Source organism: Actinomycetospora chibensis, assembly GCF_028737215.1.
GTDB lineage: Bacteria > Actinomycetota > Actinomycetes > Mycobacteriales > Pseudonocardiaceae > Actinomycetospora > Actinomycetospora chibensis.
Genome location: NZ_JAQZAM010000008.1, coordinates 228,851 through 285,240 on the forward strand (window position 1 = coordinate 228,851; position 56,390 = coordinate 285,240).

Below are 56,390 nucleotides of genomic sequence, written 5' to 3' on the forward strand. Positions count from 1 at the left end.
CTCGCCCCAGCTGTCGTTGCCCTCGCCGTCGGGCCACGCGGCCTCGGCGCCCTCCTCGACGTTGACGACGATGTTCACGGCGACGCGCGCCCCGTTCGGCCAGCGCTCGAACGGGGCGGGCAGGCCGTGGCCGACGAGGTCGCGCTCCATGGCGTCCGACTACCCCGCCTCGCCGATCCGGCTCTCCAGCCGGCGCGCGGCGGCGAGCAGCGGCTCCGCCCAGCGGGCGCCGGGGCGGCGACCGATCCGGTCGACGGGGCCGGACACCGACACCGCGGCGACCACGGCGCCGTCGGCGGCCCGGACCGGGGCGGACACGCTGGCGACCCCCGCCTCGCGCTCGGCGACGCTCTGCGCCCAGCCGCGACGGCGGACCTCTTCGAGCACGCGGTCGGCGAACGCGGAGGGCTCCGACGACCAGGCGGCGAGCACCTTCGCCCCCGAGCCGGCGGCCATCGACACGCGGACGCCGACCGGCACGGTGTCGCGCAGCCCGCTCGCCGGTTCCGCGGCGGCCACGCACACGCGCACGGTGGGGTCCGAGCCGTCGCGGCGGTAGAGCTGGATGCTCTCGCCGGTGAGGTCGCGCAGCCCGGGGAGCACGTCCTCGGCGGCGGTGAGCAGCGGGTCGCCGTGACCGTGGGCGAGCTCGCCGAGTGCGGGGCCGGGACGCCAGCGACCGTCGGGCTCACGCACCAGCAGGCGGTGCGCCTCGAGGCCCACCGCGAGCCGGTGCGCCGTCGCGCGCGGCAGCCCGGTGCGCTCGCAGAGCTCGCCGAGCGTGCAGGGCGCCGCCGCGGTCGCCCGGAGGACGACCACCGCCTTGTCGAGCACGCCGATACCGCTACCCTGTCCCACAGAACGACACCATAGTCCCAGGATGTGGGAAAGAGGCAGACAGTGGGACGCACGCTCGCGGAGAAGGTGTGGGACCAGCACGTGGTCCGTCACGGCGAGGGCCAGGAGCCCGACCTCCTCTACATCGACCTCCACCTCGTGCACGAGGTCACCAGCCCGCAGGCCTTCGACGGGCTGCGTCTGGCCGGACGGCCCGTGCGGCGCCCCGACCTCACCATCGCCACCGAGGACCACAACGTCCCGACGCTCGACATCCTCGCGCCCATCGCCGACGAGGTCTCCCGCACGCAGGTCGAGACGCTGCGGCGCAACGTCGAGGAGTTCGGCATCAAGCTCTACCCGATGGGCGACGCCAACCAGGGCATCGTCCACATGATCGGCCCGGAGCTGGGGCTGACGCAGCCGGGCACGACGGTCGTCTGCGGCGACTCGCACACCTCCACCCACGGTGCGTTCGGCGCACTGGCGTTCGGTATCGGCACGTCCGAGGTCGAGCACGTCATGGCCACCCAGACGCTGCCGCTGCGGCCCTTCAAGACGATGGCGATCGAGATCTCCGGCAGCCTGCGCCCGGGCGTCACCAGCAAGGACGTCATCCTCGCGGTGATCGCCCAGATCGGCACCGGCGGCGGCGCGGGCTACGTGCTCGAGTACCGCGGCGAGGCCGTGCGGGAGATGTCGATGGAAGCCCGCATGACCATGTGCAACATGTCGATCGAGGCCGGCGGGCGTGCCGGCATGGTCGCCCCGGACGACACGACGTTCGAGTACCTGATGGGTCGCCCGCACGCCCCGCAGGGCGAGCTGTGGGACGAGGCCGTGGCGGCGTGGCGTGAGCTGCGCACCGACGACGACGCCGAGTTCGACAAGGTCGTGCACATCGACGCCGACGCGCTCACGCCGTTCGTCACCTGGGGCACCAACCCCGGCCAGGGCCTGCCGCTGTCCGAGGCCGTGCCGGACCCCGAGGGGATGTCCGACGACGACGCGGCCGCGGTGCGCAAGGCGCTCGCCTACATGGCCCTCGAGCCCGGCACCAAGCTCCGCGACATCGCGGTCGACGTCGTCTTCCTCGGTTCGTGCACCAACGCGCGTATCGAGGACCTGCGCGCGGCCGCCGACGTCCTCAAGGGCCACCGCGTGGCCGACGACGTGCAGATGCTCGTCGTCCCCGGTTCGATGAAGGTCAAGGCGCAGGCCGAGGCCGAGGGTCTCGACGCCGTGTTCACCGAGGCCGGGGCCGAGTGGCGCTCCGCGGGCTGCTCGATGTGCCTGGGCATGAATCCCGACCAGCTCGCGCCCGGCCAGCGCTGCGCGTCGACGTCGAACCGCAACTTCGAGGGCCGTCAGGGCAAGGGCGGGCGCACGCACCTGGTGTCGCCGCTGGTGGCGGCGGCCACGGCCGTGCGCGGCACGCTGTCCTCACCCGAGGACCTCACGCCCACCACCCTGACGTTCGCCTGAGGAGGCCCGCACCCATGGACGCCTTCACCACCCACACCGGCATCGCCACGCCGCTGCGCGTGTCGAACGTCGACACCGACCAGATCATCCCGGCCGTGTACCTCAAGCGCGTGACGCGCACCGGCTTCGAGGACGGGCTGTTCGCCTCCTGGCGCAACGACCCGCAGTTCGTGCTCAACATCGAGCCGTTCTCGCGCGGCAGCGTGCTCGTCGCCGGGTCGGACTTCGGCACCGGGTCGTCCCGTGAGCACGCCGTCTGGGCGCTCATGGACTACGGCTTCCGGGTCGTGATCTCGTCGCGCTTCGGCGAGATCTTCAAGGGCAACTCGTCGAAGGCGGGCCTGCTGGCCGCCACCGTCGACCAGTCGGACGTCGAGCTGCTGTGGAAGAAGATCGAGGAGCGTCCGGGCCTCGAGCTCGCCGTCGACCTCGAGGCGCTCACGATCACCGCCGACGACCTCGTCGTGCGGTTCACGGTGGACGAGTACGCCCGCTGGCGCCTGCTCGAGGGCCTCGACGACGTCGACATCACCCTGCGCTCCGTCGACGCCATCGAGGCACACGAGGCGACGCGGCCGGCCCACAAGCCGACCACCGTCTGAGTCGTCACCAGGGGCGCCTCACCAGGGGACCTCGCCCGCGTCCTCGAAGAAGCCGCCGGTGGGGCCGTCGTCGGGCAGGGTGGCGAGGCGAATGGGCGTCGCGGCGCCCTGCTGCGTGGTGCGGTGCCCGCGGTGGCCGTTGAGGTCGGTCGCGACGTAGCCCGGGCACGCAAGGTTGATCTTGATGTTCGTGTCCTCCAGCTCCCGGACGTACTGGAGCGTCACCGCGTTCAGGTAGGTCTTGGACGGGGAGTACCCGAGCGCGATCGGGCCGGCGTCACCCGTGGACTGGCGAGTGAGGGACCCGACGCCCGAGGAGACGGTCACGATCCGCGGGTGCTCCGAGCGACGCAGCAGCGGCAGCATCGCGTTCGTCGTCCTGATGACGCCGAAGACGTTCGTCTCCAGCACCGTCCGCAGGATGTCGAGGTCGATGGTGCTCGGGTCCTGGGGCGTGTCGCCGGTGATGCCGGCGTTGTTGACGAGGACGTCGAGCCTGTCGAGCGAGGCCGCCGCGGCGGACACGCTCTCGTCGTCGGTGACGTCCAGCGGCACCCCGAACGCGTCCACGCCGTCGGCCCGGAGCTTCTCGACGGCTTCCTCGCGACGGCGGTCGTCGCGCGCGCCGACGCCGACCCGACAGCCGAGGGCGCCCAGCCCTGCGGCGATCTCGTACCCGATGCCCTTGTTCGCCCCGGTCACCAACGCGACTGTCTGCTCGCTCATGGCTCCATGGTTCGCCCGCTCCTGTCCGCCGGTCCAAGACCATCTCGGTGCGCGGCGATACCGCGGGGGTATGAATGACGGGGTGGAGACCCGGGAGCTGCGCTACTTCGTCGCCGTCGCCGAGGAGCTGCACTTCGGGCGGGCGGCCGAGCGGCTCGGGATCGCCCAGCCGCCCCTGTCGCGCGCGATCCGGGCGCTGGAGCGCAGGCTCGGCGCCCCGCTGTTCGACCGCACCACGCGCGCCGTGGCGCTCACCGAGGCCGGGACGGTCCTCCTGGCCGAGGGCCGGGCGGCGCTCGACGCGGTCGACGCCGCGGAGCGCCGGACCCGACGGGCGACCGGTACGCGCCCGGTGCTCGGGCTGGTCGCGAAGGCCGGGGCGTCGCAGGAGCTGCTCGCGAAGCTGCTCGACGCCTACGCCGCGGAGCCGGGGTCGGTCGAGGTCGACGTCACGCTCTGCGGGCCCGGCGAGCAGGAGCGGGTGCTCCGCGACGGCCGGGCCGACGTGGCCCTGCTGCACCGGCCCTTCGACGCGACCGACGGCTACGACACCGAGGAGCTCGCGGAGGAGGGCCAGGCCCTGTTCCTGCCGGCCGGGCACCCCCTCGCCGGACGCACCGAGCTGCGCACGGCCGACCTGGCCGACCTGCCGCTGCCCCGCTGGCCCCGTCCCGACGGCGGGTTCTCCCCGGGCGAGGGCCCGCAGGTCCACGACAGCGCCCAGCTCCAGCAGCTCGTGATGCTCGGCCGCGCCGTGGCGGTGCTGCCGGACTCCGTGCGCTCCGGCCTTCCCGAGGGCATCGTCGCGGTCCCCGTGGTCGACGCCGCCCGTGTGACGACCCTGCTGGCGTGGCCGCCCTGGAGCCGGGTGCGGGGCCTCGCCGACCTCGTCCGCGTGGCGTCCCGGCTCTGAACCGTGCACGCCGTCGTCCACGGCGAGCCCGGCGACGCTAGGGCATAAGATGCATCGCGCTGGACCGAATGGTGCAATTCCCCGAGAGGGGGTGTCCATGGCAATGGTGCTGGTGGCCGACGACGATCCGGACATCCGGGACGTCGTGGTGTTCAAGCTGCAGCAGTCCGGGCACGACGTGCTCGTGGCCGAGGACGGCGGGGAGGCGCTGAGCCTCGCCCGGCGGGCGCTGCCGGACCTCGCGGTGCTCGACGTCATGATGCCGCGGTTCACCGGCCTGGACGTGTGCCGTGAGCTGCGCGCCGACCCCGAGACCGCGGGCATCCCGGTCATCCTGCTCACCGCCCGTGCGCAGGAGGGCGACATCGAGAGTGGGTTCGCCTGGGGCGCGGACGATTACGTGACCAAGCCGTTCAGCCCGCGCGAACTGGACAGCCGCGTCCGGGCCGTCCTCGCGCGCCGCCGGTGACGGCGGCCCCCGCGGGGCCGGTGGTGGACCGCGCCGTCCTCGTGGTGGCGGTCGTCGCCCTGGTCGCCGTCCTGCTCGTCCTCGCCGTGGCGTTGCTGAGCGGTCGGTGGTGGCAGCGCCGCGCTGCCGCGGGTCGCGCGCAGCGGGTCGCGCCCGGACGCCCGCTGCTCGTGGCGCTGGCGGCCGGCGACGACGATGACGGCACGCTGCTCGACCGGTTGGCCACCCTGCCGCGGGCGCAGTGGCGCGCCCTGGAACCGGTGGCGGTGGCCATGCTCGGCAAGGTCCGCGGGGACGCCCGGACCGCGCTGGTGGCCCTGCTGGAGCGGCGCGGTGTCGTGCAGCGGGCACTGAGGGACGCGCGCCACCGCCGGTCCACCACCCGCGCGCGGGCGGCGCACCTCCTGGGGCTGGTGGGCGGACCCGGCGCGACGCCGCGTCTGGCCGCCCTGCTCGGCGACCGGGACCCCGAGGTCCGCGCGGTGACCGCCCGCTCCCTGGGCCGGCTCGGCGACCCGTCGGCCGCGACCCCGCTGGTGCGCGCCCTCGTCCGGGCCCGCCCGCTGCCCCACCAGGTCGTGGTGCCCGCGCTGGCACGGATCGGCCCGGCGAGCCGCACCGCACTGCTGGCGGCCGCCGACCACCACGACCCCACCGTGCGCGCCCGCGTCATCGAGGCTCTCGGGCTGGTCGGTGCGGTGGACACCGCGCCGCGCCTGGTGCGGGCCCTGGGCGAGGACCCCGCCGTCGACGTCCGCCTGCGTGCGGCCCGGGCGCTGGGTCGTCTCGGGGCGCCGTCCGCGGTCGGGCCCCTCCTGGCCGCCACCGGCCCGGACGAGCCCACCGCGCTGCGCGTCACCGCGGCGCAGGCCCTCGGCGTCCTCGGGGCCCGCCGCGCGATCCCCGTCCTCGCCGGCCTCGTCGCCGACCCGCACCACTGGGTCGCGCACACCGCCGCGGCCGCCCTCGTCGCCGTCGGACCGGACGGCGCGGCGGCCCTGCGCGGCCTCGCGGACGCGGCGCCGGGCGGAGGCGCGGACCGACCCGCGTCCGCCCACGCCCGCGAGGCCCTCGCCGCGGCGCCCGGAGCGGCGGCCGCGTGACCCTCCTCGACCTCGTCTCGCTCGTCGTCGTCGCGGCCAACTGGTGCGTCCTGGCCTACTTCGTCGCCCTGAACACGAGCTACCTGGGCCTCATCGCGCTCGCCGTGCGGGAGTTCCGCCACCACCTGCGTCGGCGGCCCTGGGCCGGCGTCGAGGACGCCTACGCCGACCCGCTCACCCTCGGGGTGTCGGTCGTCATGCCCGCGTACCACGAGGAGAACACGATCGTGGAGAGCGTCCGGGCGATGCTCTCGCTGCAGCACCCGCGCTTCGAGGTCGTGGTCGTCGTCGACGGGTCGAAGGACCGCACGTTCGAGGTGCTGGCGCAGCACTTCGACCTCGTCGAGGTCCCGCGCGTGGTTCCCGGCGACGTTCCCACCCGCGGGGCGGTGCGCTCGGTGCACGCGCCGCGTGCCGCGGTGCCCCTCGTCGTGGTGCACACGGACAACGGCGGCAAGGCGTCGGCCAACAACACCGGCATCAACGCCGCGAGCCACCCCCTGGTCTGCATGGTCGACGCCGACTGCGTGCTCGACCCCGACGCGCTGCTGGCGATGACCCGCCCGTTCGCCGAGGACCCCGAACACGTCGTCGCCGCGGGCGGGGTCGTCCGCGCCGTCAACGACAGCCCGGTCACCGCGGGCCGGGTCACCGAGGTGCGCATGCCGCGGCGGTGGCTCGCGCGGATCCAGGTCGTGGAGTACCTGCGCGCCTTCCTGCTGGGCCGCTCCGGGTGGTCCGCGCTCGGGGGCCTCGTGGTGATCTCGGGGGCGTTCGGTGTCTTCCGGCGGGACAGCGTGGTGGAGGTCGGCGGGTTCGACCTGGACACCCTCGGGGAGGACGCCGAGCTGGTCGTACGCCTGCACCGCCATCTGCGCACGCAGCGCCGCCGCTACCGGTTGGTGTTCCTGCCCGAGCCGGTGGCGTGGACCGAGGTGCCCGAGACCGTGCGCGTGCTCGGCCGGCAGCGGCGGCGCTGGTCCCGCGGCCTCGTCGAGACGCTCTGGCGCCACCGGGCGATGATCGGCAACCCGCGCTACGGGACGGTCGGGATGCTCGCCCTGCCGTTCTACGTCCTGTTCGAGCTGCTCGCCCCGGTCGTCGAGATCGGCGGCCTCGTCGCGCTGGCCCTCGGACTGCTGCTGGGCGCGATCGACTGGACGTTCGCCGTCCTGTTCTTCGTCGTCGCCGTGGGCTACGGCATCGCGCTGAGCCTGGTCGCGCTCGTCGTCGAGGAGTTCTCGTTCCACCGCTACCGCGGCTGGCGCGACCTCGCGGCGGCGCTCGCGGCGACGGTCGTGGAGAACCTCGGCTACCGGCAGACGACGGCGTGGTGGCGCCTGCGCGGGCTCCTCGATGCGCTGCTGCGCCGCCGGGCGCAGTGGGGCCAGATGACACGGGTGGGCTTCGCGGCGAGCGGCCCCGCCGCCGACGACGTCGTCGGTCCCGTGCCGGCGTCGGGGCCCGTCCTCGGACCCTCGGAGGTGGTCGGCGATGCCCGCTGAGGTGCGCGACCGCGACGCCCTGCTCGCCTCGTACGACGTCACCGGCCCGTTCGACGAGCCCGAGCTGCAGTCGGTGGCCGACCTCGCGACCCACGTCTGCGGCGTGCCCTGCGCCGTGGTCAACCTCATCAGCGAGCACTTCCAGCACCAGGTCGCGGCCGTGGGGATCACCCCGTCGGTCTGCGCCCGCGAGGACGCGATGTGCGCGGTGACGATCGGGGAGCCGGGACCGGTCGAGGTGCCCGACGCGCGCCAGGACCCACGCTTCGCCGCCAACCCGTTCGTCACCGGCCGGCTCGCGCACATCCGCTTCTACGCCGCCAGCCAGCTGCGGGCGCCGTCAGGCGCGGTGCTGGGGACGCTCTGCGTGTTCGACGAGGCCGCCCGCGAGCTGACCGCGGAGCAGCGCCACGCCCTCGACCTGCTCGCCGGGCAGGCCGTCGGGGCGCTCGAGCTGCGTCGGGCGTACCGGGCCCTCACCGTCACGGTGCAGGAGCTGGCGGAGGCCCGGGACGAGCTGCTGCGCTCCAACAGCCAGCTCGCCGCGTTCGCGGGCCAGGTCAGCCACGACCTGCGCAACCCCCTGGCGGGCGTCACCGGGTTCCTCGAGCTGCTCGCCGATCACCCCGCCCTCGCCGGGGAGGCCACCGCCGTCGCCCACGTCGACCGGGCCCTCGCGGCGGCCGGTCGGATGCGCGACATGGTGGACGACCTGCTCGCGTACGCCCGGGTCGGCGGGAGCCTGCGGACCGAGCGCGTCGACCTCGGCGTGCTGCTGCGCGAGGTGCTCGACGACACCCCGCCCGGCGCATTCGGCGCCACGCGGCTCGATCTCGGCGTCCTGCCCTCGGTGCGGGGCGACCGGACGCAGCTGCGCGCGGTCCTCGCCAACGTCGTGGCGAACGCGGTGCGCTTCGCCCGCGCCGACCGGCCGCTCGTGCTGCGCGCGCGGGCCCGGCCCGCGGGTGACCGCTGGGAGGTGGAGATCGCCGACAACGGGATCGGCGTCCCCCCGGCCCGGCGCGAGGAGGCGTTCACGCTCCTGCGCCAGGTGCACGGGCCGGGCACGGTCCCCGGGGGCTCGGGCATCGGGCTGGCGACCTGCCGACGCATCGTCGCCGCGCACGGCGGCAGCATCGGTCTCGACGACGGCGTCGACGGCGGCACCGCCGTGCGGATCTCCCTGCCGGCCGCGTGAGGCCCGCCCGGCGCGCGCCCCTGCTCGCGCTCGTCCTCCTGCTCGCCCTCACTCCGGCGTGCGAGGCTGCGCCGGTGGACGATCCGGCACCCGGCGGCTTCGTCGAGGAGTTCGACCGACTCGACCCGCAGCGGTGGACCGCCGGCGACCACGCCCTCGGCCGGGGCCGGCTCGACCCGCGCCATGTCCGCGTCGCGGACGGGCGCCTCGAGCTCGTCGTGCCGGCCGGCGGCCTCGACGGCGCCGAGCTGGTGAGTACGGCCCCGCTGACGACGGCGACCGTCACCGCCCGCCTGCGCGTGGCCGCCGTCCCGGACGCACTCACCGGCTTCTTCCTCTACGCGCCGCCCGACCACGCCCACGAGATCGACGTCGAGATCCTCGGCGACCCGCGCGGCCGGGTCCTGTTCACCACCTACGACGGCGACCCCACCCCGCGCACCGTCGAGCGGACGCTCGGCTTCGACCCGACCGCGGACGCCCACGACTGCACGATCACCCGTGCGCCGGGCCGGGTCGCGTTCGCCGTCGACGGGCGCGAGCTCCTCACGTGGTCCGACGGCGTGCCGGACGCGGCACTGCACCTCTACCTCAACACCTGGTTCCCGCAGTGGCTCGGTGGCCGCCCGTCCCCGACCGAGCGCTCGACGAGCGTCGAGCGGGTGACGGTCGTCCCGGGCCCCTGGCCCGGCAGCTAGTCCGGCAGCGCCCGACGCCCCGGGCCCACGGAGACCATCGAGCCCACCGACGGCACGCCGCGGTCGTCGACGAGGAAGAGCAGGTACGGGCCCGGCGGGGTGAGTCCGGGCTCCTCCGGGACGGTCACCGAGAGACCGCCGGCGGTCGGCGCGGTGTCGAGGGCCACCGAGCGCATGTCGGTGGTGGTGACGTGGGTGGCGGTCGAGGCCTTGACCAACCGGGCGCTGCGGATGTGCTCGGGGTCCGGCGTCGGGATCGTCGCCGTCTGCCCGCGCGCCAGCGTCGGGGGCGCGTTCGTGATCGTCGGCCGCGCGCCGCCCTGGAAGATGTAGGGCGGGCTGTAGATCTCGATCCGCTGCTCGAAGGTGCCCGGGACGAGGTTCTGCTGGTCGTCGAACAGCGGGTCCGAGCCCGCGGTGAGCACGCGTCCGTCGGGGAGCAGCAGCGCCTCGGTGTGGTAGTCGCGCCCGACCGCGGGGTCGGCGGCGTCGGTGATCTGGCCCGTGTCGGGGTGCAGCAGGCGGGCGATGTGGTTGTTGGTCCCGCCCTTGCCGCGGTAGTCCCGCGAACCGCCCGAGATGAGCATCGTGTCGTCGGGCAGGTTGACGAGGTTCGGGTAGCGCACGCCCTCGGGCAGGCTCGGTCCGGCCGTGAAGTGCGGCGCCGGGTCGCGCAGGTCGAGGTAGTCGATGCGCCCGGTGGACCGCGGGCTCTCGCCGACCCCGCCGCCGCCGACGACGGCGAGACGCTGGTCGTTCACGGGTCCGACCCAGGCGGAGCCGGCCGTCTCGAGCAGGTCGGGGTCGCGCATGCCGGGGATCGCGGCGAAGGCGCCGGTGTCGGTGTCCCAGACCCCCGGCTCGCGTCCCTTCTCGGCGGGCCCGTAGCCGGCGTTGGCCCCGGTGTAGACCATCCGCCCGGCCTGCGCGGTCTCGAAGATCGCGGGGTAGGTCGGGAAGTAGCGCGTGAGGTCCTTGCGCTCGGAGAAGGCGTTCGTCGCGGGGTCGAAGATCTCGGTCTGGCCGTTGAGGACCTCACCGGCGCCGTCGAGGCCGGCCACCGTCAGCACCCTGCCGTCGGACATCGGCGTCAGCGTCGCGTACCAGCGGTGGAAGACCATGTCGGAGACCTGCGACCACGTCTCGCCGACGGGGTCGAACGTGTAGGCCTTGTTGGTGCCCTGGTAGTCCTGCTTGCGCAGGGTCATCTGCTGGCCCTGGCCGTAGACGTTGCGGGCGACGTCGGGCGCGAGGCCCTCGACCTGGTACTGCGCCGGTGCGGTGGTCAGCGCGCCGGGGCCGGGGTCCACGGCCTCCACGAAGACCGGCTCCTCCGACGCGACCACCTGCGTGCGGCGCCCCTGGCCGGTCTTCTGCGCCGGCGGGAGCCGCGTCTCGGCGTCGGCGCGGTAGCGCACACCGGTGGGGGAGACGAACACCGTGCCCGCCGGCAGCACCATCGGGGCGTTCGGGTCCTCGTTCTTCACCGTCATCGTGCCGGCCGCGTTCGTGACCGCGCCGTCGAGCCGCTCGTAGCGCTGGGTGCCGCCCGCCACGAGCAGCCGCCCGTCCGGCAGCGTCGTCTGCCCGCCGCAGAACATGTCGTCGGGGACGGGGATCATCCGCGACTGCCCGGTGGCCGGGTCGTAGAGCAGGCTCTTGAGGGCCCGCGTCGCGAACATGTCCTCCTTGTTGCCCGACCCCGCGATGAGCAGGACCTTGCCCGAGGACAGCAGCGCGGCGTGGATCGCGTTGACCCGGCGGTCGTCCGGCACGTCGATCGTGTCCCAGTGCCCGAACGCGCGCTCGTAGTCCGGGCTGTTGATCAACTGCTCGTGACGCCATTCGTTGATGTAGGAGAACGCCGGGGGGACGTTGACGCCCAGCAGGACGACCGCGCCGAGGACGACGAGGACGATCTGGCGGACGCGACGGGTGTTCGCCACACGCACCGGGCTGGGCTCCTGGCGGGTCGACGACGGGGCCGGGCGCGACGTTAACCGAGGTCAGCGGCCCCTCCGTACGCGCCCCGATCCGTGCCCGGGTGTCCCGCCGCGGGCGATTCGTCCTGTGAGATGGATCGTCGGAAGCCGCGTCAGAAGGCCGTGTCGCGGTGGTAGTCGGCCGCCGCGAGCGTGCCGTCCGGGCCGAAGGACAGGACCCACACGCTGCCCTTGCGACACGGCGGGTCGGCGAGGTCGCGGTCCGAGAGCGGCGCGCACCCGGCCCGCGTCGCGGCCGTCGCCAGCACGCGCACCAGGTGCGGGATGCCGTCGCCCTGCGCGCACACGGCGGCCACCACGCCGCCGGTCCCGCCCTCGGTGAGCCGCTCCAGGAGCGCGAGTGCGGGCCCGTCGTCGCGCTCGACCGCGCCGTCGCCCAGCTCCGGCGCCTCGTGGATCGTCATGCCCGCCGCCTCCGCGTACGGCGCCAGAGTCTGGCGGCAGCGGGCCTTGGGCACCGCGTGCAGCGCGGTCACCCCGAACCGGGCGAGGAACCGGGCCAGGCGCTGCGCCTGCTCGTACCCCTCGTCGACCAGCGGGCGGTCTGCGTCCGCGCCGTCCCAGTCCGAGCGCTTCCCCGCGAGCGCGTGCCGCACGAGCAGCAGGGTCCGCAGCGCCGGCGGGCGCGCGGTGAAGGCGTCGACGACGTCGCGGTCGGACTCGTAGGTCAGCAGTGCCGCCGCGTCGGGCGGGGAGAGCCAGCGCAGCTCGTCGGTCTCGTCGCCGGGCGTGAAGCGGCCCTCGCCGGCGCGCGCCGACCAGAACTCGACGACCTTGTCGTCGGCGCCGACCATGTAGTGCACCGTCCGCAGGTGCCGTCCGAGCACGGCGGCGAACCCGGTCTCCTCGGCCAGCTCCCGCACGGCCGCGTCGAGCCGGGTCTCGCCCGGATCGACCTTGCCCTTGGGCAGGCTCCAGTCCTGGTGGTGCGGGCGGTGCACCACCGCCACCTCGACGTCCTGCCCGGTGCCGTCCGGGCGCCAGAGGACCGCTCCCGCGGCGTACACCGTCATCGGGTCGACTCCCGCTCCGCTCCCTCTCCCCGAACCGTCACTTGCGGCTCTGCCGCTGCTGCAGCAACCGGAGCTGGTGGTCGTGCACGGACAGGCCCTCGTGGCCCTCGCCGGCGGCGACCGGCCACGGATCCCAGGACCCGTCGGGTTCGAGGATCCAGCTGCGGGTGCCCGGGTCGGTCGCCGAGTCGAGGATCGAGGCCAGCTCGGCGGACAGGCGCGGGTCGGTGACGGGCACGAGCGCCTCGACCCGGCGGTCGAGATTGCGGTGCATCATGTCCGCGCTACCGATCCAGTACTCGTCGGCGCCGACGAAGTGGAAGATCCGCGAGTGCTCGAGGAAGCGGCCGAGGATGGAGCGCACCCGGATGTTCTCCGAGAGCCCCGGCACGCCCGCCCGTAGGGAGCAGAGTCCGCGGACGATGAGGTCGACGGGCACGCCGGCCCCCGAGGCGCGGTAGAGCGCGTCGATCACCTGCTCGTCGACGAGACCGTTCACCTTGATCCGGATGCCCGCGGTCTCGCCGCGCTCGGCGCGCTCCCGCTCGTGGTCGATGCGCTCGACGATGCCGCGCCGCAATCCGTAGGGGGCGACGAGGAGCTTGCGGTACGAGGTGCGCCGGGCGTAGCCGGTGAGCACGTTGAACAGGTCGGTGAGGTCGGCGGCGATCGTCTCGTCGGCGGTGAAGACGCCGATGTCCTCGTAGAGGCGGGCGGTCTTGGGGTTGTAGTTGCCGGTCCCGAGGTGGCAGTACCGCTTGATCGTCGAGCCTTCCTGGCGCACGACGAGCACGGCCTTGCAGTGGGTCTTGAGCCCCACGAGGCCGTAGACGACGTGGACGCCCGCGCGCTCCAGGGCGCGGGCCCACCCGATGTTGGCGCGCTCGTCGAACCGGGCCTTGATCTCCACGACGGCGACGACCTGCTTGCCGGCCTCGGCGGCGTCGATCAGCGACTCGACGATCGGGGAGTCACCCGAGGTGCGGTAGAGCGTCTGCTTGATCGCCAGGACCTTCGGGTCCGCCGCGGCCTGCTCGATGAAGCGGTGCACGCTCGTGGAGAACGAGTCGTACGGGTGGTGCACGAGCACGTCGCCCTCGCGCAGCGTGGCGAACACGCTCTTCGGGGTCTCGCCCTCGCTGAACGCCGAGTGCTTCGCCGGGACGAACACGGGGTCCTTGAGGTCCGGCCGGTTCAGGCGCATCAGCTCCATGAGCGCCGAGAGGTCGAGGCGCCCGGGCACCTGCACGACGTCGTGCGGGTCCACGTCGAGCTCGCGCAGCAGCAGCTCGAGCATGTGCTCGCTCATCGAATCGGTGATCTCCAGACGCACCGGCGGTCCGAAGCGCCGGCGCGCGAGCTCCCGTTCGAGGGCCTGCAGGAGATCCTCGTCGCGGTCCTCCTCCACCTCGAGGTCGGCGTTGCGCGTCACCCGGAACACGTGGTGCTCGACGACGGTCATGCCCTCGAAGAGCTGGTCGAGGTTCTCGGCGATGAGGTCCTCGATGGGCAGGAACCACGCCTGCCGGTCGCTGTCGGCGGGGGAGTCCTCGTCGGGCTCCGGGCCGACGCGCACGAGACGCGGCACGTTGTTGGGCACCTTGACGCGGGCGAAGTGCTCGGTGCCGGTCTGCGGGTCGTGCACGGCGACGGCGAGGTTGAGCGACTGGTTGGAGATGTAGGGGAACGGGTGCGCCGGGTCGACCGCCAGCGGCGTGAGCACCGGGAAGACCTGCCGGCCGAACCAGTCCGAGAGCCGGGGCCGGGCCGAGTCGGTGACCTGCGACCAGTCGATGAGGTGCACGCCGGCCGCGTCGAGCGCCGGGGCGATCTCGTCGAGGAACACGCGGGCGTGCTTGTGGGCCAGCTCCTGGGTGCGTGCGGAGATCCGGGTGAGCTGCTCGCGCGGGGTCAGGCCGTCGGCGCCGCGCACGGCGAGACCGGCCTGGTCGCGGCGCTTCAGCCCCGCCACACGGACCATGTAGAACTCGTCGAGGTTCGACGCGAAGATCGACAGGAACTTCGCCCGTTCGAGCAGCGGCTGGCTCGGGTCCTCGGCCAGCGCGAGCACGCGGGCGTTGAACTCCAGCCACGACAGCTCGCGGCTGTCGTAGCGGTCCGGCGGCAGGTCGCCGGGTGCGGCGGGGCCGGTCGTCGGCGCCGCGGGGGCCCCGGGCGTACGCCCCCGCGCCCCGCGGCCGTTCTCGTCGGCGGCGGCAGGGGGACGGGGGCCGGTCAGCTCGCCGACGGGGGTGTCGGCAGGGGTGTCGGCCGGAGCCTCGATCCCGTCGCTCGACCCGGTCTCGGCGGACGTGGACGACGTGGAGGGGCTCACGCCGCCCGATGGTGCCCGAGGTGCCCGGGCGCCGCGAGGGACCCGCGACGCGGACCACGCCGTCCATCTCGTCGACGGACGTCGTTCAGCAGGCCGTCTCGCGCGCCGGGGCCCCGACGGCGGTGGCGGTCGGGGGGTCGGGCCAGGCCCGGGTGTGCGGGCCGGCTCCCAGGTCGCGCGCCCGGGCCAGGTCACCGGGGGTGTCGACGTCACCCCGCAGGCCCGGCCACGTGCCATCGAGGGCGACGGCCCCGGACGCGGCGTGCGCGGCCGCCGACCCCGGTCCGAAGCGCGGGCGCAGCGGGTGGCCCGGCGCGGCGACCAGCAGCGTCGTGCCGGTGCCGGCGTGGTCGGCGACGAAGGCCGACGTCGCGCCCTCGGCGAACCGGGCCGCCGCGTGGGCCAGGGCGTCGTCGAGCTCGTCGGGGCGCAGGGCGGGCAGGTCGGCCTGCAGGACCGCGAAGGCGTGCTCGCGGGAGCCGGTGCGCCGCAGGTGATCCGCACCACGGCGCAGCGCCGCGTTGAGGCCGCCGCCGGTGTCGCGCACGGTCTCCCACGGCCCGCCCGCTCCCAGCTGCTCGGCGGGCTCGGTGGTCACGACGACCAGCCGCCCGGTGCGCTCCGCGGCGCGGGCGGCGCGCAGTGTGTCGCGGGCCAGGGCGAGGGCCAGGGCGCGGTGGGCCTGCTCACGGGTCGCGTCGTCGCCCGGCAGGTCGGCGACGGCCGGGGCGAGCCGGGACTTCGCGCGGCGCAGCTCCTTGACCGGCACCACGAGGTCGACCAGCACGTCCACGGCTCCAGTCTGCCCCTCGAGGACCACCGGGGGCAGGTGATCGGACCCGGCGGGCCCCGCTGGACCGGTCTCCCCGGTCGGGAGAGACTTCCCGCGACGGGACGGGTGGTCCGGACCCTTACGAGCGGACGCGGAGGTGGGCGAGCCGGTGGCACGGGCGCGCGAGAAGGGCGGGCCGTGGGTGGCCCTGGCCGCGGCGGTCTTCTACCCGATGACCCTGCTGCTGGCGAAGCGCCGCATGGAGGGCCTCGACCACGTGCCCGAGCGCGGCCCGGCGATGCTGGTGTGCAACCACATCTCCTACCTCGACCCGGTGTACACGGCGGTGTTCGTCCACCGGGCGAAGCGGGTGCCGCGGTTCCTGGCCAAGGCGTCGCTCTGGGACGTCCCCGTGCTCGGCCGGACCCTGAGCGGGAGCCGCCAGATCCCCGTCAGCCGCGGCTCGGTCGAGGCCGGGGCGAGCCTCGACGCGGCCCGCACGTCGTTCGCCGACGACGGCGTCGTCGTCATCTACCCGGAGGGCACGATCACCCGCGACCCGGAGGGCTGGCCGATGAACGCCCGCTCCGGTGCCGCCCGCCTCGCCCTCGACAGCGACGTGCCGGTCGTCCCGGTGGTGCACTGGGGCACGTTGTCGGTCTACGACCACTACAAGCGCCGCTTCCGGCCGTCGTGGCGCACCACGATCACCGTGCGGGCGGGCGACCCCGTGCCGCTCGACGACGTGCGCGCCCGCGCCCGGGAGGCCGGCCCCGACCGCGACCGGTCCACCGAGGTGGCCCTGCTGCGCGAGACCACCGAGCGGATGATGTCCGCGGTGCGCGACCTGCTCGCCGACGTGCGCGGCGAACCGGCGCCCGAGCCCACCCGCCGGCCGCGGGGCTCCGGCACGTGAGCGGCACCCCCGTGCGGCTGCGGCGCGTGGCGGTGCTCGGCGCGGGCACGTGGGGCACGACGTTCGCCAAGGTCCTCGCCGACGCCGGGACCCCGGTGACGCTGTGGGCCCGGCGCGCCGAGGTCGCCGAGAACGTCGCCCGGGACCGCTGCAACCACGAGTACCTGCCCGACGTGACGCTGCCCGTCGCGCTCGCCGCGACCGCCGACGCCGACGAGGCCCTCGACGGAGCCGACGCCGTCGTGCTGGCCCTGCCCGCCCAGCGGCTGCGCGAGAACCTCGAGCGCTGGGACGGCCACCTGCCGCGCGGCGTCACGCTCGTCAGCCTCGCCAAGGGTGTCGAGCGCGGCTCGTTGCTGCGCATGAGCGAGGTGATCGAGGAGGTCACCGGGGCCGCGCCGGACGAGGTGGCGGTGGTGTCCGGGCCCAACCTCGCCGGGGAGATCGCCCTCGAGCAGCCCACCGCCACCGTCGTCGCGTGCTCCGACCACGAGCGCGCCGTGTCGGTGCAGCACGCCTGCTCGACGGGCTACTTCAAGCCGTACACGAACTCCGACGTCGTCGGCTGCGAGCTCGGCGGCGCGTGCAAGAACGTCATCGCGCTGGCCTGCGGCACCGCGGCGGGCCTCGGCTACGGCGACAACACCACGGCCTCGCTCATCACCCGCGGCCTGGCGGAGATCTCGCGGCTGGCGGTGGCGCTGGGCGCCGAGCAGATGACGCTCGCGGGCCTCGCCGGGATGGGTGACCTGGTCGCGACGTGCTCGTCGCCGCTGTCGCGCAACCGGCGCTTCGGCGAGGCCCTGGGCCGCGGCCTGAGCATGGCCGAGGCGGAGGAGGCCAACCACGGTCAGGTGGCCGAGGGTGTGAAGTCCTGCGACGCGATCGGCGAGCTCGCCCGCCGCCACGGCGTCGACACCCCGATCGTCGACGCCGTCCGGCGCGTCTGCGCCGGCGAGGTCACGGCCAAGGAGGTCGGCGACGAGCTGATCAACCGGGAGCTCAAGGTCGAGTGAGCCCCCGCGGTCACGGTCACGGGTCACGTTTGCGGGGCCGGGGCCCGGGAACACTGGCGGCGATGGACGTGCTGCAGCGGATGGGCCCGCGGACGGTGCCGAGGACGGCGGTGGCGCCGCTGGAGCTCTGCGCGCTCGCCGACACCGGCAACGCCGCGATCCTGCGCCGCCGCTTCCGCGCCTGGGTCGACCCGCTGGCCGATCTGGACACCGCCGACGATCTCGCGCTGGCAGTGTACGAGGCGCTCGCCAACGTCGTCGACCACGCCTACGTCCAGCGCGGCACGCCCGGCCTGATGACGCTCTGGGCCGCGGTCTCCTGCCCGCTGCTGACCGGGCGCGATCTCGTCGTGACCGTCACCGACGAGGGTGCCTGGCGCCCGAGCAGCGGGCCGGGCTGGCGCGGTCGGGGGCTGCCGCTCATGCGCGAGCTCACGCACGCCACCGCCGTGCTGCCCGGGGACCACGGCACCACCGTGCAGCTCCGCCGCCGGATCCGAGCCGCCGACGACCGTACGGCGGCGCTGGTCTAGCTCGTCTCTAGCCCGTCGGTACGTGCGCCGGGACCGGCGTGCCCTCCGGCAGCGCCGGGCACGTCGTCACGCCGGTCACGCGCGTCGCGAGGCCGACGACGCCCGCCCACCGGTCGTCGCCCGCCGCGACGGCGTCGCCGTCACCCGGCGGCCCGGTACGCGCCTTGACGCTGGCCTCGGTGAGGTCGAGCGCCACGATCGACGTCGCGGCCATCTCCTTGCGGCTCGGCGGGTCGGCGTGGTCCTCCTGGCCCGGCGCGACCTGGCGGACGAGTGCCCGCATCGCGGCGAGGGCCTCGTCGCGGTCGGTGACCCTGCGGGCGTGACCGCGGACCACGGCGCTGCGGTAGTTCGCGGACTGGGTGAACCAGCGCCGTGCGTAGACCAGCCCGTCGATGATCGTGACGGTGACGCACACCGGCTCGTCGCCGCGCAGGCTCGCCGCGCCGCTGGAGCCGTGCAGGTAGAGCGTCTCGCCGACCCGTGCGTGCAGCGTGGGCAGCACGACGGGCTCGCCGTCGACGACCCGGCCGACGTGCGCGACGAGAGCCTCGTCGAGCACGGCGTGCAGCTCGGCGCGGTCGGCGCGCTGGCGGTCGCGGTGGCGGCGGACGGTGGAGCGGTCGGTGGGGGAGAGCGGTGGCGCGGTCACGTCGACCATCGTCGGCGACACAGTGGCATGCTCGAACGGCCACTTCCGTCCGACTTCAGGAGGCCACTCGTGCGCGGCCTGCCCCCCGAGCTGGCGCTCCCGCTCGACCGCGCGACGACGACCCCGCTCGCGACCCAGCTGGCCGACGGCCTGCGTGCCGCCGCAGCCTCGGGCGCCCTGCGCGTCGGCGAGCGGGTGCCCTCGACGCGCGTCCTGGCCGGCGAGCTGGGCGTCAGCCGCACGGTGACCGCCGCGGCCTACGACCAGCTCGTCGCCGAGGGCTGGCTCGGCCCCCGCCGCGGCGCCGGCACCTACGTGCTGGCGACCTCCCACGTGAGCGATGTTCGGGGCTATAGCACCGAAGTTCACTCACGGGGGGCTGAGCTGCTCGACCTCCGCCCCGGGTCCCCGTGCCTCGCGGTGCTCGACCGGCAGGCGTGGCGGCGGGCCTGGCGCCACGCGGGCGACCGCGAGCCCGCGCCCCGCCCCGAGCACGCCGGCGTGCCCGCCTTCCGCGACGCCGTCGCGCGCCTGCTGCTGCACCACCGCGGGCTCGCCGCGACGCCCGGGGACGTGCTCGCCACCACCGGCACCACCGACGGGTTCGCCGAGGTCGTCGCCGTGCTCCGGGCCCGCACCGGGCGCGCCCCGCGGGTCGCCGTCGAGGACCCCGGCTACGTCCGAGCCACCGAGGTGCTGCGCGACGCCGGCGCCACCGTGGTCGGGGTGGGTGTCGACGACGAGGGCCTGCGGGTCGACGATCTCCCCGCGGGGCTCGACGCCGTGTACCTCACGCCCGCCCACCAGTACCCGCTCGGCGCCCGCCTGCCCGTGGCCCGGCGGACGGCGCTCGCGCAGCGCGCCCGCGACGAGGGCCTCCTGCTCGTCGAGGACGACTACGACGGCGAGCTGCGCTTCGACGTCGCCCCGTTGCCGCTGCTCGCCGGCCTGGCGCCCGACGTCACCGTGCACCTCGGCACCACCAGTAAGATCCTCTCGCCGACCCTGGGCGCGGGGTGGATGGTGGCGCCGCCCGCGGTGCGCGAGGCCGTGCTGGAACGCCGGCGACGCACCGGGGTGCGGCCCGCCCCGGCCGGCCAGCAGGTCGTGGCCGCCCTGCACGCCGACGGCGCCCTCGCCCGCCACCTGGCGCGGCTGCGCCGGGAGCTGGCGGCCCGCCGGGCGCGGGTCGTCGACGCCGTGACCGCCGCCGGGCACGTCGTGCGCGGCGATCGGGCGGGCGCGCACCTCCTGGTCCCGCTGCCCGACCGCGCCGCCGAGCGGGCGACCGTCGACGCGGCTGCGCGCGTGGGCCTGCAGGTCGGTGGGATCGGCGAGCACCACCTGGACCCCGACGTGCCGGGCGCGGCGTGCGGCGTGCTCGTCGGGTGGGCGGGGCCGTCGGCGGCGGAACTGGACGACGCCCTGGTGCGACTGGCGGACGTGCTCGCCGGACGGACAGGATCGTCCCCGTGACCCAGCCCCTGACGTACGGGCGATACCTGCACCTCGACGCGCTGCTGACGGCACAGACCCCGCTCTCGCGCCCCGAGGCCCACGACGAGCTGCTGTTCATCATCCAGCACCAGACCTCGGAGCTGTGGCTCAAGCTGGCCCTCCACGAGCTCACCGGCGCCTGCGACGACCTGGCGGGCGACGACCTCCCGCTCGCACTCAAGCGCCTCGCCCGCGTGAAGCACGTGCAGAAGCAGCTGATCGAGCAGTGGACGGTGCTGGCGACGCTCACGCCGAGCGAGTACCAGCGCTTCCGCGGGTTCCTCGGGTCGTCGTCGGGCTTCCAGAGCTACCAGTACCGGGCGGTCGAGTTCGTCCTCGGCGCCAAGGACCCGGCGATGCTCGAGGTGTTCGCCGACGACGAGGCCGCGCTCGCGGTGCTCACCGCGGCGCTGGACCGGCGCAGCCTCTACGACGAGTTCCTCCACCTGCTCGCGCGCCGCGGCCTCCCGGTGCCCGACGACGTGCGGCACCGCCCCGTACGCGAGCCCCACCGGGAGGACCCGCGCCTGGTCGAGGTGTTCCGCGCGATCTACGACGCCCCGGAGGAGCACTGGGACGTCTACGAGACCTGCGAGGAGCTCGTCGACATCGAGGACAACCTGCAGCTCTGGCGCTTCCGCCACCTCAAGACCGTCGAGCGCACGATCGGTCTGCGCACCGGCACCGGCGGGACGAGCGGCGCGTCCTTCCTGCGCCGCGTCCTCGACCTGTCGTTCTTCCCCGAGCTGTACGCGGTCCGGACCGCCCTCTGAACCCCGCGTAGGCTCCGCCGCCATGACGGGCGCGGGAGACGAAGCGCAGCGGAGCTCGACCTGGCAGGGCGCGGAACGCCCCCGCGTCGTCGTCCTCTTCGGCGGGCGCAGCAGCGAGCACCGGATCTCGTGCCTCTCGGCCGGCAGCGTGCTCGCGCACCTCGACCCCGCCCGCTACGACGTGCTGCCCGTCGCGATCACCCCCGACGGCGCCTGGGTGCTCGGCCCCACCGACCCCGAGGTGCTGCGGCTGCACGGCCGCGAGCTGCCCGAGGTCACGTCGGGGCGGCCCGTCGCGCTGCCCGCCGACCCGACCCGGCGCGAGCTCATCGCGCTCGACGACGGCAGCTCGCTCGGCCGCGTGGACGTCGTCGTCCCCGTCCTGCACGGTCCCGGCGGCGAGGACGGCACCGTCCAGGGGCTGCTCGAGATGGCCGGCGTGCCCTACGTCGGCGCCGGGGTGTGCGCCAGCGCGGCGTCGATGGACAAGGACGTCACCAAGCGCCTGCTGCGCGACGCCGGGCTCTCGGTGGGCGACGCCGTGGTGCTGCGCCGCGGTCGCGACGCGCTCACCGACGACGAGCGCGATCGCCTCGGGCTGCCGGTGTTCGTCAAGCCCGCCCGCGCCGGCTCGTCGGTGGGCATCAGTCGGGTCGCCGACTGGGCCGACCTCGGCGCCGCCGTCGCGAAGGCCCGCGCCGAGGACCCGAAGGTGCTGGTCGAGGCCGCGATCGTCGGGCGGGAGATCGAGTGCGGGGTGCTCGAGCGCACCGACGGCCGGGTGGAGGCGAGCGTCGCCGCCGAGGTCCGCGTCGTCGGCGGGGACGCCGGTTGGTACGACTTCGACACCAAGTACCTGGACGACGCCTGCGAGCTCGACGTGCCCGCGAAGCTCGAGGACGAGGTGGCCGAGACGGTGCGCGCCACGGCCGTCGAGGTCTTCCGCGTCATGGACGTCGAGGGCCTCGCGCGCGTCGACTTCTTCCTCACCGGCGACGGGCGGCTGCTCGTCAACGAGCTCAACACGATGCCCGGGTTCACGGCGACGTCGCTGTACCCGCGCATGTGGGACACCGCGGGCATCGACTACCCGACGCTGCTGGAGACGCTCGTCGAGACCGCGCTCGCCCGCGGGGTCGGGCCGCGCTGAGGCGGGTCAGCGGCTCACCAGCGCGATCTTGATCCCGCGCGAGACGTCGAGCAGCGGGGCCTCCCCGAAGCCGTCCGGCACCGCGAGGCCGATGTGCACGGCCCGGTCCACGGTCACCCAGGTGGTGCTGCCGGGCGTGTCGTCCGCGACCGCGACCCAGTCGACGCCGACGACGTCGCGCAGCGGCCCGGTCGCGCCCTCCTGGGGACGGGGGAGACCGCAGCGCAGGACGATCGGGGTCGCCCCGTCCTCGCCGCCCCACGCGACCGTGGCCGCCGGGACCGGGTCGGCCAGGATCCGCCGGGGCAGCATGCCGGTGTCCGTCCGGATCTCGCCGGGCAGCCCGGAGAGCAGGCGGGAGCAGTCGGCGCTCGCCGCGGCCGGGGTGGGCACGGCCCGCACGGTCAGCCGCACGGTGTCGGCGTCGGGCACCGGGTCCCGCACGAACACCACGGAGGCCAGCAGGACGCCGCCGACGAGCAGCACGGGCAGCGACAGGACGATCCCGACGAGCACGCGTGGGAGCCGGCGCGCCACGGTCGGCGCGCCCCAGGGAGCCACCGTTCAGTCGGTGGACACGACGGGGCAGGTGAGCGTCCGGGTGATGCCCGGGACCTTCTGGACGGCGCCGACGACATCACGCCCGAGCGAGTCGACGTCGTCGGCCTCCGCGCAGACGATGACGTCGTAGGGTCCGGTGACGTCCTGCGCCCGGGTCACCCCGCTGATCCCGGCTACGTCCGAGGCGACCGCGGAGGCACGACCCACCTCGGTCTGGATCAGGATGTAGGCCTGGACCACGGACATGCCTCCTCGGGGACGGGCCGACGGGGTGGTGGAGCGTCGGCACTCAGGTGGCAGGCAAGGTACCGCAGGGAGTCGAGGGGTGAGCCGGACGGCGAACGGGCGCGGGGGACACGGACGACCCGAGGGGTCTGTCCGACGCATCGGTGGCACGCCCGGTGGGTCGGCGCCCGATCGGGCGACGCCGTCTGCCGCGGCGACGGCCGGGGAGCTCGGCGAGTTCGGGCTGATCGACCGCCTGACCGAGGGGCGCTTCCAGCCCGAGCAGACCCTGCTGGGGCCCGGCGACGACGCCGCGGTGGTCGCCGCCCCCGACGGGCGGGTCGTGGCGACCGTGGACACGCTGGTCGAGGGCGTGCACTTCCGTCTCGACTGGTCCGCGCCCGAGCAGGTGGGGCAGAAGGCCGTGGCCGCGAACCTGTCCGACGTGGCGGCGATGGGCGCGGTCCCGACCGCGCTGCTGCTCTCGCTCGCCTGCCCCGGCACGACGAGCACCGAGGTGCTCGACGGCCTCGCGTCGGGCGTGTGGGACGCGGCGGCGGACGCCGGGATCGGCGTCGTCGGCGGCGACACGGTGTCCTCCGACACCATCGTGGTCTCGATCACGGCGCTGGGATCTCTGGAAGGCCGGGAGGCGGTGACCCGGTCGGGTGCACGCGCCGGCGACGTGGTCGCGGTCTGCGGGAAGCTGGGCTGGTCGGCGGCCGGGATGGCGGTGCTGCGCCGGGGCTTCCGCTCGCCGGTGGCCATGGTCGCCGCGCACCGCACCCCGCGCCCGCCCTGGCGGGCCGGCCCGGTCGCCGCGCGCGCCGGGGCCACCTCGATGATCGACACCTCGGACGGCCTGCTCGCCGACCTCGGGCACGTCGCCCGGGCCTCCCGCGTGCACATCGACCTCTCCTCGCGCCTGGTGCCCGTCGCCGACAAGCTGCGCGACGTCGCCTCGGCCCTCGGCGGCGACCCGCTGACCTGGGCGCTCACCGGCGGGGAGGACCACGCGCTGGCGGCCACCTTCCCGAGCGAGGACGCCGTGCCGTCCGACTGGGTCGTCTGTGGCGAGGTCCGCTCGGGCGCCGGCGTCACCGTCGACGCCGACCGCTGGGGCGGCGCCGGCGACCCGGGCTGGCGGCACTGGCGCTGACCCCCGCTCCCGGGGGCCGAGCCGCCCGGAGGTAGCGGGCGGCGAGGAGGGCACAGGCCTCGGCGAGCTCCGGGGGCCCGATCACCTCGAGGTCGGCGTCGAAGCGCCCGAGCGACGACGCCAGCCCCACCCACGACCACGAACCCGCGACCAGTCGGCAGCGGTCCGGTCCGAGGACCTCGACGACCCCGTCGCCGGCGAAGGGCAGCACCTCGCTCGCCGGCAGGTCCAGGATCACCTCGCCGCGGCAGGGCCACTCGACGGCGCCGCCCCGGAACCGTGCCGTCACGAAGGCGCCGACATCCCCGCCGGGCACCTCGCGCGGGGCGAAGCGCGGGCCGGTGGGGACCCGCGGGGTGATTCGGTCGGCGCGGAAGGTGCGCCAGTCGTCGCGATCGAGGTCCCAGGCCACGAGGTACCAGCGCCCGCCCCGGGTCACGAGGTGGTGGGGCTCGGCGCGCCGCCGCGTGTCCCCGTGGTCGAAGCGCAGCACCTCGCGGGCCCGGACGGCGTCGCCGAGGACGGCGAGCACCGTGGGGTCGACCGCTGCGGACTCCCGTGACCCCACCGCCGTCACCTCGAGGGTGTCGACGCGGTGGCGCAGCCGCGCCGGCATCACCTGGCGGACTGTGGCCAGGGCGCGGGCGGCCGCGTCCCGGACGTCGACCCCGCTCGCCGTCGCGATCTGGAGCCCGACGGCCAGGGCCACGGCCTGCTCGTCGTCGAACAGCAGCGGCGGCAGGTCCGCGCCGGCGTCGAGCCGGTAGCCGCCGTCGGGACCCCGGGTAGCGGCGATGGGATAGCCGAGCTCGCGCAGCCGGTCGACGTCGCGGCGCACGGTGCGCGGGCTGACCTCGAGCCGCTCGGCGAGCAGCCCGCCCGGCCAGTCACGGCGCGCCTGCAGCAGCGAGAGCAGGGCGAGCAGGCGCGCGGAGGTCTCGTGCACGTCTCTGATTCTCTCCGAGAAGAGGCCAGAAGCTGGCCTGTTCTCGGCCGACGATGGGTCCTGCCATCGGAGAAGAGGAGCCGTCCCATGACCGTGCAGACCGTCGTCCACCTGAACTTCCGCGGTGACGCCCGCGAGGCGCTCGAGTTCTATCGGGACGTCTCGGGCGGCGAGCTGACGACCGTCACCTACGAGGACCTGGGTGCCGTGACCGACCCGTCCGAGGCGAAGCAGGTGATGTGGGGCCAGGTCGTCGCCGGGGGCGGCTTCCACGTGATGGCCTTCGACGTGCCCGCCGACCGGGCCCACGAGCAGGGCGTCGACGCGTTCTTCGTCTCGATCCGTGGGACGACGTCCGAGGAGGTCGAGCGTCTCTGGAACGGCCTGTCCGAGGGCGCCACGGTGCGCACGGCGTTCGGCCCGGCGCCCTGGTCGCCCGCCTACGGCATGCTCACCGACCGCTTCGGCGTCACCTGGGTGCTCGACGTGGCCGTCGCGTCCTGACCACCCGAAGCGACGGTCAGCCCATCTCCGGCGGCCGGACGCCGCGGATGGAGGCGTCGATCAGCTGGATCGGGTGGAGCATCGGGAGCTCGCCGTCGAGGTACTTGCGGATCTGCAGCAGGCAGCCGGGGTTGGCGGTGACGAGCACGTCGGCCCCGGTGCCGCGGATGTTGTCCGCCTTGCGCCGCCCCAGGTCGCCCGCGGCCTCGGGCTGGAGCATGTTGTAGATCCCCGCCGACCCGCAGCAGATCTCCGACTCCGGCAGCTCGGTGAGCTCCACGCCCGGGATGGCGCGCAGCACGCGCCGGGGCTCGCTGCGGATCTTCTGGGCGTGCCCGAGGTGGCAGGCGTCGTGGTAGACGACCTTCGCCTCGATCGGGTGCCGGCGCGCGCGGGGGTCGGCGAGCGTCTCGTCGACGATCTCGGAGATGTCGCGGACCTTGGCGGCGAACGCGGACGCCCGCTCCGCCCACTGCGGGTCGTCGGCCAGCAGCTCGCCGTACTCCTTCATCGACGATCCGCAGCCGGCGACGTTGGTGGCGATCGTGTCGACGTCGGCGCGCTCGAAGGTCGCGATCAGCTTCTTCGCGCGCTCCGCGGCCTCCGCCTCGCGGCCCGCGTGCAGGCCCAGCGCCCCGCAGCACGCCTGCTCGCGCGGGGCGATGACGTCCCAGCCCTCGGCCGCGAGCACCCGCACGGTGGCCTCGTTGACGGGGTGGAAGAAGACGTCCTGCACGCAGCCGGTGAGCAGGCCGACGCGGCCCCGGCGAGGCCCGACCGCGGGGGTCCGCGGGGCGATGCGGGCGAACGCGTCGCGCACGCGCACCGGCGGCAGCAGCGACTCCATGGCCACGAGGCGCTCGAAGCGCTGCGGGACCCGGGCCATGAGCTTGTCCATGCTCTTCGGGCGCAGCTTCTGGTAGAGCGCGCCCCCGATCGAGGCCGCGCGCAGCCGCCGCTTGTAGGGGAAGAGCGTGAAGATCGCCTCGCGGAACCAGCGGTCGGCCCGCGTGCGGGTCACGTGCCGCTCGATCTGCGGCCGGGTGGCCTCGAGCAGCCGGTCGTACTGCACGCCCGACGGGCACGCGGTCACGCACGCCATGCAGCCCAGGCAGCGGTCGATGTGGGTGGTGAACGCCCCCTCGAGCGGGATCTCGCCCTTCGCCGCCATCTCCATGAGGTAGATGCGCCCGCGCGGGGAGTCCATCTCCTCGCCCCACAGCGCGTACGTCGGGCACGTGGGCAGGCAGAAGCCGCAGTGCACGCAGTCGTCGAGCAGCTCCTGCGCCGGCGGGTGGTGGTCGTCGAAGGACCCGAAGTCGCCGCCGAGGACGTCGGCGCGCTCCGGGGAGGCCTTCTCGCCGCGCTCGGAGGAGAAGTCGGGCCCCGGGCCGGTGGTGGGGTGCGTGGTCATGCGCTCACTCCGGTGGGCTGTCCTGTGGGGAGAGGGATCCAGGGGGCGAGGCGCCCGCGCCCCAGGCGCTGGTCGGGGTCGAGGGACGCCGCGACGGCGCGCAGCAGGACGGCCGAGGCGGGCGCGGGCCCGAAGGCCGGCAGCGACGCCCCGTCGGGACGCTGGCGCAGGGTCGAGGTGCCGCCGGCCTCGGCGACGCGCCGGTGCGCGGCGGCCACGAGGTCGGCGTCGGCGGGCAGCGCCAGGGTGGCGATCCCGGTGCGGGGCGACGCGGTCACCTCCGTGAGCCCGCCGGCGTCCCCGCCGATGTCGCTGTCGAGCCCGTCCAGCACGCCGGGCAGCGCCGACGGGATGACGCCGAGGCGCAGCACCGCGCGGCCGTCGGGCCGGGCGCGTACCGCGGCATCGTGCGCGTCCCAGGCGGCGGTGGCGTCGTCGGGGGCGAGCACCTCGCCCCCGACCGTCTCCACGAGCTTGCGCGCCCGCGTGTCGGCGCCCTCGGGCGATCCCTCGAACAGACAGAGCAGCCGGTCGGCGTGCCACTGCACCGCCACGGCCTCGACGGGGCTGTCGGCGACGCGGCGGGCGAGGTCGGCCATCCCCGCCCGGTCGGTCGGCACGGCCACGGTGGGCGTGGACCGCGGAGCCGGGTGCAGACGCAGGACGAGCCCGGCGATCACCGCGAGGGTGCCGTGCGCGCCGTGCAGGACCTTGGTGAGGTCGTAGCCCGCGACGTTCTTGATGACGTGCCCGCCGGAGCGGGCGATGGTCCCGTCGGGCAGGACGACCGTCGCGCCGATCACGAGGTCGCGCAGCGAGCCGTACTGCAGCGACCGCGGTCCGGAGTCCGCGGTGGCGAACAGCCCGCCGAGCGTGGCGCCCGCGGTCGCGCGGGCGGGGTCGACCGCGACGCGCTGCTGGTGCTGGGCGAGCTCGTCCTGCAGAGCGGCGAACGGCGTGCCGGCCCGGACCTCGACGGTCATGTCGCCGGGGTTGTGGGTGACGATCCCGCTCAGCCCGGTGACGTCGAGGACGGTGTCGGCGGGCGCGGGCGTGCCCGCCCAGTCGGCAGCGGTGCCGGCGCCGGCGACCCGGAGCGTGCCGGGGTGGGCGAGGACGGCGTCGCGGAGCTCGTCGACGGTGGTGGGCGTGACGGTCGTGACCGCTGGGGTGCTCACAGTCGCTCGATCACTCCGGCTTCCTCGAGGGGATGGGGCTGGTACTTGCCCGGACGCTCACCGCACAGCCGGGGCGTCGGGAAGAGCTTGCCGGGGTTGCAGCGGGAGTCCGGATCGAACGCGAGCCGCACGCGGTGCATGACCGCGAGGTCGTCGGAGGAGAACATCGCCGGCATCGAGCACGCCTTGTCGGTGCCGATGCCGTGCTCGCCCGAGAGCGACCCGCCGAGCTCGACGCACAGCTCGGCGATGTCGGTGGAGAGCTTCTCGGCGGCGTCGTGCTCGCCCGCGGCCTCGGAGTAGAGCACCAGCGGGTGCAGGTTGCCGTCGCCCGCATGGAAGACGTTGGCGACGCGCAGGCCGGCGTCGCGGCCCATGTCGGCGATGCGCGTGAGCACCTCGGCCAGCCGCGTCCGCGGGACGACGCCGTCCTGGACGATGTAGTCGGGGCTGATCCGCCCGACCGCGGCGAACGCGGCCTTGCGCCCCTTCCACACCTTCTGGCGCTCCTCGGCCTCCTGCGGCACGTGCAGCCGGGTGGCGCCGTGGCGCTCGCAGATGGCCGTGAGCTGCTCGAACTCGGCCTCGACCTCGTCGGACGGGCCGTCCAGCTCGATGATGAGCGCCGCGGGGGAGTCGACGGTGAGGCCCGCGCCGGTGGCGGCCTCGGAGGCCTCCATCGCCAGCGAGTCCATCATCTCGACCGCGGCCGGGATGATCGCGGCGTCGACGATGTCGCCGACGGTGTCACCCGCGGCCTCGATCGACGGGAAGTCGGCGAGCACGGTGCGCACCGACTGCGGGGTCTGCAGCAGCCGGACGGTGACCGAGGTGGCGACGCCGAGCGTGCCCTCCGAGCCGATGAACAGCCCGCGCAGATCCGGTCCGGCCTGCTCACCGGTCGGGCCTCCGAGCGTCACCACCGAGCCGTCGGCGAGCACGACCTCCATCTCCAGCACGTGGTTGGTGGTGAAGCCGTACTTCAGACAGTGCGCACCGCCGGAGTTCTCCGCGACGTTGCCGCCGATGGTGCAGACCTGCTGGCTGGACGGGTCGGGCGCGTAGTAGAGCCCGTACGGGGCGGCGGCCTTGGAGATCTCGAGGTTGTAGACGCCGGGCTCGAGCACCGCCCGCCGGTTCTCGACGTCGATCTCGAGGATGCGGCGCAGCTTCTGCAGCGAGATCACGACGCCGTCGGCGACGGGCATCGCGCCGCCGGACAGGCCGGTGCCCGCACCGCGCGCCACGAACGGCATCCCGTACTTCGCGCAGAGCCGGACCGCGCCCGCGACCTCCTCGGCGTCACGGGGGAGCACGACGAGCGCCGGCACCTGCCGGAACCCGGTGAGTCCGTCGCACTCGTAGCTGCGCAGACCCACCTCGTCGGTGATCACGCCGTTCTCCGACAACAGATCGGTGAACTCCCGGACCATCTGGGCGTCGACCATCAGCCACCTCCCCGACTCGCTGCGTGACGATCCTCGCGCGCCGATCGCACGACCGCCACCAGACGGTCGGGGTCGGCGAGGTCCGTGAAGACGTACTCGGCGCCCGACGCGTGCAGCTCCGCGAGGGTTGCCCCGCCCGTGGCCACTCCTACCGCGATCCCGCCCGCCCGGTGCGCGGCCTCGACGTCGAGCGGGGTGTCGCCCACGACGACGAGCGTCGGCGAGCTCCCGTAGCGGGCCGCGAGCGCGTCGCGAGCGGCGGTGACGACCCGGACGCGCTCGCCCGGTCCCTCGCCGTAGCCGCCGAGTGCGAGGTCGATCGGGCCGTCGGCGAGCCCGACGGCGGCGAGCTTGGCCCGCGCACCGGCGCGGACGTTGCCGGTGGTGAGCGTCTGCACGACGCCCGGCTCGGCGGCGAGCGCGGCGATCGTCTCCGGGATGCCGGGCAGCGTGTGCGCGACGTCCGCGAGGTCGGGCTCGCGGCGACCCCACTCGGCGCCGACCTCGGCGATCATGGCGTGGCCGAAGTCGTGGCCGCGCCCGCGCAGGTGCGTGGCGTGCTCGTCGGGCAGGGCGTCGCGCAGCGCCTCGCCGATCAGCCAGTCGGTGCGCCCCGGCATCAGGACCTGCTCCTCGGGGGCGGGGTGCCCGGTGACGGTGGTGAATGCCTGCTCGAGCACCTCGCGGCCCACGACGCCGCCGCGCAGCAGCGTGCCGTCGACGTCCCAGCAGACGGCCACGTCGGGCGGGGTCATCGCAGCTCCTCGTCGGGCATTCCGGCCGGCTCCTCGCCCAGTCGTGCGGCCGCGGCCACGCAGTTCTACCGGGACCGCGGCGATGCCGCGCTTCGGCGACCACCGCGACGAGCCGAGGAGCCTCTGCTTCGCGCGCGTCCTGGCCCGTCGCCGATCACGGCCCGATCCCGGGTGGGTGCGGGACGGCGACGGTCGGGCGTTAGCGTCGAGCGACCGTCCGCTCGCCCGTTCCGGAGGCTCCCCGCGTGGCCCGTTCCCTCTCCGAATCCGTCGAGGCCGGGTGGGCCGAGGCGCTCGAGCCGGTCGCCGACACCATCGCGGCGATGGGCGACTTCCTGCGCGCCGAGGTCGCCGCGGGCCGCAAGTACCTGCCGGCGGGCGCGAACGTGCTGCGGGCGTTCCAGCAGCCCTTCGCCGACGTGCGCGTGCTGGTGATGGGCCAGGACCCGTACCCGACCCCCGGCCACGCCGTCGGGCTGTCGTTCTCGGTGGCCCCGGACGTGCGGCCGCTGCCGAAGAGCCTCCAGAACATCTTCCGCGAGTACCAGAGCGACCTCGGCCATCCCGCGCCGAGCACCGGCGACCTCACGCCGTGGGCGCAGGCGGGCGTCCTGATGCTCAACAGGGTGCTCACCGTCGAGCCCGGCGCGCCCGGGTCGCACCGGAACAAGGGCTGGGAGAAGGTCACCGAGGCCGCCGTGCAGGCGCTCGTGCTGCGCCCGGACCAGCCGCTGGTCGCGGTGCTGTGGGGGAAGGACGCGCAGACGGTGAAGCCGCTGCTCGGGGACGAGGTGCCCACCGTCGAGTCGGCGCACCCGAGCCCCATGTCGGCCGACCGCGGGTTCTTCGGGTCGAAGCCGTTCAGCCGCGTCGACGAGTACCTCACCGAGCTCGGTGACGACCCGCTGGACTGGCGTCTGCCCTAGACCCCGTGGGGTCGCGACGTCAGCGACGTCCCCAGCGTCGCGTGGTGCGGCGGACCGGGGGGCGCTGGGGCGCGAACATGCTCCACCCCTGCGGCGGGGTGGTCTCCGGGCGGTGACGTCCGGCGCGGCGACGGGCGAACACGAGGCGCCAGAGATCGCCGAACCGGCGGCGCGGGCGGGGGGCGACCACCGGCAGGGACGGGCGGGCGACGACCGGCGCGGCCGAGGACGGGGCGATCCGCGGGTCGGGAGCGGGCTGGTCGGGAGCAGGCTGGTCGGGAGCGGGCTGGTCGGGAGCGGGGGGTGGCACGGGCACCGGCCCCGTGGGCGCCATCGTGGCGGCCCTCGCCGCGGACCCGGCACGGGCCTCGTCGTCCGTGAGTCGCTCGGAGGAGACGCGGAGCGGCGCAGGGGTTCGTCCGGGAGCGTTCCGGTATCCCGGCTGGCTCACGCGGACCTCCGTTCGTCGCTCCACCCGACGTCGGCGACGACCCCCACCATGACCGACGTACTGTGCAGATGCAAGAACATCTGCACCGCGGATCTGCACCGCAGAGCGCTGATGCAGGACCGGGGGGAGGTCGCATGCCCGAGTTCGTCGACGCGCACGCGGTGGCGGAGAACGACGTCACGTGGCGCAAGAGCCGTCGCAGCAACCCGAAGGGGAACTGCGTCGAGGTGGCGCCGCTGCCCGACGGGGGCGTGGCCGTGCGCCATTCGCGCCACCGTGAGGGACCCGTGCTGGTCTACACGCGCGCGGAGATGACCGCCTTCATCCTCGGGGCGAAGGACGGCGACTTCGACGACCTGCTGGCCGAAGGCGCCTAGCGTCCCCGGAGGGCCCTGATGCGCCGTCCGGGCCACGGACGGCTGCTACCGTCGGCCCCGGTTCGGGCGCGCTCGGGCGTGCTGCCGACGTCAGGCTGATGGAGGTCCCCCCGTGGCACCGGAGAGGGATCCTGCGACGTCGGAGCCGGCCCCCGCGGTCCGGAACATCCGTGACGTGCCCGGTGGCGGCCCGACGGTCCTGCGCATCGTGCTCGGCCAGCAGCTGCGCGCGCTGCGCGAGCGGGCCGGGGTCACGCGCGAGGCCGCGGGCCACCGCATCCGGGGCTCGCACGCGAAGATCAGCCGGCTGGAGAACGGGCGCACCGGGTTCAAGGAGCGCGACGTCGCCGACCTGCTCAGCCTCTACGGCGTCCACGACGTCGACGAGCGTGCGCAGATGTTCGCCCTGACCCACCGCGCGAACGCCCCCGGCTGGTGGCACCGGTACTCCGACCTGCTCCCGCCCTGGTTCGAGACCTACGTGGGCCTCGAGCAGGCGGCGGCCCAGATCCGCACCTACGAGCCCCAGTTCGTCCCGGGGCTGCTCCAGACCGAGGCGATGGTCCGGCACGTGACCGCGCTCGGGCACCGGTCGATGTCCGACGAGGAGCTGGAGCGTCGCGTCGCGCTCCGTCTCCGTCGCCAGCGGGTGCTGGACGCCGAGGACCCCCCGACGCTGTGGGCGGTGGTCGACGAGGCGGCGCTGCGTCGGCTGACCGGGGGCGCCGAGGTGATGCGCGCCCAGGTCGACCACCTGCTGGAGGTCTCCGACCGGCGTCACGTCGTCGTGCAGATGGTGCCGTTCCACCTCGGCGGGCATGCGGGCGCCGGCGGGCCGTTCAGCATCCTGAGGTTCTCGCGGGAGTCCGAGGTGCCCGACGTCGTGTACCTCGAGCAGCTCACGAGCGCGCTGTACCTCGACAAGCCCAGCGACGTGGACGACTACCTCGCCACCATGGAGCTGCTCCGCGTGCAGGCCCTCTCGCCGCACGCGACGCGCGACGCCCTGGTCGCGCTGCGGGACGACCTCGGGAGCTAGCGGAGGACGAGCCGCAGCCGGGGACGGGCCGGGAACTCAGCCCCGGCTGACCTTGCCGGCCTTGAGGCAGGAGGTGCAGACGTTCATCCGCTTGCGGTTGCCACCGGCCACGCGGGCGTGGACGGTCTGCACGTTCGGGTTCCAGCGACGGTTCGTCCGCACGTGCGAGTGCGACACCGACTTCCCGAACCCCGGGCCCTTCGCGCACACGTCACACACGGCACTCACGGCGGAACTCCTCATTCGTACTGGCGATATCCGTACAAGCGATGCGGCGCACTCCAGCCGCGGACGGCGGTGCGCTCCTGTCACCAGAGTAGCCGAGGCGTGAGGGCCGCGATCCCGGCGGGGTGCGCGTGGGTCGCGCGGCGCCGCTGTCGGGGTGGGATGACATCGTGGTCCCCGTGGTGGGGATGGAGACGCCGCTGCCCACGGCCCTGGGCGACAAGACCGCGAGGCCGCTCGCCCGCCAGCTCGAGCTGCACACCGTGGGCGACCTGCTGCGCCACTACCCCCGCCGCTACATCGCGCACACCCAGGTGACCCACTCCTCCGACCGCGAGGACCAGCGGTTCCGCGACAAGGAGCACGTCACGCTGCTCGGCACCGTCCACAGCGTCTCCGGGCGGCGGATGCGGAACCGCAAGGGCCACATCACCGAGGCGACGGTCGTGATCGGCGCCCAGCGCCTCACCTGCACCTTCTTCAACCAGCCCTACCGCGAGCGCGACCTGCAGCCCGGCACGCGCGCCCTGTTCTCCGGCGACCTCAGCCGCTACAAGGGCGGCTGGCAGCTCGCCGCCCCCGAGTTCATCGTGCTCGGCGCCGGCGTCAGCGCCGACCTGCCGGGGCTCATCCCGATCTACCCGGCCACCAGGAAGCTGCGCTCCTGGGTGGTGATGATGGCCGTGCGCCAGGTGCTCGACCTCCTCGACGACCCCGAGGACCCGCTGCCCGAGGTGCTGCGTGCCGCCCACGGGCTCGCCACGCTCGGCGACGCCCTGCGCCGGGTGCACCTGCCCGACACCTGGGAGGAGCAGAAGGCGGCCCGGCGGCGGCTGGTGTGGGACGAGGCGTTCGGCCTGCAGCTCGCGATGGCCGGGCGCCGGGCGGGCGCCACCAGCCGCCCGGCGCCCGCGTGCCCCCGCCGCGAGGACGGCCTGGCCGCGGCGTTCGACGCCCGCCTCCCGTTCGCGCTCACCGGCGCCCAGACCACGGTCGGCGAGTCGCTCGCCGAGGTGCTCGCCGGCACGGAGCCGCTCAACCGTCTGCTGCAGGGCGACGTCGGCTCGGGCAAGACGATCGTCGCGCTGCGGGCGATGCTCCAGGTCGTCGACTCCGGACGGCAGGCCGTGCTGCTCGCGCCGACGGAGGTCCTCGCCGCGCAGCACGCCCGGTCACTGCGCGCGATGCTCGGGTCGCTCGGACGCGCGGGCGAGCTCCCCGACGATCCCACTGCCGACCCCGACGGCCACGCCACGCGGGTCACGCTGCTCACCGGGTCGCTGGGCGCCAGGGCCCGCCGCGAGGCGCTGCTCGACGCCCAGTCCGGGGCCGCGGGCATCGTCGTCGGCACCCACGCGGTGATCCAGCAGGGCGTCGGCTTCGCCGATCTCGGCCTCGTCGTCGTCGACGAGCAGCACCGTTTCGGGGTGCACCAGCGCGACGAGCTGCGCTCCCGCCCGGGCACCACGACGCCGCACGTGCTGGTCATGACGGCGACGCCGATCCCGCGCACCGTCGCGCTGACCCTCTACGGCGACCTCGACACCTCGGTGCTCGACGAGCTCCCGGCCGGCCGGCAGCCGATCGCCACCACTGCGGTGCCGGCCGGTGTGAAGCCCCGCTGGCTCGAGCGGGCGTGGGAGCGCGTGCACGAGGAGGTCGCGGCGGGCCACCAGGTGTACGTCGTCTGCCCGCGCATCGGCGAGGAGGGCGGCGAGCCGGGCACCGAGGACGACGAGCCTTCCCGCGCCGCCGACGACCTGCTCGACCCGGAGGCCGACGCCGACGAGGAGCCCGGCCCCGAGGCGCGGCCGCCGCTCGCGGTGGCCGAGGTCGCGCCGATGCTCGCCGCCGGACCGCTCGCCGGGCTGCGACTCGAGGTGCTGCACGGCCGGATGCCCACCGACGAGAAGGACGCCGTGATGCGCGCGTTCTCCGAGGGCCGGGTCGACGTGCTGGTGGCCACGACGGTCATCGAGGTCGGCGTGGACGTCCCGAACGCCACGATGATGGTCATCCTGGACGCCGACCGGTTCGGCGTCTCGCAGCTCCACCAGCTGCGGGGGCGGGTCGGCCGGGGGTCGGCGTCCTCGTCCTGCCTGTTCGTCACCGAGGCCCTCGAGGGCTCGCCGGCCCTGACGCGCCTCGAGCGCCTCGCGGCGACGCCCGACGGCTTCGAGGTGTCGCGGCTCGACCTCGAGGTGCGCGACGAGGGCGACGTGCTCGGCGCGCAGCAGTCGGGGCGTCGCTCGGGGCTGCACATGCTCTCGGTGCTCAAGCACGCCGACCTCGTGGCCGAGGCCCGTGACGAGGCCCGCGAGGTGGTCGGCGCCGACCCCACGCTCGCCCGTCACCCGGGTCTCGCCGGGCTCGTGCGCTCGGTGGTCGACGAGGCCTCGGCGGCGTTCCTCGACCGGCTGTGACCCCTGTCCGGCCGTTCGTCGTCGCCGTTCCGGGTGTACGCCGCGGCGAGCGGTCCCGGGTTCCGGCGGCCACACCGATGAGCGCGGTGCAACGACCGCAGAGCGCGCTGTGACGGCGTGGTGTGGCGTCGTCGGGTCACGGATCGGTTACGTTTCGGTGGTCGCTGAGCATCAGCCCAGCGGCGCGCTCGGCCGCTCCGTCCGAACTCCCCGTCCGGCGGCCACCCCGGAGCGCACGACGTCCCAGGACGGGGCGGGTGACCGACGTCGAGCCGCAGCTCCCCAGCGGCCCGCCGTCCGCGGACCCGGGGTCGTCCCCACGAACCCCGGTCCGTCGAGCGCCGCCCGGCGGGCGATGGAGATCCCGCATGACGGCTGTGCTCCCCGAGATCGCGGACGCCCCCACCACGCGTCCGGCCGGACGTCACCGTGCCCCCGAGGACGCGACGACCGGCTCGATGGGCATCGTCCCCGAGGACCGTCGCGCCCGGTCGGCCCACGGTCGCCACGGTGGCCGCCCCGTCACGGACACGGGCGCCCACCCGCTCTCCCGCGCCGCGAAGACCGCCGGGCTGTCGCTGGCCGCCCTCGGCGCCGTCGCGACCGCCGGCGGGATGGCCACGCAGGGCCTGATCGGCGACCAGGAGCCGCCGGCCACCGGCGAGACCGCGCTCTCCCCGCAGCTGGCCTCGGCGAACCTCGCCGTCGCCCCCGCGGCGCAGCCCACCGACGCCGCGACCTCCTCGGTGCTGCCGGTCGTCAACTCGGGCGCCGCCTCCGGCGCCTCGTCGATCAAGCACGACTCGCCCGACTCCCGCGCCGCCGCCCAGCGCACCGCGCAGCAGACGACGGAGCGCCAGTCGGTGTCGCAGCGGGGCGCTCAGTCGGCGTCCTCCGACGAGCAGGCCTCGGCGTCGTCGGCCGGCTCGTCCGTCGCGCGGCAGGCGATCGCCGCCGCGCGCGGCCAGCTGGGCGTCCCCTACGTGTGGGGCGGCACGAGCCCGAGCGGCTTCGACTGCTCCGGTCTCACGCAGTTCGCCTTCGAGAAGGCCGGCATCGAGCTGCCCCGCACCTCGCGCGCCCAGGCCCAGGAGGGCCAGGAGGTCGACGCCGGCAGCATGAAGCCGGGCGACCTCATCTTCTTCAACAGCCCGGTCAGCCACGTCGGCATCTACATCGGCGACGGCAAGATGATCGAGGCGCCGCAGTCCGGTTCCGACGTCAAGATCTCGGACGTCGAGCGGCGCATGGACGACATGAACACCATCCGCCGTCTGGCCTGAGGCCGGTAGCGACCGCGAGGTGGAGAAGTCCGGGCCCGCCGCCCCGAACGGCGGGCCCGGACCATGCGGTGTGCGGAGGCTCCCCAGCTCCCACTCACCAAGTCTGCGCACGTCGGATGCCCGGTCAACCGTCTGGCAAACCCCGATCCCGGGGTGATCGGTCGGTTTCCCGGGTCGACCGGTCATCCTCGACGTCGTGGCCCCGCACCTCCCTCCGCTCGGCCTGCGCCGAACGGTCGTCGCGGCGTTGATGCTCCTGGTCGTGGGCTGTACGCCCGCGCGCTCGGACGCGGCGCCCGACCCCTGCGCTCCGGCGGTCGACGGCGGGAACGTGCTCACCCGGGACGTCGCCGGGATCTCCCTGCACGTGACGGTCGCCGGCCCGGTCGGCGCCCCGGCCGCTGTGCTGCTGCACGGCTTCCCGGAGACCGCGGCGACGTGGCGGGCGGTCGCGACCGACCTGGCCGCCGACCATCGCGTCGTGGTCCCCGACCTGCGCGGGGCCGGGTGCTCGGGGTTCGCCCCGCCGGGCACCGACGCCTACGCCACGGCCGACCTCGCCGCGGACCTCGCGGACCTCGCCGTCGCCCTGGACCTCCCGCCCGCCACGGTCGTGGGCCACGACCTGGGCGCCATGACGGCCGTGGCGTGGGCGCGCGCCCACCCGGAGCAGGTGGCCTCGCTGGTGCTCTCGGGCGGCGGGGTGCCGGGCTTCGGGCTCGCCGAGCGCGGGCCGCCGCACCTGCGGTCCTTCGGCGACGCGCCGCCCGGGACGGTCGAGGCGGCGCAGCGGGGCCGGGTGCGGGAGTTCCTGGGCGGGTTCACCGGCTCGCCGGCCTTCCCGCTGGACGAGGCGGCCGCCGCCTACGCCCCGCCCGGCCGCCTCGACGCGGCGATGGGCCGGTACCGGGCGCTCGACCGCGATGCCGTCGCCCAGCGCGCCCACCCGCGCCCTTTGGCGATGCCGGTGCTCGTGGTCGCCGGCGGGGCGCCCGACCTGGCGGCGGACACGGTGACGGCGCTGCGCCCGGATCGCCGGGTCGTGGTCGTCCCGGACGCCGGGCACTACGTGCTCGTCGAGAGGCCGGCCGCGTTCGCTGACGCGGTCCGCGCCGCCGGCTGATCGACGGGGAGCTCGCGCGCGAACCCCTCGTTCGCTCAGTGGGGCCGCGCCGGAGCTCGCCAGAACGATCTTCCGGGAGTGTCACCAGCGCTGTGCGCGCGGGAGAACCCTGGCGTCACTGTCGAGAGATCGTTCTGGCGAGCCTCTGCCGTCCGGCTCTCCGCGACGGGCGAGCCGCCCGGTCGTTCGCCGCGGGGAGGTCAGGCGCGCAGGCGGTCGCGCAGGTCGCGGGCCCCGCGGGCGGCGGCGCGGCGCACGGCGTCGGCGGCCTGGGTGTACTCGGATCCGGGAGGGGCGACCCGCGGGGGCGCCGGATCGACGGCGCGGGTCTCGCGGCCGGACGGGCCGGACGGGCCGGCCGGCCCCGCATCGCCGGGGTACCCGGCCCACCGGGCCTCGGCGAGACCCTCCGCGACGCGCTGGGCGTCCTCCCACGCCGCGGTGGCGCGGTCGACGGCGGCGGTGAACTCGGCACGACGGGGCGGGGCGGGCTCGGTCTCGGTGGCCAGGAACTCGGCGTCGCCCAGGGCCTGGATGAAGCGGGCGGTGGCCGGCACCGTGACGTCGGCGAGCGCCGGGCGGGCGGCCACGGCACGCCGGTCGGCCTCGAACGCGGCGTACTCGGCCTGCAGTTCCCCGAAGCGTCGACGCGCGAGGTGCCACCGCGCCGCGTCGTGCTCCGCCATGCGGCCCACCCGGCCCTGGGGGTGGCCGTGGACGACCGTGCGCACGCGGGTGACGCCCCGGCGGACGGCGAGGACGGTCGCCGTGATCGCGGCGATCGCCGCGAGGACGAGGTCGGCCACCCCGGCGAGCAGGGCGACACCGATGCCCTCGAGGTCGCCGGCGGCGACCCAGACGGCCAGGAAGATCACGGGCGAGAGCAGCGCGAGCAGCGCGGCCAGGCCGAACAGCCAGGGGGCCGCCGAGCGCTTCTGTCGGTCCACGGTGTCCTCCTCGGGACTCTCCTCCTTGATACCGCACACCGACAACGTCCGTCGTGTCCGCGACGCTCCCGACACCGACGATCAGCGCGGTAACCTGCGCCGTCCCGGTCGCCCGAGTGTGGGGGTTCGATGTTCCGCAAGGTCCTCGTGGCGAATCGCGGCGAGATCGCGATCCGGGCGTTCCGTGCCGCCTACGAGCTCGGCGCCGCCACGGTGGCCGTCTTCCCGCAGGAGGACCGCAACTCCGAGCACCGGCTCAAGGCCGACGAGGCCTACCAGATCGGCGAGGTCGGCCACCCCGTCCGCGCCTACCTCTCGGTCGAGGCGGTCATCGACGCGGCTCGCCGCTCCGGGGCGGACGCGATCTACCCCGGCTACGGCTTCATGTCCGAGAACCCGGGGCTCGCCACCGCCTGCGAGCAGGCCGGCATCACGTTCATCGGGCCGCCCCCGCGGGTGCTGGCGATGGCCGGCAACAAGCACAAGGCCGTCTCCGCGGCCCGCGAGGCCGGCGTCCCGGTCCTCGACTCGACCGACCCCTCCGACGACATGGACACGCTCCTCGCCGCGGCCGAGGAGATGACCTACCCGATCTTCGTCAAGGCCGTCGCCGGCGGCGGCGGGCGCGGGATGCGCCTGGTGAAGGAGCCCGCGGCGCTCCGGGAGTCGCTGCAGGCGGCCATGAACGAGGCGTCGAGCGCCTTCGGCGACGCGACGGTGATCCTCGAGCAGGCCGTGATCGACCCGCGGCACATCGAGGTGCAGATCCTCGCCGACGGCGCCGGGCACGTCATGCACCTGTTCGAGCGCGACTGCTCGGTGCAGCGCCGGCACCAGAAGGTCGTCGAGATCGCGCCGGCCCCGCACCTGTCGGCCGAGACCCGCGAGGCGATCTGCGCGGACGCCGTGAAGTTCGCCGAGCAGATCGGCTACGTCAACGCCGGCACCGTCGAGTTCCTGCTCGACGGCGACGGCAACCACCACTTCATCGAGATGAACCCCCGCATCCAGGTGGAGCACACGGTCACCGAGGAGGTCGCCGACGTCGACCTCGTGGCGTGCCAGATGCGCATCGCGTCGGGGGAGACCCTGGAGGACCTGGGCCTCTCGCAGGACTCGGTCGCCCTTCACGGCTTCGCGCTGCAGTGCCGGATCACCACCGAGGACCCGTCCAACGAGTTCCGTCCCGACATCGGGATGATCTCGGCCTACCGCTCGGCCTCGGGGTCGGGCGTGCGGCTCGACGGCGGCACGGCCTACGCCGGCGCTCAGATCAGCGCCCACTTCGACTCGTTGCTGGTCAAGGTCACCTGCCGCGGCCGCGACTTCACCACCGCGGTGCGCCGGGCCCGCCGCGCCCTGGCCGAGTTCCGGGTCCGCGGCGTCTCGACCAACATCCCGTTCCTCATGGCCCTGCTCGACGAGCCGGACTTCCGCGAGGGCCGGGTGACGACGTCGTTCATCGCCGAGCACCCGCACCTGCTCTCCGCGCGTGCGCCCGCCGACCGCGGGACTCGCCTGATGAGCTACCTCGCCGACGTCACCGTCAACAAGCCCAACGGCGACAAGCCGAACCTCGCCGACCCGCGCGAGAAGCTGCCGGTGGTGGACCTGGACGTGGCGCCGCCCGACGGGTCCAAGCAGCGCCTGGGCGAGCTCGGCCCGGAGGGTTTCGCCGCCTGGCTGCGCGCCGAGACAGGAGTCGGGGTCACCGACACGACCTTCCGCGACGCCCACCAGTCGCTGCTCGCGACCCGCGTGCGCACCCGCGACCTGCTCGAGGTCGCCCCGCACGTCGCGCGCACCACCCCGGAGCTGCTGTCGCTGGAGTGCTGGGGCGGCGCGACCTACGACGTCGCACTGCGCTTCCTCGCCGAGGACCCGTGGGAGCGCCTGGGCCGCCTGCGCGAGGCGGTCCCGAACCTCTGCCTGCAGATGCTGCTGCGCGGGCGCAACACCGTCGGCTACACGCCCTACCCGACCGAGGTCACCGACGCCTTCGTCGCCGAGGCCGCCCGCACCGGCATCGACATCTTCCGGATCTTCGACGCGCTCAACGACATCAGCCAGATGCGGCCGGCGATCGACGCGGTGCGCCAGTCCGGCGGAGCCGTCGCCGAGGTCGCCCTCTGCTACACGGGCGACCTCATGAACCCCGGCGAGAAGCTCTACACGCTGGACTACTACCTCGGTCTGGCCGAGCAGATCGTCGAGGCCGGCGCGCACGTGCTGGCCATCAAGGACATGGCCGGGCTGCTGCGCCCGCCGGCCGCGCGCCGGCTCGTCACCGCGCTGCGCGAGCGCTTCGACCTGCCGGTGCACCTGCACACCCACGACACCGCGGGCGGCCAGCTCGCGACGCTCACCGCGGCGATCGACGCCGGGGTCGACGCCGTCGACGGCGCCGTCGCGTCGATGGCCGGGACGACCTCGCAGCCGTCGCTCTCGGCGCTGGTCGCCGCGACCGACCACTCCGAGCGCGAGACCGGCCTGTCCCTCGACGCCGTCAACGCGCTCGAGCCCTACTGGGAGGTCGTGCGCAAGGTCTACAAGCCCTTCGAGGCGGGTCTCGCCAGCCCGACCGGGCGCGTCTACCACCACGAGATCCCCGGCGGGCAGCTGTCGAACCTGCGCCAGCAGGCCGTCGCCCTCGGGCTGGGCGACCGGTTCGAGCAGATCGAGGACGCCTACGCCGCCGCCGACCGGATGCTCGGGCACCTCGTGAAGGTGACACCGTCGTCCAAGGTCGTGGGCGATCTCGCGCTGCACTTCGTCGGCGCCGGCGTCGACCCGGCGGCCTTCGAGGCCGACCCCACGAAGTTCGACATCCCCGACTCGGTCATCGGCTTCCTGCGCGGCGAGCTCGGCGACCCGCCCGGCGGCTGGCCCGAGCCGCTGCGCAGCAAGGCGCTCGAAGGGCGCGCCGAGCGTCCCGGCCTCGCCGAGCTCACCGACGACGACCGCAAGGGTCTCGAGTCCGACCGGGCGGCCACGCTCAACGAGCTGCTCTTCCCCGGCCCGACCAAGGAGTTCCGGGAGCACCGCACCGCCTACGGCGACACCTCGGTGCTGCGCAGCCAGGAGTTCTTCTACGGCCTGGAGCCCGAGCTCGAGTACGCCGTCGACATCGACACGGGCGTCCAGCTGCTCATCGAGCTGGAGGCGATCAGTGAGCCCGACGAGCGCGCGATGCGCACGGTGCTGATGTCGCTCAACGGGCAGCTGCGGCCCGTGCAGGTGCGCGACCGCTCGGTGGCCACCGACGTCAAGGCGGTCGAGAAGGCGGACAAGAACGAGCCGGGCCACGTCGCCGCACCGTTCGCCGGGGTCGTGACGCTGCAGGTCTCGGAGGGCGACGAGGTCGCCGCCGGCGCCACCGTGGCGACCATCGAGGCCATGAAGATGGAGGCGTCGATCACCGCGCAGAAGGGCGGCACCGTCGAGCGCGTGGCCATCGGGTCGGTCCAGCAGGTCGAGGGCGGTGACCTCGTGGTGGTCCTCGCGTGACGCGCCTGATCGGCGGCGTGGCGGGCGGGCGGCGGATCGCCGTCCCGCCGACCGGCACGCGTCCGACGTCCGACCGGGTGCGCGAGGCCCTGTTCTCGATGCTCGAGGCGCGCGGGGCCCTCGAGGACGCCGAGGTCCTCGACCTCTTCGCGGGCTCCGGCGCGCTGGGGATCGAGGCGCTCTCGCGCGGGGCGTCCACCGCGGTTCTCGTCGAGCGTGACCCCCGCGCCTGCGCGGTGATCACCAGCAACGTGGGTGTCGCCGGGGTGCGGGGCGCGCTCGTGCGCCGCAGCGCGGTGCTCGCGTATCTGAAGCGGACCCCGGGACCGGTGGACCTCGTCTTCGTCGACCCGCCCTACACCGACACCGGCGACTCCGTGGACCAGGTCGTCGCCCTCCTGCCGCGCTGGACGCGCACCGACACGGTGGTGGTGGTCGAGCGCGACGGGCGGTCGCCGGCCCCGACCTGGCCCGAGGGCCTCGAGCCCGAGGAGCCACGGGTCTACGGCGAGACGACGCTGCACGTCGCCACCAGCCGGTGAAGCTCCTCCTGGCGGTCCTGCTCGCGCTGCTGGCGGGGTGCACGGTCACGCCCGGACGCGCGGCGCCCCCCGCTCCGGATCTCGGGCAGGCGCTGCGCTTCGCCGCCCTCGCCCCGCTCCCGGCGGGGGGGACGGTGGTGCGGCTGGAGTCGCAGGGCGGGATCGACACGCTCGTCACGCTCACCGTGCGGCTCCCGGTGGCGGCCGTGGCGCCCTGGCTGCAGGCCTCGGGCGTGTCGGCGCTCGGCGCCCAGCAGCGGATCGCCAACCCCGACGGCGCGGTGGTCTACCGGACGGCCACGGCCGTCGGCACCGACGTCACGATCCGGGCGTTCACGACCTGAGCGGGCCGCGCCGCGCGCCGCGAGGGCGCCCTCCGCGGCGTCGCACGCCGTCGAGGTGCCCCTCGGTCCCCGGCCTGCTCCCGGCTGCTCGTCGATGGCAGGCACACCTCGGCCCAACGGGGACGCGATCGTCGGCGCACCGCCTCGCGGTGGTGGGGCGTACCGGCTGCACCGCCCGGAGTCACTTCGGCCCGAAGGCCGCCGAGCCCGCATCGCGCACCTCCCGCCCGGGGACACCGGCGTCTCCAGGCGACGGGCCGACCCCTCGACCCGCGCACTGGCACCCCGGGAAGGACCACCACACCCATGACCGATGCGCTCATCGAATCGATCGACCTGCACGGGACCCTCGTCATCGGCGGCCGGACCGTCCGGATCGACATCACCACCGACGAGCCCGCCGAGGACGCCGACGAGTTCGCCGACGTCGACGACGAGCTCGACGAGCCCGACGAGGAGGGCGTCGTCGACCTGGACGACGCGGACGAGGATCTGGTCGAGGACGCTGATGCCGACGCCGGGGACGACGCCGGCGACGACGCGCCCGCGGAGGCCGAGGACGAGCTCGACGAGGACGCGGTGGAGGACGCGGCCGAGGACGAGGACGAGGACACGGACGACGACACGGTCGAGGACACGGTCGAGGACTCGGCCGAGGACACCGCCGAGGTCGGCGACGACGAGGTCGAGGACGTCGAGGACGAGGACGTCGTCGACGAGGACGTCGTCGACGAGGACGCGGTGGACGAGGACGCGGTGGACGAGGACGTCGAGGACGAGGACGTCGAGGACGAGGACGAGGACGCCGAGGACGCCGGCGACGGGCCCGCGGACGCGACGTCCCCGGCGACGCCCCGGCGTCGGCGGGGGTCGGGTTCCGGCTCGCCGGAGTCGGCCCCGGCACGGCCGCGGAAGCCGCGGGCGCCGAGCCGCCCCGAGGCGGGGGAGAGCGGGCGGTCCGCGGGCACGCGCCGGCGACGGACGACCGAGTCGGGGAGCTGACGGATTCCGCCCGGGCGGCCGGTCCTCGCACCGGCCGCCCGGGCTGTCACTCGACGGATGGCTCCTCGGCGGTGGCTACTCGGCGGGCGGCTCGAGCCAGGACAGGATCGCGTGGTCGATGTCCACGTCCTCGTAGGTCACGTGCCGTTCGACCCGGTCCGGGAGTCCGACCCGGTCGCTCCCCGATGCCGAGGCGTCGATGCGGACCTCGGGAACGGCCTCGAACCGCAGACGACGGGCCCGGACCCGGGCGCGGAACTCCACGTCCGGCTCGCGGTCCTCGCTCACGACGTCGCCCGGCGTGCGGGACGCGCACGCGTCGTCGACGACCGGCGGCGGGAACGCCCGCCACCCCCGCCCGCCCCGTGCTCGGCCCCGTCGGACGAGCCGGAGGAGCCGGAGGAGTCACCCGTGCTGTCGCCGTCCTCGTCCGAAGACCCGCCGGTCACGCTCTCGGCGGCGCCGGTGACGGCGCCGACCGCCTGTCCGCCGACCTGGGTCGCGTCGCCCACGGCCTCCCCGGCGCGGTCGGTGAGCTCGCCGGCGGCCTCGCCGACCTCGCCCGCCAGCTGGCCGACGGCGTCCCCGGCCTGCCCCGCGACCTCACCGACGGCATCGCCGGCCGCGCGCCCGACCTGGCTCGTCGCCTCGCCGACGCCCGAGCCGACCTCCTGCACGGCGTCTCCGGCGGCCCGCGCCACGGTCTCGAGGATCTGCGGGTTCCGGTCGATCGTGGTCAGGACGCGGTCGATGATCCCCGCGACCTCGTCGAGGCGGACCTTGAGCGTCGCCTCCGCCGAGACGCCGTCGATCTCCAGCGCGACGCGGCCCAGCTCGACGTCGACGCCGACGTTGAGCTTGAGCAGGTCGAGCACCTCGGCCTGCAGGGACACCCGCGCCCGGAGGTTCTCCACCTCGAGGCCGATGTGGTCCACCTCGAGCTTCGGCACGTCGAGGTAGACGTCCGGCCGGGACGCCCCCTCGTCGCTGCGGGACGTCCGGCCACCCCGACGGGTGGTGCCGGGTTCGGGGCGCTCCTCGGCCACGCCTCCCGAGTCGGAACCTTCCGACGTGGAACCTCCCGACGTGGAGCCTCCGGACGATGCCGGCTTCGATGTCCGCCGCTCGCGGCGCGGAGATCCTCCTGCGGTCATGGACCCTCCTCCTCGGTGTGGGAGGAGGGTGCTCGTCGATGACCTGCGGGGAAACGGCCCCGGTCGGCCGCCGCGCGCCCGCCGGGCGCGGCGCGATGCTGGTCGGACCGGTCCAACCCTCGTGCTCGAGCCCTTCTGCTCGAGCCCTTCTGCTCGCGCTACGGCGCCAGCGCCGCGAGGAACGCGTCGGCACCGTCGACGTCCACGTCGGACAGGCGCCGGCGTCGCCACGCCGCCGGGGTGAGCGAGGCGTGCACCTCGAGGACGCCGTCGGCCGCGCGGATCTCCCCGGTCTCGCGGTAGCCCAGCCGCTTCGAGACCGCACGCGACGCCGCGTTGTCCCGGCTCGCGGCCGTCACGGCCCGGGTGGCGCCCAGGTGCGCGAAGGCGAGCTCGAGCAGCATCGCCCGGCAGCGCCGCCCGAGCCCGTGGCCCTGGTCCGAGCGCGCGATCCACGCCCGGGTGTCGACCACTCGGTCGCCCGGCCACCGCGGCGCGCCGAGCCCGACGACGCCGACCGCGCGCCCGCCCGACACCACGGCGAACGGCAGCAGCCAGCCCGCGGCCGACGGGCGCACCCGCAGCGACCAGTGGAAGCGCAGGAAGCGGTCGACGGCGTCCGCGTCACCGGTGGGCCAGGTGAGGAAGTGCTCCTCGCCGTCGTCGACCACCCCGCCCGGCTCGCCGATGATCGCGGCCAGCTCGAAGAGCTCGACGTCGGTGGGCGGGACGAGCACGAGGCCCGCGTGCGCCAGCCGCAGGCCGAACTGCGGGTACACCGCCGCCAGGTCCGCGCGGAGCATCTCGTCGTCCACGCACCCGATCCTGCCCGTTCTGCCATGATCCGCACCCATGGCGATCGCGGTCTGCCCCGGCTCGTTCGACCCCGTCACGCTCGGGCACGCCGACGTGGTGACGCGCGCGGCCGCGCTGTTCGACGAGGTCGTCGTGGCCGTGGCGATCAACCCCGCGAAGAAGGGCCTGTTCAGCGTCGACGAGCGGCGGGATCTGCTGGCCACGGCCCTGGACGGCCTGGACAACGTGCGCACCGACGCGTTCGAGGGGCTCGTCGTCGACTACTGCCGCAGCATCGGCGCCGCGACGATGGTCAAGGGGCTGCGATCGGCCACCGACCTCGGGTTCGAGGAGCCGATGGCGCAGATGAACCGTCACCTCACCGGCGTCGACTCGGTCTTCCTCATCACCGACCCCGCCCACTCCTTCGTCTCCAGCTCGCTGGTGAAGGAGGTCGCGCGCGGGGGCGGCGACATCAGCGCGTTCCTGCACCCCGAGGTGCACCGCCGCCTGCTCGAGCGCCTGGGCTGAGCCGCGACGACACGCCGGGCAGGAGGCCGAATTCCGGGCCGCCGGGCCCCGTGGCGGCAGACTCCACCACGTGTACCGCGTGTTCGAAGCTCTCGACGAGCTCGTGACCCTCTGCGAGGAGGCGCGCGGGCTGCCCATGACCACCAGCTGCGTGGTGCCCCGCGGCGACGTGCTCGAGCTGCTCGACGACGTCCGTGAGGCCATCCCCGGCGAGCTCGACGACGCGCAGGACGTCCTCGATCACCGCGACAAGATCGTCGCGGAGGCGACCGAGGAGGCCGAGACGGTCCGGGCCGACGCCCGCACCGAGGCCGACCGGATGCTGGCCGAGGCGCGCGAGCAGGCCCAGCAGATGATCGCCGAGGCCGAGCACGAGGCCGAGCGCACCGTCGCGCGGGGGCGTCGCGAGTACGCCGAGCTGACCGAGCGCGCCGAGGCCGAGGCCGAGCGCATGAGCGAGGCCGGCCGCCAGAACTACGAGCGCTCGGTGGCCGAGGGCCGCACCGAGCAGGCGCGCCTCGTCGACGCCCACGAGGTCACCCGCGCCGCCCACGTCGAGGCCGAGCGCCTCGTCGACGCGGCCACCGACGAGGCCGACCGCCGTCGCTCCGAGTGCGACCACTACGTCGACGGCACGCTCGCCGACTTCTCCGAGACCCTCGAGTCGGTGCTCGACACCGTCGGGCGGCACCGCCACCAGCTACGCATGAGCGCCCCCGCCGGCTCGGCCGGAACCGGCCCGTCCCGCGGCCGCGAGGAGGACGAGCCCGAGGTGCGCGACGAGCCCCGCGAGGGCCGACGCTTCCGGTGGAGCGAGCGACTGGGCGCCTGAGGGCCCTCGCGTAGACTCGTCCGTCGAGATGACAGGCGAGAAGAAGCACCCCGAATCCACCGTCGACGCCGCGAGCCCGTGGGTCGTCGACGTCGCGCGCGAGCTCCTGCGCCGGCCCGGCCAGATGAAGCCGCTGCGCCGGGACGTCGCGGCGCCCGAGGGGTTCGGCCTCGAGATGATCGGCGTGCCCGTGGGCGAGCCGATCCACCTCGACCTGCGCCTGGAGTCGGTGATGGAGGGCGTGCTCGCCTCCGGGACGGTGCAGGCCGACGTCGTCGGCGAGTGCTCGCGGTGCCTCGAGTCGTTCACCGACCACGTCGACGTCGACCTCACCGAGCTCTACGCCTACCCGGACTCGGTCACCGACGACACGGCCGACTCCGACGAGGTCAGCCGGATCGTCGACGAGCGCATCGACCTCGAGCCGGCGGTCCGCGACGCGGTCCTGCTCGAGCTGCCGGTGACCCCGCTCTGCCGCGAGGACTGCCCCGGCGTCGAGTCGTCGGACCCCGAGGCGTGGGCCTTCGTCCCGGCCGGAGAGGCTCGTGAGAGGATCGATCCTCGCTGGGCCGCGCTGCAGGAGAAGTACGGCGGCGCCGGCCGTAGTACCGAGAACTAGAGGAGAGCTGACCACCGTGGCCGTCCCGAAGCGCCGGATGTCCCGCGCGAACACCCACGCCCGCCGCTCGCAGTGGAAGGCGTCCGTGCCGCAGCTGGTGGCGTGCCAGAACAAGGCGTGCGCGAAGCCGAAGCCGCCGCACGTCGCGTGCCCGAACTGCGGCCAGTACGCCGGTCGCCGGGCCGTCACCCCGGCCTGAGGGCCGCGAACGCGGTGACGGCGATGAGCGCGGAGCCGGTGGACACCCAGGTCGAGCCCGACGGGTCGACGCTCGGTGAGGTCCTGCAGGTCGATCTCAGCCCCGAGCTGGTCGAGCTCGCCCTGACCCACCGCTCGTACGCGTACGAGCACGGCGGGCTGCCCACCAACGAGCGCCTCGAGTTCCTGGGTGACGCCGTGCTCGGCATCATCGTCACCGAGCGGCTCTACCGCGAGCACCCCGATCTGCCCGAGGGGCAGCTCGCGAAGCTGCGCGCCAGCGTCGTCAACATGCACGCGCTCGCCGGCGTGGCGCGCGAGCTGGGCCTCGGCGACCGTCTGTACCTGGGTCGCGGCGAGGAGCTCACCGGCGGCCGCGACAAGCCGAGCATCCTCGGTGACGCCGTCGAGGCCGTGCTCGGCGCGGTGCACCTCCAGCACGGCATCGAGACCTCGCGCACGCTCGTCGAGCGCCTGTTCGGCGAGCTGCTGCGCACCGCGCCGCTGCTGGGCGCCGGCCTCGACTGGAAGACCAGCCTCCAGGAGCTCACCGCGGCCCGGGACCTCGGCGTGCCCGAGTACCGGATGACCGACGAGGGTCCCGACCACCTCAAGGAGTTCACCGCGACGGTCGTCGTCGCGGGCGAGGAGCTGGGCAGCGGGATCGGGCGGACGAAGAAGGACGCCGAGCAGAAGGCCGCACGCACGGCCTATCAGCACCTCGAAGGCGGGAGCGAGCCCTCCAGCGGTGCCTGAGCTGCCCGAGGTCGAGGTCGTCCGGCGGGGTCTCGCCGACCACCTGACCGGTCGGCGGGTGAGCGACGTGGAGGTCTTCAATCCCCGCTCGGTGCGCCGCCAGGCCGGCGGCGCGGCGGAGCTGATCGACCGGCTGAAGGGCCGTCGGTTGAACGCAGTGCGTCGGCGTGGCAAGTACCTGTGGATCGAGCTCGGTGACGCCGAGGCGGCGCTGCTCGCGCATCTCGGGATGAGCGGCCAGATGCTGGTCCAGCCGGCTGAGCGTCCCGATGAGTTGCATCTGCGCATCCGGGTGCGCTTCGACGACGAGGGTCCCGAGCTGCGCTTCGTCGACCAGCGGACCTTCGGCGGGCTCACCGTCACCGACGTCACGGGCCCCGAGGACCTGCCGGTACCCGTGGCCCACATCGGGCGTGACCCGATGGACCCGGCGTTCGACGCCGAGGCGGCGGTCGGGGGCCTGCGCCGCCGCCGCACCGGCCTCAAGCGCGCGCTGTTGGACCAGACGCTGGTGTCGGGGATCGGCAACATCTACGCCGACGAGTCGCTCTGGCGCGCGAAACTGCACTACGAGCGCCCCACCGCGACGCTGACGCGCCCCGAGGGCCGGCGCGTGCTGACGGCGGCCCGCGAGGTGATGGACGAGGCGCTCGCCGCCGGCGGCACGTCGTTCGACGCCCTCTACGTCGACGTGCACGGCGATGCCGGCTACTTCGACCGCGCGCTGGCCGTCTACGGCCAGGCCGACCGCCCGTGCCCCCGCTGCGGCACGCCGGTGGCACGGGCGCCGTTCATGAACCGGTCGTCGTACTGGTGCCCGACCTGCCAGCCGCGCCCACGGCGCCGTCACCCCTGATCAGGGGGTCTCCGCTCAGGGGGTCTCCGCGCGCACGACCTCGAGGTTGTGGAAGGTCACCGGACCGTCGCAGAGGGCCATCATCTTGCCGGCGAAGGCGGTGGTCGCCGGGCTGTCGGAGTTGCGCTGGGCGGCCTCCGCGCTGGGGAACTCGACGACCTCCATGTAGGTGCCCTCGCGGTCGCGGTCGCGGCCCATGACCATCCACTCCGCGGTCCGGTCGGCGCCGATCTCGGCCTTCCAGCCGTCGATGAGGGCGTCCATCTGGTCGTACTGCTGGGTCTGGAACTCGATGAGCTGCACGAAGGCACCCGGTCCGGTGGCCTGCGGTGCATCGCGCAGGGCACTGCGGAGCCCGGAGCGCAGCTCCTCGCCGTCGGTGTGGCCGTGCACGGCGACGGCGTGGGCGGCGCCGGCCTCGAGGACCTCGTCCGCCTCGCCGGTCAGGGTGAGCGAGCATCCGCTCTCGCTGGGCATCTCGCGGCAATCGAGCATCTTGCGCGGCATGACGGGTTCTCCCTCGGCTGGACACGAACGGCGGCAGGAACAGTGAAGTGGTGTCACGACGCCGTCATCGATACGGAGAATTCCGTAGGCCGTTCGAGGGACATGTCGTCGCGCAGACCTGGTGGAGACGGGCGCGTGGGTCGACACTCGGTGACCCGCCCTCCGGGAGCATGGTCATGACCCCCTCGCGCCTCCTGGGCACGGCCCTCGACCTCGCCGCGGGTGCCGCCGCGGTCCGTACCGCCGGCGAGCTCGACCGGGTGGTGTGGCCCCGGCTCGCGCTGCTGGTCGGGGCCGAGAGCCTGGCGGCGACCGGGTTCGGTGGGTGCCGGCTGTGGTGGCCACCCGGCAGCGTCGAGACCCGAGGTGGCTACGAGGTGGTCATCGCCGTCGGGCGGGCCGGGGCCGATGCCCGCGTGGCGCTCCGTCGCACGGACCGCGCGTTCACCGACCGCGACCTCGCCCTGCTCGGCCTCGTCCGACCGCATCTGGGTGAGGCGCTGTGGCGGGCGGCGCACGGGACCCCGCCCCGTCGGCTGACCGCTCGCGAGCAGCTCGTGGTCGCCCTCGTGGCCCGGGGTGCCACCGACGTCGCGATCGCGCACGACCTCGGCATCAGCCGCCGGACGGTCAGCAAGCACCTCGAGAACGCCTACGCGGCGCTCGGCGTGCACGACCGCACGTCGGCCGCGCTCCTGCTGGAGGAGGCGAGTCGCTGAGTCAGCCGTCGCCGCGCAGCGAGCGGCGGATCTCGTCGAGCTTGTCGCGGGCGGCGCTCTCGTGGTCGGCTTCGCGCTCGGCCCGCGCCTGCCCCTCGGGGCTCTCGGAGACCAGCTCCTCGTAGCCCGCGGCCGTGGTCGAGCGGCGCTCGATCGTCTCGCGGACGTGCTCGAACGTGGGGACGCCGTCCTCGGTGTATCCCGGCTCGGTCACATCGTCGAGCGTAGCTCCCGCAGACCTCCGGCGGAGACGCGTCGGGCCCCGCATCGCATCGCGACGCGGGGCCCGGACGACGGAGCGGGAGGCTCAGACGTTCTGCGAGGAACGCTCCATGAGCTGCTTGAACTCCTCGAGCGCCTTCTCGATCTTCTTCTGCGGGTCGGCGAAGAGCTTCGCCGCGGCGTCGCCCGCGGCGCCGCCGGGGGTCTCCACGTGGAGGCTGACCTCGACGCCGGTGGAGTCGCCGTGCGGGTCGAAACGGACCGCGCCGCCGGTCTCGACGTGGTTGTTGCTCTCCTCGAGCGACTTCCAGGCGATCTTGCGGTCGGTCTCCTCGTCGATGATCTTGGCGTCCCACTCGATCGTCTTGCCGAGCGGGCCGTCGACGACCCAGTGCGTCACGTCCGCCGAGCCGTCCTTGGGGTCGACCGACTTCACGTCGTCCATGATCTGCGGCAGGTTGGTCAGCGGACGCCACCACTGGTAGCACTGGGCAGCCGGGGCGTTGATCTCGAGGTAGTGCGTTGCGGTTGCCATGCCTGTCGGGTCACCGATGGTCCTCGCCCGTAAACGGCGGGTGACCGCACCGACGTCGGGGTTTCGGGCGGGCCGTCCCCCTGTCGGGGCGCGCGGGTAGCGTCCCGGGACACCGGCGGGGGAGGGACGTCCGCGTGCACCTGAAGAGCCTGACGCTCAAGGGCTTCAAGTCCTTCGCGTCCTCGACGACGCTGCGCTTCGAGCCGGGCATCACGTGCGTGGTCGGGCCAAACGGTTCGGGCAAGTCCAACGTGGTCGACGCGATCAGCTGGGTGCTCGGCGAGCAGGGCGCCAAGGCGCTGCGCGGCGGAAAGATGGAGGACGTCATCTTCGCCGGCACGTCGGGGCGCGCCCCGCTGGGCCGCGCCGAGGTCACGCTGACCATCGACAACGCCGACGGGGCGCTGCCGATCGAGTACTCCGAGGTGTCGATCACCCGGCGCGTGTTCCGCTCCGGCGCCGGTGAGTACGAGATCAACGGCAGCAGCTGCCGCCTGCTCGACGTCCAGGAGCTCCTCTCGGACTCCGGCATCGGGCGCGAGCTGCACGTGCTCGTCGGCCAGGGACAGCTCGACGCGATCCTGCAGTCGCGTCCCGAGGAGCGGCGCGCGTTCATCGAGGAGGCCGCGGGCGTCCTCAAGCACCGCAAGCGCAAGGAGAAGGCGCTCCGCAAGCTCGAGGCGATGCAGGCGAACCTCACGCGCCTGTCCGACCTCACCACCGAGCTGCGCCGCCAGCTCAAGCCGCTGGGCCGCCAGGCCGAGATCGCCCGGCGCGCCCAGACCATCCAGGCCGACCTGCGCGACGCGCGCCTACGCCTGGCCGCCGACGATCTGGTGACCCTGCGCGGCCAGATCGAACGCGAGCAGGCCGACGAGGACGCCGCCCGGGCCCGCCGCGACGAGACCGAGCGCGCGCTGGCCGAGGTGGGCGAGCGGGTCGCGGCGCTCGAGGCCGCGGTCGACGCCGCGACGCCGGCGCACACCCGTGCGCAGGAGGGCTGGTACCGGCTCTCGGCGCTGCAGGAGCGGCTGCGCGGCACCGTCGCGCTCGCCGCCGAGCGTCACCGTCACGTCGCGACGGCGCAGGACGCGCCCACCGGCCCGGACCCCGACGAGCTCGAGCGCCAGGCCGACGAGGCCGCGGGGCACGAGGCGACGCTCGACGAGGAGGTCGCCGAGGCCCGCGCCGTCCTCGAGGGGCACGCGGAGCAGCGCGAGACCGCCGAGGACGCGCTCACCACCGCCGAGCGCCGCCTCGCCGCGGCCACCCGCGCCGCCGCCGACCGCCGCGAGGGCGTGGCGCGCCTGGCCGGGCAGGTCGAGACGCTCCGCGGGCGCCTGGCCTCGTCCACCGAGGAGCTCACGCAGATCGCGGCGTCGCTCACCGAGGCCCACGAGCGCGCCGGGACCGCCCGCGAGGAGCTCGCCTCGGCCGGGGAGGAGACCGGTCCGGCGGCGACGCCTCGGGACGACGACGACCCCGCCGCGGCTGTCGAGGACCCGGACGCCCCCGACCCCGAGGCCGCGCTCGACGCCGCCGTCGAGCGCCACGAGGCGGCGCGGGCCGAGGTCGACCGCGCCGGCGCGGCCCACCGCGACGCCGAGCGCGACCGCGCGCACTGGCAGGCCCGCACCGACGCCCTCGCGCTCGGTCTCACGCGGCGCGACGGTGCCGGCGCGCTGCTCGGTGCGTCCGACCGCGTGCCCGGGGTCCTCGGGTCGGTGGCCGCGCTGCTGCGGGTGACGCATGGCCACGAGGACGCGGTCACCGCCGCGCTCGGTCCGGCCGCGGACGCGGTGGCGGTGACGGGCACCGACGCCGCCGCCGACGCGCTGGCCGAGCTGCACGCCGCGGAGGGCGGGCGCGCGGGGCTGCTGGTCGCCGGGGGAGGGGCGGCCGAGGCGTCCCCGGGGGATCCGCCCGCCGGTGCCCGATGGGCCGCCGACCTCGTCCGCGCGCCCGACGACCTCGCCGGCGCCGTCGCCCGCGTCCTCGCCGGCACCGTGGTCGTCGACGACCTCGCGGCCGCCCGGCTGGTCGTCCGCGACCACCCCCACCTGAGGGCGGTGACGCGCGCCGGCGACCTCCTCGGCGCCGGCTGGGCGGAGGGCGGCCCGTCGGGCAACCAGAGCCTGCTGGAGATGCAGGCGGCCGCGGACGAGGCCGGCGACCGGCTCGCCGCCGCCGACCGCCGGATCCGCGAGGTCGACGCCGGGCTCGAGGCCGCCAAGGAGGCCGAGTCGGCGGCGCGCGCCGAGGTCGGCGTCGCCCGTCAGGTCCGCGACGACCGTCGTCGCGCCGACACCGAGGCCCGTCAGGCCGCCGACGCCCGCCGCGCCGCCGACGACGCCGCCCGTGCCGAGGCCGCCCGCCGCCTGGGCCGGCTCACCGAGACCGTGCGCGGCGCGGAGGCCGAGGCCCAGCGCCTCACCGAGCGCCAGGCGGCCGTCGAGAGCGCCCGCGACGAGCGCCGCGCCGAGCTCGACGAGCTCACCGAGCGCCTGGCGATGGCCCAGGACGAGGCCGCCGACGACGCGGCCGGTGCCGACGCCGAGGACCACGCCGCGGAGCGCGACGCGGCGTCCGCCGCCCTGACGGCGGCCCGGTCCGCCGAGGTCGACGCCCGGCTCGCCCTGCGCACCGCCGAGGAGCGGCTGCGTGCGGTCACCGGGCGCGCCGAGGGTCTGCGCCGCCGCGCGGCGGGGGAGCGCGAGCAGCGCGCGCGGGCGCAGGAGCGGGCCCGCGAACGGGCCCGGGCCGCGTCGCTCACCGAGGAGGCGGTGCGGCACGGGCGCGACGCCCTGGAGCGGCTCGAGGGCTCGCTGGCCCGTGCGGCGGCGGCCCGCGACGCCGCGGCGTCGGTGCGCACGGCGCGGGCCGGCGAGCTGGAGACCGCCCGCGAGCGTCAGCGGGAGCTCCAGGCGGGCCTCGAACGTCTCACGAACGCGGTGCACCGCGACGAGGTGGTGCGCGCCGAGCAGCGCACCCGGCTGCAGCAGATGGAGTCCGGGATCGGCGAGCGCTTCGGCATCGGGCTCGACGACCTGGTCGGCGAGTACGGCCCGGACGTGCCGATCCCGCCGCCCGCGGGCGAGGTGGCCGAGGTCGAGGCGGCCCGCGAGCGCGGCGAGCAGGTCGTCATGCCGCCGTCCGAGCCCTTCGACCGCGCCACGCAGCAGCGCCGGGCCACCCGTGCGGAGAAGGAGCTGAGCACGCTCGGGAAGGTCAACCCGCTCGCGCTGGAGGAGTACGCGGCGCTCGAGGAGCGCTACCGCTTCCTGTCGACGCAGCTGGAGGACGTCAAGAACAGCCGCCGCGACCTCCTCGACGTGGTGTCGCAGGTCGACGCCACGATCCTCGACGTCTTCGCGGGCGCATTCGCCGACGTCGCCCGCGAGTTCGAGGCCGTGTTCCCGGTGCTGTTCCCGGGTGGCGACGGCCGCCTCGTGCTCACCGACCCCGACGACCTGCTGGCCACCGGCGTCGAGGTCGAGGCCCGCCCGCCCGGCAAGAAGGTCAAGCGGCTCTCGCTGCTCTCGGGCGGGGAGAAGTCCCTGACGGCGGTCGCGATGCTCGTCGCGATCTTCCGGGCCCGGCCCTCACCGTTCTACGTCCTCGACGAGGTCGAGGCCGCGCTCGACGACGCCAACCTCCGCCGGCTCATCGGCCTGCTCGCCGAGCTGCGCCGCAGCTCCCAGCTCGTGATCATCACGCACCAGAAGCCGACGATGGAGATCGCCGACGCCCTGTACGGCGTGAGCATGCGCGGCGACGGCATCACCGCGGTCATCTCGCAGCGCCTGCGCGGGGCCGACGCTCCCGGCCCGTTCGCGGAGACCCCCACCCCGACCTGACCACGTTCCGTGCCTCTGGGTCGCACTCCGTAGTCGAAGTCGCCCGGTTCGGGCGAGCGGGACGACGCTCCCGTGGGCTCCCCGCGGGCGCGGGGCGCCTCTACCGTGCAGGTCAGAGGGCTGACGACGGGGGGCGGACATGACGGCGGTGCGACACGGTCCGACCCACGCCGCCCACGCCGCCCACGCCGCCCACGCCGGCGCCCCGGCGCTCTCGCCCGTCCCGGGGCGCGT

At 74.8% G+C, this 56,390-nt stretch carries 59 protein-coding genes (2 of these 59 running past the window's edge); 35 read left to right on the top strand and 24 right to left on the bottom strand.

What is annotated here, in order from left to right; translation table 11 throughout:
- Positions 1-150, bottom strand: partial view of a polysaccharide deacetylase family protein gene (locus tag PH189_RS14605; RefSeq protein ID WP_274189523.1) — the start only. It extends 741 nt beyond the left edge of the window; only the first 150 of its 891 coding nucleotides appear in the window; the start codon lies at positions 148-150; its stop codon lies beyond the left edge, outside the window.
- 9 nt (positions 151-159) lie between these two features.
- Positions 160-858 carry an IclR family transcriptional regulator gene (locus PH189_RS14610; RefSeq protein ID WP_274189524.1) on the bottom strand — a complete coding sequence of 233 codons (699 nt, stop codon included), beginning with the start codon at positions 856-858 and terminating at the stop codon, positions 160-162.
- Positions 859-900: 42 nt separating this feature from the next.
- Between PH189_RS14610 and leuC the strand changes: the two genes are divergently transcribed.
- Both leuC and leuD read left to right on the top strand, forming a co-directional pair.
- Positions 901-2,322, top strand: a complete 1,422-nt coding sequence (gene leuC / locus PH189_RS14615; protein WP_274189525.1) for a 3-isopropylmalate dehydratase large subunit — start codon at positions 901-903, stop codon at positions 2,320-2,322.
- A 14-nt stretch (positions 2,323-2,336) separates the two neighbouring features.
- Entirely contained in the window at positions 2,337-2,924 is a 588-nt protein-coding gene (gene leuD, locus PH189_RS14620; RefSeq protein ID WP_274189526.1) for a 3-isopropylmalate dehydratase small subunit, read from the top strand.
- 18 nt (positions 2,925-2,942) lie between these two features.
- Here leuD and PH189_RS14625 read toward each other — a convergent pair whose 3' ends face one another.
- Positions 2,943-3,650, bottom strand: a complete 708-nt coding sequence (locus PH189_RS14625) for an SDR family oxidoreductase (RefSeq protein ID WP_274189527.1) — start codon at positions 3,648-3,650, stop codon at positions 2,943-2,945.
- Between the two features lie 70 nt (positions 3,651-3,720).
- Between PH189_RS14625 and PH189_RS14630 the strand changes: the two genes are divergently transcribed.
- The 6 genes from PH189_RS14630 to PH189_RS14655 all read left to right on the top strand — a co-directional run bounded on the left by PH189_RS14630 (position 3,721) and on the right by PH189_RS14655 (position 9,536).
- Positions 3,721-4,563, top strand: a complete 843-nt coding sequence (locus tag PH189_RS14630) for a LysR family transcriptional regulator (RefSeq protein WP_274189528.1) — start codon at positions 3,721-3,723, stop codon at positions 4,561-4,563.
- Positions 4,564-4,660: 97 nt separating this feature from the next.
- The gene (locus tag PH189_RS14635; protein WP_274189529.1) at positions 4,661-5,032 is read left to right on the top strand and encodes a response regulator transcription factor; all 372 of its coding nucleotides are present in this window, start codon (positions 4,661-4,663) and stop codon (positions 5,030-5,032) included.
- Positions 5,029-6,135: a HEAT repeat domain-containing protein gene (locus PH189_RS14640; protein ID WP_274189530.1), complete on the top strand. Its 1,107-nt coding sequence runs from the start codon at positions 5,029-5,031 to the stop codon at positions 6,133-6,135. The genes PH189_RS14635 and PH189_RS14640 overlap by 4 nt, the downstream gene beginning before the upstream one ends.
- On the top strand, positions 6,132-7,640 hold the full coding sequence (locus PH189_RS14645) for a glycosyltransferase family 2 protein (RefSeq protein ID WP_274189531.1): 1,509 nt from the start codon (positions 6,132-6,134) through the stop codon (positions 7,638-7,640). The genes PH189_RS14640 and PH189_RS14645 overlap by 4 nt, the downstream gene beginning before the upstream one ends.
- Positions 7,630-8,838 carry a GAF domain-containing sensor histidine kinase gene (locus PH189_RS14650; RefSeq protein WP_274189532.1) on the top strand — a complete coding sequence of 403 codons (1,209 nt, stop codon included), beginning with the start codon at positions 7,630-7,632 and terminating at the stop codon, positions 8,836-8,838. Before PH189_RS14645 ends, PH189_RS14650 begins: the two co-directional genes overlap by 11 nt.
- A complete protein-coding gene (locus tag PH189_RS14655; protein WP_274189533.1) occupies positions 8,835-9,536 on the top strand; it encodes a glycoside hydrolase family 16 protein in 702 nt (233 codons plus the stop codon). The genes PH189_RS14650 and PH189_RS14655 overlap by 4 nt, the downstream gene beginning before the upstream one ends.
- On the opposite strand, the gene glxA is transcribed toward PH189_RS14655, so the two are convergent.
- The 4 genes from glxA to cofC form a co-directional block, all read right to left on the bottom strand.
- Positions 9,533-11,482, bottom strand: a complete 1,950-nt coding sequence (gene glxA / locus PH189_RS14660; RefSeq protein ID WP_274189534.1) for a radical copper oxidase GlxA — start codon at positions 11,480-11,482, stop codon at positions 9,533-9,535. The genes PH189_RS14655 and glxA overlap by 4 nt on opposite strands.
- A 149-nt stretch (positions 11,483-11,631) precedes the next feature.
- The gene (locus PH189_RS14665; RefSeq protein ID WP_274189535.1) at positions 11,632-12,552 is read right to left on the bottom strand and encodes an NUDIX hydrolase; all 921 of its coding nucleotides are present in this window, start codon (positions 12,550-12,552) and stop codon (positions 11,632-11,634) included.
- Positions 12,553-12,589: 37 nt separating this feature from the next.
- A complete protein-coding gene (locus PH189_RS14670; RefSeq protein WP_274189536.1) occupies positions 12,590-14,887 on the bottom strand; it encodes an RNA degradosome polyphosphate kinase in 2,298 nt (765 codons plus the stop codon).
- Positions 14,888-14,972: 85 nt separating this feature from the next.
- Positions 14,973-15,680 carry a 2-phospho-L-lactate guanylyltransferase gene (gene cofC, locus PH189_RS14675; protein WP_337994157.1) on the bottom strand — a complete coding sequence of 236 codons (708 nt, stop codon included), beginning with the start codon at positions 15,678-15,680 and terminating at the stop codon, positions 14,973-14,975.
- A gap of 136 nt (positions 15,681-15,816) precedes the next feature.
- Between cofC and PH189_RS14680 the strand changes: the two genes are divergently transcribed.
- From PH189_RS14680 to PH189_RS14690, 3 genes are all read left to right on the top strand, one after another.
- A complete protein-coding gene (locus PH189_RS14680; RefSeq protein ID WP_337994158.1) occupies positions 15,817-16,575 on the top strand; it encodes a lysophospholipid acyltransferase family protein in 759 nt (252 codons plus the stop codon).
- Positions 16,572-17,591: an NAD(P)H-dependent glycerol-3-phosphate dehydrogenase gene (locus tag PH189_RS14685; RefSeq protein WP_274189537.1), complete on the top strand. Its 1,020-nt coding sequence runs from the start codon at positions 16,572-16,574 to the stop codon at positions 17,589-17,591. The genes PH189_RS14680 and PH189_RS14685 overlap by 4 nt, the downstream gene beginning before the upstream one ends.
- A gap of 62 nt (positions 17,592-17,653) precedes the next feature.
- Positions 17,654-18,124: an ATP-binding protein gene (locus PH189_RS14690; protein WP_274189538.1), complete on the top strand. Its 471-nt coding sequence runs from the start codon at positions 17,654-17,656 to the stop codon at positions 18,122-18,124.
- 7 nt (positions 18,125-18,131) lie between these two features.
- Here the strand turns inward: PH189_RS14690 and PH189_RS14695 are convergent, their stop codons facing one another.
- Entirely contained in the window at positions 18,132-18,785 is a 654-nt protein-coding gene (locus tag PH189_RS14695) for a pyridoxamine 5'-phosphate oxidase family protein (RefSeq protein WP_378015022.1), read from the bottom strand.
- Positions 18,786-18,845: 60 nt separating this feature from the next.
- On the opposite strand from PH189_RS14695, the gene pdxR reads away from it, so the two are divergent.
- From pdxR to PH189_RS14710, 3 genes are read left to right on the top strand one after another with little or no spacing between them, the layout of a single operon-like run.
- Positions 18,846-20,252: a MocR-like pyridoxine biosynthesis transcription factor PdxR gene (gene pdxR / locus PH189_RS14700; protein WP_274189540.1), complete on the top strand. Its 1,407-nt coding sequence runs from the start codon at positions 18,846-18,848 to the stop codon at positions 20,250-20,252.
- Positions 20,249-21,046 carry a tryptophan 2,3-dioxygenase gene (locus PH189_RS14705; RefSeq protein WP_274189541.1) on the top strand — a complete coding sequence of 266 codons (798 nt, stop codon included), beginning with the start codon at positions 20,249-20,251 and terminating at the stop codon, positions 21,044-21,046. Before pdxR ends, PH189_RS14705 begins: the two co-directional genes overlap by 4 nt.
- A gap of 22 nt (positions 21,047-21,068) precedes the next feature.
- Positions 21,069-22,196 (top strand): D-alanine--D-alanine ligase family protein, encoded by a 1,128-nt coding sequence (locus PH189_RS14710; RefSeq protein WP_274189542.1) that lies wholly within the window; start codon positions 21,069-21,071, stop codon positions 22,194-22,196.
- Positions 22,197-22,202: 6 nt separating this feature from the next.
- Here PH189_RS14710 and PH189_RS14715 read toward each other — a convergent pair whose 3' ends face one another.
- Both PH189_RS14715 and PH189_RS14720 read right to left on the bottom strand, forming a co-directional pair.
- Positions 22,203-22,757, bottom strand: coding sequence for a DUF3515 domain-containing protein (locus PH189_RS14715; protein WP_274189543.1), 555 nt, complete (start codon positions 22,755-22,757; stop codon positions 22,203-22,205).
- Positions 22,758-22,760: 3 nt separating this feature from the next.
- The gene (locus tag PH189_RS14720; RefSeq protein WP_274189592.1) at positions 22,761-22,997 is read right to left on the bottom strand and encodes an Lrp/AsnC ligand binding domain-containing protein; all 237 of its coding nucleotides are present in this window, start codon (positions 22,995-22,997) and stop codon (positions 22,761-22,763) included.
- A 229-nt stretch (positions 22,998-23,226) separates the two neighbouring features.
- Between PH189_RS14720 and PH189_RS14725 the strand changes: the two genes are divergently transcribed.
- Positions 23,227-24,141, top strand: coding sequence for a thiamine-phosphate kinase (locus PH189_RS14725; RefSeq protein ID WP_274189593.1), 915 nt, complete (start codon positions 23,227-23,229; stop codon positions 24,139-24,141).
- Here PH189_RS14725 and PH189_RS14730 read toward each other — a convergent pair.
- Positions 24,080-25,087, bottom strand: coding sequence for a helix-turn-helix transcriptional regulator (locus PH189_RS14730; protein WP_274189544.1), 1,008 nt, complete (start codon positions 25,085-25,087; stop codon positions 24,080-24,082). The two genes, PH189_RS14725 and PH189_RS14730, sit on opposite strands and share 62 nt — an antisense overlap.
- An 87-nt stretch (positions 25,088-25,174) precedes the next feature.
- Here PH189_RS14730 and PH189_RS14735 point away from each other — a divergent pair, with 87 nt between their 5' ends.
- Positions 25,175-25,591: a VOC family protein gene (locus PH189_RS14735; RefSeq protein ID WP_274189545.1), complete on the top strand. Its 417-nt coding sequence runs from the start codon at positions 25,175-25,177 to the stop codon at positions 25,589-25,591.
- A gap of 16 nt (positions 25,592-25,607) precedes the next feature.
- On the opposite strand, the gene PH189_RS14740 is transcribed toward PH189_RS14735, so the two are convergent.
- From PH189_RS14740 to PH189_RS14755, 4 genes are read right to left on the bottom strand one after another with little or no spacing between them, the layout of a single operon-like run.
- The gene (locus PH189_RS14740) at positions 25,608-27,005 is read right to left on the bottom strand and encodes a (Fe-S)-binding protein (protein WP_274189546.1); all 1,398 of its coding nucleotides are present in this window, start codon (positions 27,003-27,005) and stop codon (positions 25,608-25,610) included.
- Positions 27,002-28,183 (bottom strand): FAD-binding oxidoreductase, encoded by a 1,182-nt coding sequence (locus PH189_RS14745; RefSeq protein WP_274189547.1) that lies wholly within the window; start codon positions 28,181-28,183, stop codon positions 27,002-27,004. Before PH189_RS14745 ends, PH189_RS14740 begins: the two co-directional genes overlap by 4 nt.
- Entirely contained in the window at positions 28,180-29,631 is a 1,452-nt protein-coding gene (locus PH189_RS14750; RefSeq protein WP_274189548.1) for an FAD-binding oxidoreductase, read from the bottom strand. Before PH189_RS14750 ends, PH189_RS14745 begins: the two co-directional genes overlap by 4 nt.
- Complete coding sequence (locus PH189_RS14755; RefSeq protein ID WP_274189549.1) at positions 29,631-30,386, bottom strand: HAD family hydrolase; 756 nt, start codon at positions 30,384-30,386, stop codon at positions 29,631-29,633. The genes PH189_RS14750 and PH189_RS14755 overlap by 1 nt, the downstream gene beginning before the upstream one ends.
- 245 nt (positions 30,387-30,631) lie before the next feature.
- Here PH189_RS14755 and PH189_RS14760 point away from each other — a divergent pair, with 245 nt between their 5' ends.
- Positions 30,632-31,312, top strand: a complete 681-nt coding sequence (locus tag PH189_RS14760; protein WP_274189550.1) for a uracil-DNA glycosylase — start codon at positions 30,632-30,634, stop codon at positions 31,310-31,312.
- 19 nt (positions 31,313-31,331) lie between these two features.
- Here PH189_RS14760 and PH189_RS14765 read toward each other — a convergent pair whose 3' ends face one another.
- A complete protein-coding gene (locus tag PH189_RS14765) occupies positions 31,332-31,763 on the bottom strand; it encodes a hypothetical protein (protein WP_274189551.1) in 432 nt (143 codons plus the stop codon).
- A 134-nt stretch (positions 31,764-31,897) separates the two neighbouring features.
- On the opposite strand from PH189_RS14765, the gene PH189_RS14770 reads away from it, so the two are divergent.
- Together PH189_RS14770 and PH189_RS14775 are read left to right on the top strand one after the other, a co-directional pair.
- Positions 31,898-32,140, top strand: coding sequence for a DUF397 domain-containing protein (locus PH189_RS14770; protein ID WP_274189552.1), 243 nt, complete (start codon positions 31,898-31,900; stop codon positions 32,138-32,140).
- Positions 32,141-32,315: 175 nt separating this feature from the next.
- A complete protein-coding gene (locus PH189_RS14775) occupies positions 32,316-33,179 on the top strand; it encodes a helix-turn-helix domain-containing protein (protein ID WP_274189553.1) in 864 nt (287 codons plus the stop codon).
- 36 nt (positions 33,180-33,215) lie between these two features.
- Here PH189_RS14775 and rpmB read toward each other — a convergent pair whose 3' ends face one another.
- Positions 33,216-33,407, bottom strand: a complete 192-nt coding sequence (rpmB, locus tag PH189_RS14780; protein ID WP_274189554.1) for a 50S ribosomal protein L28 — start codon at positions 33,405-33,407, stop codon at positions 33,216-33,218.
- Positions 33,408-33,592: 185 nt separating this feature from the next.
- Here rpmB and recG point away from each other — a divergent pair, with 185 nt between their 5' ends.
- From recG to PH189_RS14795, 3 genes are all read left to right on the top strand, one after another.
- Positions 33,593-35,827 (top strand): ATP-dependent DNA helicase RecG, encoded by a 2,235-nt coding sequence (gene recG / locus PH189_RS14785; protein ID WP_274189594.1) that lies wholly within the window; start codon positions 33,593-33,595, stop codon positions 35,825-35,827.
- Between the two features lie 368 nt (positions 35,828-36,195).
- Positions 36,196-37,110, top strand: a complete 915-nt coding sequence (locus PH189_RS14790) for a C40 family peptidase (protein WP_274189555.1) — start codon at positions 36,196-36,198, stop codon at positions 37,108-37,110.
- A 196-nt stretch (positions 37,111-37,306) separates the two neighbouring features.
- Entirely contained in the window at positions 37,307-38,233 is a 927-nt protein-coding gene (locus tag PH189_RS14795; RefSeq protein WP_274189556.1) for an alpha/beta fold hydrolase, read from the top strand.
- A 200-nt stretch (positions 38,234-38,433) separates the two neighbouring features.
- On the opposite strand, the gene PH189_RS14800 is transcribed toward PH189_RS14795, so the two are convergent.
- A complete protein-coding gene (locus PH189_RS14800) occupies positions 38,434-39,180 on the bottom strand; it encodes a hypothetical protein (protein WP_274189557.1) in 747 nt (248 codons plus the stop codon).
- A gap of 129 nt (positions 39,181-39,309) precedes the next feature.
- Between PH189_RS14800 and PH189_RS14805 the strand changes: the two genes are divergently transcribed.
- The 4 genes from PH189_RS14805 (at position 39,310) to PH189_RS14820 (ending at position 44,575) form a co-directional block, all read left to right on the top strand.
- Complete coding sequence (locus PH189_RS14805; RefSeq protein ID WP_274189558.1) at positions 39,310-42,687, top strand: pyruvate carboxylase; 3,378 nt, start codon at positions 39,310-39,312, stop codon at positions 42,685-42,687.
- Complete coding sequence (gene rsmD / locus PH189_RS14810; protein ID WP_274189559.1) at positions 42,684-43,229, top strand: 16S rRNA (guanine(966)-N(2))-methyltransferase RsmD; 546 nt, start codon at positions 42,684-42,686, stop codon at positions 43,227-43,229. The genes PH189_RS14805 and rsmD overlap by 4 nt, the downstream gene beginning before the upstream one ends.
- Complete coding sequence (locus tag PH189_RS14815) at positions 43,226-43,573, top strand: hypothetical protein (RefSeq protein WP_274189560.1); 348 nt, start codon at positions 43,226-43,228, stop codon at positions 43,571-43,573. Before rsmD ends, PH189_RS14815 begins: the two co-directional genes overlap by 4 nt.
- Before the next feature lie 306 nt (positions 43,574-43,879).
- Complete coding sequence (locus tag PH189_RS14820) at positions 43,880-44,575, top strand: hypothetical protein (RefSeq protein ID WP_274189561.1); 696 nt, start codon at positions 43,880-43,882, stop codon at positions 44,573-44,575.
- Between the two features lie 75 nt (positions 44,576-44,650).
- On the opposite strand, the gene PH189_RS14825 is transcribed toward PH189_RS14820, so the two are convergent.
- The 3 genes from PH189_RS14825 to PH189_RS14835 form a co-directional block, all read right to left on the bottom strand.
- Positions 44,651-44,863, bottom strand: a complete 213-nt coding sequence (locus tag PH189_RS14825) for a hypothetical protein (protein ID WP_274189562.1) — start codon at positions 44,861-44,863, stop codon at positions 44,651-44,653.
- A complete protein-coding gene (locus PH189_RS14830; protein ID WP_274189563.1) occupies positions 44,860-45,621 on the bottom strand; it encodes a hypothetical protein in 762 nt (253 codons plus the stop codon). Before PH189_RS14830 ends, PH189_RS14825 begins: the two co-directional genes overlap by 4 nt.
- A gap of 266 nt (positions 45,622-45,887) precedes the next feature.
- A complete protein-coding gene (locus PH189_RS14835) occupies positions 45,888-46,544 on the bottom strand; it encodes a GNAT family N-acetyltransferase (RefSeq protein ID WP_274189564.1) in 657 nt (218 codons plus the stop codon).
- A 37-nt stretch (positions 46,545-46,581) separates the two neighbouring features.
- On the opposite strand from PH189_RS14835, the gene coaD reads away from it, so the two are divergent.
- The 6 genes from coaD to mutM all read left to right on the top strand — a co-directional run bounded on the left by coaD (position 46,582) and on the right by mutM (position 50,316).
- Complete coding sequence (coaD, locus tag PH189_RS14840; RefSeq protein ID WP_274189565.1) at positions 46,582-47,055, top strand: pantetheine-phosphate adenylyltransferase; 474 nt, start codon at positions 46,582-46,584, stop codon at positions 47,053-47,055.
- 70 nt (positions 47,056-47,125) lie between these two features.
- On the top strand, positions 47,126-47,887 hold the full coding sequence (locus PH189_RS14845) for an ATP synthase F0 subunit B (RefSeq protein WP_274189566.1): 762 nt from the start codon (positions 47,126-47,128) through the stop codon (positions 47,885-47,887).
- Positions 47,888-47,915: 28 nt separating this feature from the next.
- Positions 47,916-48,506: a YceD family protein gene (locus PH189_RS14850; protein ID WP_274189567.1), complete on the top strand. Its 591-nt coding sequence runs from the start codon at positions 47,916-47,918 to the stop codon at positions 48,504-48,506.
- 16 nt (positions 48,507-48,522) lie between these two features.
- A complete protein-coding gene (gene rpmF / locus PH189_RS14855) occupies positions 48,523-48,705 on the top strand; it encodes a 50S ribosomal protein L32 (protein WP_274189568.1) in 183 nt (60 codons plus the stop codon).
- A 23-nt stretch (positions 48,706-48,728) separates the two neighbouring features.
- Positions 48,729-49,460: a ribonuclease III gene (gene rnc / locus PH189_RS14860; protein WP_274189569.1), complete on the top strand. Its 732-nt coding sequence runs from the start codon at positions 48,729-48,731 to the stop codon at positions 49,458-49,460.
- Positions 49,453-50,316, top strand: a complete 864-nt coding sequence (mutM, locus tag PH189_RS14865) for a bifunctional DNA-formamidopyrimidine glycosylase/DNA-(apurinic or apyrimidinic site) lyase (protein ID WP_274189570.1) — start codon at positions 49,453-49,455, stop codon at positions 50,314-50,316. Before rnc ends, mutM begins: the two co-directional genes overlap by 8 nt.
- Positions 50,317-50,331: 15 nt before the next feature.
- On the opposite strand, the gene PH189_RS14870 is transcribed toward mutM, so the two are convergent.
- A complete protein-coding gene (locus PH189_RS14870; protein ID WP_274189571.1) occupies positions 50,332-50,823 on the bottom strand; it encodes a DUF1059 domain-containing protein in 492 nt (163 codons plus the stop codon).
- 176 nt (positions 50,824-50,999) lie between these two features.
- On the opposite strand from PH189_RS14870, the gene PH189_RS14875 reads away from it, so the two are divergent.
- The gene (locus tag PH189_RS14875) at positions 51,000-51,542 is read left to right on the top strand and encodes a response regulator transcription factor (RefSeq protein WP_274189572.1); all 543 of its coding nucleotides are present in this window, start codon (positions 51,000-51,002) and stop codon (positions 51,540-51,542) included.
- 1 nt (position 51,543) lies between these two features.
- Here the strand turns inward: PH189_RS14875 and PH189_RS14880 are convergent, their stop codons facing one another.
- Positions 51,544-51,756 (bottom strand): hypothetical protein, encoded by a 213-nt coding sequence (locus PH189_RS14880; protein ID WP_274189573.1) that lies wholly within the window; start codon positions 51,754-51,756, stop codon positions 51,544-51,546.
- Between the two features lie 93 nt (positions 51,757-51,849).
- Entirely contained in the window at positions 51,850-52,299 is a 450-nt protein-coding gene (locus PH189_RS14885; protein WP_274189574.1) for an SRPBCC family protein, read from the bottom strand.
- 134 nt (positions 52,300-52,433) lie between these two features.
- On the opposite strand from PH189_RS14885, the gene smc reads away from it, so the two are divergent.
- Together smc and PH189_RS14895 are read left to right on the top strand one after the other, a co-directional pair.
- A complete protein-coding gene (gene smc / locus PH189_RS14890; RefSeq protein WP_274189575.1) occupies positions 52,434-56,156 on the top strand; it encodes a chromosome segregation protein SMC in 3,723 nt (1,240 codons plus the stop codon).
- Between the two features lie 139 nt (positions 56,157-56,295).
- Positions 56,296-56,390: the 5' end (the start) of a hypothetical protein gene (locus PH189_RS14895; RefSeq protein WP_274189576.1), read on the top strand. The gene runs 505 nt beyond the window's last position; 95 of the gene's 600 nt are visible here — the first part of the coding sequence; the start codon lies at positions 56,296-56,298; its stop codon lies off the right edge, out of view.

Bases quoted from the DNA above. Each gene is read 5' to 3' on its own strand.
- PH189_RS14710 (WP_274189542.1), top strand. From the start codon at position 21,069: ATGACGGGCGCGGGAGACGAAGCGCAGCGGAGCTCGACCTGGCAGGGC.
- PH189_RS14870 (WP_274189571.1), bottom strand. From the start codon at position 50,823: ATGCCGCGCAAGATGCTCGATTGCCGCGAGATGCCCAGCGAGAGCGGA.
- PH189_RS14665 (WP_274189535.1), bottom strand. From the start codon at position 12,552: ATGACGGTGTACGCCGCGGGAGCGGTCCTCTGGCGCCCGGACGGCACC.
- PH189_RS14740 (WP_274189546.1), bottom strand. From the start codon at position 27,005: ATGACCACGCACCCCACCACCGGCCCGGGGCCCGACTTCTCCTCCGAG.
- PH189_RS14650 (WP_274189532.1), top strand. From the start codon at position 7,630: ATGCCCGCTGAGGTGCGCGACCGCGACGCCCTGCTCGCCTCGTACGAC.
- PH189_RS14630 (WP_274189528.1), top strand. From the start codon at position 3,721: ATGAATGACGGGGTGGAGACCCGGGAGCTGCGCTACTTCGTCGCCGTC.
- PH189_RS14755 (WP_274189549.1), bottom strand. From the start codon at position 30,386: ATGACCCCGCCCGACGTGGCCGTCTGCTGGGACGTCGACGGCACGCTG.
- rnc (WP_274189569.1), top strand. From the start codon at position 48,729: ATGAGCGCGGAGCCGGTGGACACCCAGGTCGAGCCCGACGGGTCGACG.
- PH189_RS14875 (WP_274189572.1), top strand. From the start codon at position 51,000: ATGACCCCCTCGCGCCTCCTGGGCACGGCCCTCGACCTCGCCGCGGGT.
- PH189_RS14790 (WP_274189555.1), top strand. From the start codon at position 36,196: ATGACGGCTGTGCTCCCCGAGATCGCGGACGCCCCCACCACGCGTCCG.
- recG (WP_274189594.1), top strand. From the start codon at position 33,593: ATGGAGACGCCGCTGCCCACGGCCCTGGGCGACAAGACCGCGAGGCCG.
- coaD (WP_274189565.1), top strand. From the start codon at position 46,582: ATGGCGATCGCGGTCTGCCCCGGCTCGTTCGACCCCGTCACGCTCGGG.
- PH189_RS14635 (WP_274189529.1), top strand. From the start codon at position 4,661: ATGGCAATGGTGCTGGTGGCCGACGACGATCCGGACATCCGGGACGTC.
- PH189_RS14850 (WP_274189567.1), top strand. From the start codon at position 47,916: ATGACAGGCGAGAAGAAGCACCCCGAATCCACCGTCGACGCCGCGAGC.
- PH189_RS14805 (WP_274189558.1), top strand. From the start codon at position 39,310: ATGTTCCGCAAGGTCCTCGTGGCGAATCGCGGCGAGATCGCGATCCGG.
- PH189_RS14770 (WP_274189552.1), top strand. From the start codon at position 31,898: ATGCCCGAGTTCGTCGACGCGCACGCGGTGGCGGAGAACGACGTCACG.
- leuD (WP_274189526.1), top strand. From the start codon at position 2,337: ATGGACGCCTTCACCACCCACACCGGCATCGCCACGCCGCTGCGCGTG.
- PH189_RS14750 (WP_274189548.1), bottom strand. From the start codon at position 29,631: ATGGTCGACGCCCAGATGGTCCGGGAGTTCACCGATCTGTTGTCGGAG.
- PH189_RS14735 (WP_274189545.1), top strand. From the start codon at position 25,175: ATGACCGTGCAGACCGTCGTCCACCTGAACTTCCGCGGTGACGCCCGC.
- PH189_RS14820 (WP_274189561.1), top strand. From the start codon at position 43,880: ATGACCGATGCGCTCATCGAATCGATCGACCTGCACGGGACCCTCGTC.
- PH189_RS14625 (WP_274189527.1), bottom strand. From the start codon at position 3,650: ATGAGCGAGCAGACAGTCGCGTTGGTGACCGGGGCGAACAAGGGCATC.
- PH189_RS14885 (WP_274189574.1), bottom strand. From the start codon at position 52,299: ATGGCAACCGCAACGCACTACCTCGAGATCAACGCCCCGGCTGCCCAG.
- PH189_RS14695 (WP_378015022.1), bottom strand. From the start codon at position 18,785: ATGGTCGACGTGACCGCGCCACCGCTCTCCCCCACCGACCGCTCCACC.
- PH189_RS14690 (WP_274189538.1), top strand. From the start codon at position 17,654: ATGGACGTGCTGCAGCGGATGGGCCCGCGGACGGTGCCGAGGACGGCG.